50 protein-coding genes and 1 pseudogene (1 of these 51 cut by a window edge) are annotated in these 57091 nt (G+C 71.4%); 25 read left to right on the forward strand and 26 right to left on the reverse strand.

The window, feature by feature from the left end:
- Nucleotides 1-407 precede the first annotated feature (407 nt).
- Nucleotides 408-1004, reverse strand: coding sequence for a hypothetical protein (locus ACR80Q_RS11735; protein ID WP_435377802.1), 597 nt, complete (start codon nucleotides 1002-1004; stop codon nucleotides 408-410).
- A 277-nt stretch (nucleotides 1005-1281) separates the two neighbouring features.
- On the opposite strand from ACR80Q_RS11735, the gene ACR80Q_RS11740 reads away from it, so the two are divergent.
- Nucleotides 1282-2112, forward strand: coding sequence for a Rid family hydrolase (locus tag ACR80Q_RS11740; protein ID WP_435377803.1), 831 nt, complete (start codon nucleotides 1282-1284; stop codon nucleotides 2110-2112).
- 828 nt (nucleotides 2113-2940) lie between these two features.
- Here the strand turns inward: ACR80Q_RS11740 and ACR80Q_RS11745 are convergent.
- The 3 genes from ACR80Q_RS11745 to ACR80Q_RS11755 all read right to left on the reverse strand — a co-directional run bounded on the left by ACR80Q_RS11745 (nucleotide 2941) and on the right by ACR80Q_RS11755 (nucleotide 7741).
- Entirely contained in the window at nucleotides 2941-4962 is a 2022-nt protein-coding gene (locus tag ACR80Q_RS11745) for a BbrUII/HgiDII family restriction enzyme (RefSeq protein ID WP_435377804.1), read from the reverse strand.
- Nucleotides 4959-6002 carry a DNA cytosine methyltransferase gene (locus ACR80Q_RS11750; protein WP_435377805.1) on the reverse strand — a complete coding sequence of 348 codons (1044 nt, stop codon included), beginning with the start codon at nucleotides 6000-6002 and terminating at the stop codon, nucleotides 4959-4961. The genes ACR80Q_RS11745 and ACR80Q_RS11750 overlap by 4 nt, the downstream gene beginning before the upstream one ends.
- A 212-nt stretch (nucleotides 6003-6214) precedes the next feature.
- The gene (locus ACR80Q_RS11755; protein ID WP_435377806.1) at nucleotides 6215-7741 is read right to left on the reverse strand and encodes a P-loop ATPase, Sll1717 family; all 1527 of its coding nucleotides are present in this window, start codon (nucleotides 7739-7741) and stop codon (nucleotides 6215-6217) included.
- A gap of 637 nt (nucleotides 7742-8378) precedes the next feature.
- Here ACR80Q_RS11755 and ACR80Q_RS11760 point away from each other — a divergent pair.
- Both ACR80Q_RS11760 and ACR80Q_RS11765 read left to right on the forward strand, forming a co-directional pair.
- Nucleotides 8379-8803 (forward strand): annotated as a pseudogene (locus ACR80Q_RS11760) (transposase); the annotation flags it as partial.
- Between the two features lie 718 nt (nucleotides 8804-9521).
- Nucleotides 9522-11009 carry a GmrSD restriction endonuclease domain-containing protein gene (locus ACR80Q_RS11765; protein ID WP_435377807.1) on the forward strand — a complete coding sequence of 496 codons (1488 nt, stop codon included), beginning with the start codon at nucleotides 9522-9524 and terminating at the stop codon, nucleotides 11007-11009.
- A gap of 381 nt (nucleotides 11010-11390) precedes the next feature.
- Here the strand turns inward: ACR80Q_RS11765 and ACR80Q_RS11770 are convergent, their stop codons facing one another.
- Nucleotides 11391-11549, reverse strand: coding sequence for a hypothetical protein (locus ACR80Q_RS11770; RefSeq protein WP_435377808.1), 159 nt, complete (start codon nucleotides 11547-11549; stop codon nucleotides 11391-11393).
- Between the two features lie 2344 nt (nucleotides 11550-13893).
- Here ACR80Q_RS11770 and ACR80Q_RS11775 point away from each other — a divergent pair.
- Nucleotides 13894-14451 carry a type IV toxin-antitoxin system AbiEi family antitoxin domain-containing protein gene (locus tag ACR80Q_RS11775; RefSeq protein ID WP_435377809.1) on the forward strand — a complete coding sequence of 186 codons (558 nt, stop codon included), beginning with the start codon at nucleotides 13894-13896 and terminating at the stop codon, nucleotides 14449-14451.
- The gene (locus ACR80Q_RS11780; protein WP_435377811.1) at nucleotides 14448-15341 is read left to right on the forward strand and encodes a nucleotidyl transferase AbiEii/AbiGii toxin family protein; all 894 of its coding nucleotides are present in this window, start codon (nucleotides 14448-14450) and stop codon (nucleotides 15339-15341) included. Before ACR80Q_RS11775 ends, ACR80Q_RS11780 begins: the two co-directional genes overlap by 4 nt.
- Nucleotides 15342-16049: 708 nt before the next feature.
- On the opposite strand, the gene ACR80Q_RS11785 is transcribed toward ACR80Q_RS11780, so the two are convergent.
- From ACR80Q_RS11785 to ACR80Q_RS11800, 4 genes are all read right to left on the reverse strand, one after another.
- Entirely contained in the window at nucleotides 16050-16520 is a 471-nt protein-coding gene (locus ACR80Q_RS11785; RefSeq protein ID WP_435377812.1) for an RNA-binding protein, read from the reverse strand.
- The gene (locus ACR80Q_RS11790; RefSeq protein WP_435377813.1) at nucleotides 16513-16953 is read right to left on the reverse strand and encodes a hypothetical protein; all 441 of its coding nucleotides are present in this window, start codon (nucleotides 16951-16953) and stop codon (nucleotides 16513-16515) included. The genes ACR80Q_RS11785 and ACR80Q_RS11790 overlap by 8 nt, the downstream gene beginning before the upstream one ends.
- A 21-nt stretch (nucleotides 16954-16974) precedes the next feature.
- Nucleotides 16975-18261 carry a 50S ribosomal protein L4 gene (gene rplD / locus ACR80Q_RS11795; RefSeq protein WP_435377814.1) on the reverse strand — a complete coding sequence of 429 codons (1287 nt, stop codon included), beginning with the start codon at nucleotides 18259-18261 and terminating at the stop codon, nucleotides 16975-16977.
- 1015 nt (nucleotides 18262-19276) lie between these two features.
- Nucleotides 19277-21055: an LVIVD repeat-containing protein gene (locus ACR80Q_RS11800; protein ID WP_435377815.1), complete on the reverse strand. Its 1779-nt coding sequence runs from the start codon at nucleotides 21053-21055 to the stop codon at nucleotides 19277-19279.
- A gap of 215 nt (nucleotides 21056-21270) precedes the next feature.
- On the opposite strand from ACR80Q_RS11800, the gene ACR80Q_RS11805 reads away from it, so the two are divergent.
- A complete protein-coding gene (locus ACR80Q_RS11805) occupies nucleotides 21271-21975 on the forward strand; it encodes a DUF305 domain-containing protein (protein ID WP_435377816.1) in 705 nt (234 codons plus the stop codon).
- A gap of 26 nt (nucleotides 21976-22001) precedes the next feature.
- Here the strand turns inward: ACR80Q_RS11805 and ACR80Q_RS11810 are convergent, their stop codons facing one another.
- The 5 genes from ACR80Q_RS11810 to ACR80Q_RS11830 all read right to left on the reverse strand — a co-directional run bounded on the left by ACR80Q_RS11810 (nucleotide 22002) and on the right by ACR80Q_RS11830 (nucleotide 25381).
- On the reverse strand, nucleotides 22002-22727 hold the full coding sequence (locus tag ACR80Q_RS11810; RefSeq protein WP_435377817.1) for a GAF domain-containing protein: 726 nt from the start codon (nucleotides 22725-22727) through the stop codon (nucleotides 22002-22004).
- An 82-nt stretch (nucleotides 22728-22809) separates the two neighbouring features.
- Entirely contained in the window at nucleotides 22810-23580 is a 771-nt protein-coding gene (locus ACR80Q_RS11815; protein WP_435377818.1) for a GAF and ANTAR domain-containing protein, read from the reverse strand.
- A gap of 9 nt (nucleotides 23581-23589) precedes the next feature.
- The gene (locus ACR80Q_RS11820; protein ID WP_435377819.1) at nucleotides 23590-24189 is read right to left on the reverse strand and encodes an STAS domain-containing protein; all 600 of its coding nucleotides are present in this window, start codon (nucleotides 24187-24189) and stop codon (nucleotides 23590-23592) included.
- Nucleotides 24190-24284: 95 nt separating this feature from the next.
- A complete protein-coding gene (locus ACR80Q_RS11825) occupies nucleotides 24285-25043 on the reverse strand; it encodes an alpha/beta fold hydrolase (RefSeq protein ID WP_435377820.1) in 759 nt (252 codons plus the stop codon).
- Between the two features lie 89 nt (nucleotides 25044-25132).
- Nucleotides 25133-25381, reverse strand: coding sequence for a WGxxGxxG family protein (locus tag ACR80Q_RS11830; RefSeq protein WP_435377821.1), 249 nt, complete (start codon nucleotides 25379-25381; stop codon nucleotides 25133-25135).
- Between the two features lie 192 nt (nucleotides 25382-25573).
- Here ACR80Q_RS11830 and ACR80Q_RS11835 point away from each other — a divergent pair, with 192 nt between their 5' ends.
- The 3 genes from ACR80Q_RS11835 (at nucleotide 25574) to pflA (ending at nucleotide 29274) form a co-directional block, all read left to right on the forward strand.
- The gene (locus ACR80Q_RS11835) at nucleotides 25574-26041 is read left to right on the forward strand and encodes a VOC family protein (RefSeq protein WP_435377822.1); all 468 of its coding nucleotides are present in this window, start codon (nucleotides 25574-25576) and stop codon (nucleotides 26039-26041) included.
- A gap of 129 nt (nucleotides 26042-26170) precedes the next feature.
- Complete coding sequence (gene pflB / locus ACR80Q_RS11840) at nucleotides 26171-28441, forward strand: formate C-acetyltransferase (RefSeq protein WP_435377823.1); 2271 nt, start codon at nucleotides 26171-26173, stop codon at nucleotides 28439-28441.
- Nucleotides 28438-29274: a pyruvate formate-lyase-activating protein gene (pflA, locus tag ACR80Q_RS11845; RefSeq protein WP_435377824.1), complete on the forward strand. Its 837-nt coding sequence runs from the start codon at nucleotides 28438-28440 to the stop codon at nucleotides 29272-29274. Before pflB ends, pflA begins: the two co-directional genes overlap by 4 nt.
- A gap of 13 nt (nucleotides 29275-29287) precedes the next feature.
- Here the strand turns inward: pflA and ACR80Q_RS11850 are convergent, their stop codons facing one another.
- The gene (locus tag ACR80Q_RS11850; RefSeq protein WP_435377826.1) at nucleotides 29288-29866 is read right to left on the reverse strand and encodes a DUF3267 domain-containing protein; all 579 of its coding nucleotides are present in this window, start codon (nucleotides 29864-29866) and stop codon (nucleotides 29288-29290) included.
- 144 nt (nucleotides 29867-30010) lie between these two features.
- Here ACR80Q_RS11850 and ACR80Q_RS11855 point away from each other — a divergent pair, with 144 nt between their 5' ends.
- Nucleotides 30011-31093: an NAD(P)-binding domain-containing protein gene (locus ACR80Q_RS11855; RefSeq protein ID WP_435377827.1), complete on the forward strand. Its 1083-nt coding sequence runs from the start codon at nucleotides 30011-30013 to the stop codon at nucleotides 31091-31093.
- Nucleotides 31094-31311: 218 nt separating this feature from the next.
- On the opposite strand, the gene ACR80Q_RS11860 is transcribed toward ACR80Q_RS11855, so the two are convergent.
- The gene (locus tag ACR80Q_RS11860; protein ID WP_435377828.1) at nucleotides 31312-32745 is read right to left on the reverse strand and encodes an MFS transporter; all 1434 of its coding nucleotides are present in this window, start codon (nucleotides 32743-32745) and stop codon (nucleotides 31312-31314) included.
- A gap of 142 nt (nucleotides 32746-32887) precedes the next feature.
- Here ACR80Q_RS11860 and ACR80Q_RS11865 point away from each other — a divergent pair, with 142 nt between their 5' ends.
- On the forward strand, nucleotides 32888-33175 hold the full coding sequence (locus ACR80Q_RS11865) for a DUF1905 domain-containing protein (RefSeq protein ID WP_435377829.1): 288 nt from the start codon (nucleotides 32888-32890) through the stop codon (nucleotides 33173-33175).
- Nucleotides 33176-33239: 64 nt separating this feature from the next.
- Entirely contained in the window at nucleotides 33240-35054 is a 1815-nt protein-coding gene (locus tag ACR80Q_RS11870) for a SpoIIE family protein phosphatase (protein WP_435377831.1), read from the forward strand.
- Nucleotides 35055-35126: 72 nt separating this feature from the next.
- Here ACR80Q_RS11870 and ACR80Q_RS11875 read toward each other — a convergent pair whose 3' ends face one another.
- Nucleotides 35127-36308, reverse strand: a complete 1182-nt coding sequence (locus ACR80Q_RS11875) for an AAA family ATPase (RefSeq protein WP_435377832.1) — start codon at nucleotides 36306-36308, stop codon at nucleotides 35127-35129.
- A 217-nt stretch (nucleotides 36309-36525) separates the two neighbouring features.
- Between ACR80Q_RS11875 and ACR80Q_RS11880 the strand changes: the two genes are divergently transcribed.
- On the forward strand, nucleotides 36526-37104 hold the full coding sequence (locus ACR80Q_RS11880) for an HdeD family acid-resistance protein (RefSeq protein WP_435377833.1): 579 nt from the start codon (nucleotides 36526-36528) through the stop codon (nucleotides 37102-37104).
- Between the two features lie 88 nt (nucleotides 37105-37192).
- Here ACR80Q_RS11880 and ACR80Q_RS11885 read toward each other — a convergent pair whose 3' ends face one another.
- Both ACR80Q_RS11885 and ACR80Q_RS11890 read right to left on the reverse strand, forming a co-directional pair.
- On the reverse strand, nucleotides 37193-38611 hold the full coding sequence (locus ACR80Q_RS11885; RefSeq protein WP_435377834.1) for a DUF2252 domain-containing protein: 1419 nt from the start codon (nucleotides 38609-38611) through the stop codon (nucleotides 37193-37195).
- Nucleotides 38608-40272 (reverse strand): alpha-amylase family glycosyl hydrolase, encoded by a 1665-nt coding sequence (locus tag ACR80Q_RS11890; protein WP_435377835.1) that lies wholly within the window; start codon nucleotides 40270-40272, stop codon nucleotides 38608-38610. Before ACR80Q_RS11890 ends, ACR80Q_RS11885 begins: the two co-directional genes overlap by 4 nt.
- A 56-nt stretch (nucleotides 40273-40328) precedes the next feature.
- Between ACR80Q_RS11890 and ACR80Q_RS11895 the strand changes: the two genes are divergently transcribed.
- From ACR80Q_RS11895 to ACR80Q_RS11910, 4 genes are all read left to right on the forward strand, one after another.
- The gene (locus tag ACR80Q_RS11895) at nucleotides 40329-40847 is read left to right on the forward strand and encodes a metallophosphoesterase family protein (protein ID WP_435377836.1); all 519 of its coding nucleotides are present in this window, start codon (nucleotides 40329-40331) and stop codon (nucleotides 40845-40847) included.
- Nucleotides 40848-40937: 90 nt separating this feature from the next.
- Entirely contained in the window at nucleotides 40938-41972 is a 1035-nt protein-coding gene (locus tag ACR80Q_RS11900; RefSeq protein WP_435377837.1) for an Acg family FMN-binding oxidoreductase, read from the forward strand.
- Nucleotides 41969-42886 (forward strand): universal stress protein, encoded by a 918-nt coding sequence (locus ACR80Q_RS11905; RefSeq protein ID WP_435377838.1) that lies wholly within the window; start codon nucleotides 41969-41971, stop codon nucleotides 42884-42886. Before ACR80Q_RS11900 ends, ACR80Q_RS11905 begins: the two co-directional genes overlap by 4 nt.
- A gap of 45 nt (nucleotides 42887-42931) precedes the next feature.
- Entirely contained in the window at nucleotides 42932-43483 is a 552-nt protein-coding gene (locus tag ACR80Q_RS11910; RefSeq protein WP_435377839.1) for a hypothetical protein, read from the forward strand.
- 34 nt (nucleotides 43484-43517) lie between these two features.
- On the opposite strand, the gene ACR80Q_RS11915 is transcribed toward ACR80Q_RS11910, so the two are convergent.
- A complete protein-coding gene (locus tag ACR80Q_RS11915) occupies nucleotides 43518-43991 on the reverse strand; it encodes a Fur family transcriptional regulator (protein ID WP_435377840.1) in 474 nt (157 codons plus the stop codon).
- 62 nt (nucleotides 43992-44053) lie between these two features.
- On the opposite strand from ACR80Q_RS11915, the gene ACR80Q_RS11920 reads away from it, so the two are divergent.
- From ACR80Q_RS11920 to ACR80Q_RS11940, 5 genes are read left to right on the forward strand one after another with little or no spacing between them, the layout of a single operon-like run.
- Complete coding sequence (locus tag ACR80Q_RS11920) at nucleotides 44054-45664, forward strand: ABC transporter substrate-binding protein (RefSeq protein WP_435377841.1); 1611 nt, start codon at nucleotides 44054-44056, stop codon at nucleotides 45662-45664.
- The gene (locus ACR80Q_RS11925; RefSeq protein WP_435377842.1) at nucleotides 45661-46644 is read left to right on the forward strand and encodes an ABC transporter permease; all 984 of its coding nucleotides are present in this window, start codon (nucleotides 45661-45663) and stop codon (nucleotides 46642-46644) included. The genes ACR80Q_RS11920 and ACR80Q_RS11925 overlap by 4 nt, the downstream gene beginning before the upstream one ends.
- Nucleotides 46637-47560, forward strand: coding sequence for an ABC transporter permease (locus ACR80Q_RS11930; RefSeq protein WP_435377843.1), 924 nt, complete (start codon nucleotides 46637-46639; stop codon nucleotides 47558-47560). The genes ACR80Q_RS11925 and ACR80Q_RS11930 overlap by 8 nt, the downstream gene beginning before the upstream one ends.
- Nucleotides 47557-48555: an oligopeptide/dipeptide ABC transporter ATP-binding protein gene (locus ACR80Q_RS11935; protein ID WP_435377844.1), complete on the forward strand. Its 999-nt coding sequence runs from the start codon at nucleotides 47557-47559 to the stop codon at nucleotides 48553-48555. Before ACR80Q_RS11930 ends, ACR80Q_RS11935 begins: the two co-directional genes overlap by 4 nt.
- On the forward strand, nucleotides 48552-49250 hold the full coding sequence (locus ACR80Q_RS11940) for an ABC transporter ATP-binding protein (RefSeq protein WP_435377845.1): 699 nt from the start codon (nucleotides 48552-48554) through the stop codon (nucleotides 49248-49250). The genes ACR80Q_RS11935 and ACR80Q_RS11940 overlap by 4 nt, the downstream gene beginning before the upstream one ends.
- On the opposite strand, the gene ACR80Q_RS11945 is transcribed toward ACR80Q_RS11940, so the two are convergent.
- The 6 genes from ACR80Q_RS11945 to ACR80Q_RS11970 all read right to left on the reverse strand — a co-directional run bounded on the left by ACR80Q_RS11945 (nucleotide 49220) and on the right by ACR80Q_RS11970 (nucleotide 54751).
- Entirely contained in the window at nucleotides 49220-50005 is a 786-nt protein-coding gene (locus ACR80Q_RS11945) for a copper resistance CopC family protein (protein ID WP_435377846.1), read from the reverse strand. The genes ACR80Q_RS11940 and ACR80Q_RS11945 overlap by 31 nt on opposite strands.
- Entirely contained in the window at nucleotides 50002-50676 is a 675-nt protein-coding gene (locus tag ACR80Q_RS11950; RefSeq protein ID WP_435377847.1) for a DUF1775 domain-containing protein, read from the reverse strand. Before ACR80Q_RS11950 ends, ACR80Q_RS11945 begins: the two co-directional genes overlap by 4 nt.
- Entirely contained in the window at nucleotides 50673-52373 is a 1701-nt protein-coding gene (locus ACR80Q_RS11955) for a copper resistance CopC/CopD family protein (protein WP_435377848.1), read from the reverse strand. The genes ACR80Q_RS11950 and ACR80Q_RS11955 overlap by 4 nt, the downstream gene beginning before the upstream one ends.
- Before the next feature lie 26 nt (nucleotides 52374-52399).
- Nucleotides 52400-53167 carry a YcnI family copper-binding membrane protein gene (locus tag ACR80Q_RS11960; RefSeq protein ID WP_435377849.1) on the reverse strand — a complete coding sequence of 256 codons (768 nt, stop codon included), beginning with the start codon at nucleotides 53165-53167 and terminating at the stop codon, nucleotides 52400-52402.
- Between the two features lie 147 nt (nucleotides 53168-53314).
- Nucleotides 53315-53896 carry a hypothetical protein gene (locus ACR80Q_RS11965; RefSeq protein WP_435377850.1) on the reverse strand — a complete coding sequence of 194 codons (582 nt, stop codon included), beginning with the start codon at nucleotides 53894-53896 and terminating at the stop codon, nucleotides 53315-53317.
- A gap of 66 nt (nucleotides 53897-53962) precedes the next feature.
- On the reverse strand, nucleotides 53963-54751 hold the full coding sequence (locus ACR80Q_RS11970; protein WP_435377851.1) for a GntR family transcriptional regulator: 789 nt from the start codon (nucleotides 54749-54751) through the stop codon (nucleotides 53963-53965).
- A gap of 121 nt (nucleotides 54752-54872) precedes the next feature.
- Between ACR80Q_RS11970 and ACR80Q_RS11975 the strand changes: the two genes are divergently transcribed.
- The 3 genes from ACR80Q_RS11975 to ACR80Q_RS11985 form a co-directional block, all read left to right on the forward strand.
- Nucleotides 54873-55190 carry a rhodanese-like domain-containing protein gene (locus ACR80Q_RS11975; protein ID WP_435377852.1) on the forward strand — a complete coding sequence of 106 codons (318 nt, stop codon included), beginning with the start codon at nucleotides 54873-54875 and terminating at the stop codon, nucleotides 55188-55190.
- A 74-nt stretch (nucleotides 55191-55264) separates the two neighbouring features.
- A complete protein-coding gene (locus tag ACR80Q_RS11980; protein WP_435377853.1) occupies nucleotides 55265-56695 on the forward strand; it encodes an MBL fold metallo-hydrolase in 1431 nt (476 codons plus the stop codon).
- Nucleotides 56692-57091: the 5' portion of a rhodanese-like domain-containing protein gene (locus ACR80Q_RS11985; RefSeq protein ID WP_435377854.1), read on the forward strand. The gene runs 185 nt beyond the window's last position; 400 of the gene's 585 nt are visible here — the first part of the coding sequence; the start codon lies at nucleotides 56692-56694; its stop codon lies off the right edge, out of view. The genes ACR80Q_RS11980 and ACR80Q_RS11985 overlap by 4 nt, the downstream gene beginning before the upstream one ends.

Genomic DNA, 57091 nt, shown 5'->3' on the forward strand with positions numbered 1-57091 from the left:
CCCGGGCGTCACCTGTGGCACACCAGCAGGAGCCGCACCGCCAGCACCGTCAGGCACCCAGAGGACCAGCCGCCCGCCGCCCGACGCCGAGCAGTCCTGGTGCACGAACTGACCGCCCGTGCGAGGACCGTCCGGTCCAGCCTCCACAGTCGCCCCCACCCCGACCGACTCCGCCGGCGTCAACGGCCGGTAAGTGCAGGGGGCTTGGCCGACGTTGCCAACGGTCGAGGCCCGACCGGGATTGGAACCGCCCGATGCGCCCGGCGCCGCCGGAGTTAAGATCTCTGTCCCGACTGTCCCTGAGTCACCACCCCCGCGCTCGACCTTGGGCTCCGCGGCCGCACCGGCACTCGTCACGAACCACATGAGCAGCGCCGCCAGCATCCTGGTCGCGCCCGTGACGCCCATCAGCAGAACGCCCCTGGGTCATCGGGGAAGTTGGTCGCTGCAACCTTCCAGACACCATCGACCTGGACCAGCGTCGCCTCTAGGGAATCGGGATCCTGACCCACAATTAGAGGTTCCTTGCTCTCGATGTCTCGACGCACGACCGCCGTGGTGTCCTGGCAGTCACGGACCACCGCTCGATCCGTCTCCAGCAGGTAGACCACGGGGCGTAGAACCGGGGTGCCGACGCTCTCCTCCCCTGCGAGGAGGTTGGCCTTGATGGCCCCGTTCGCTTGCTCCAGCTGGGCGCCGGTCGCCACTGGATCTAGGTGGGTCTGGGAGCTCTGGGGATCGGCCTGGGCTTGATCAAGAGCGACGTAGAACGCTCGATAGGCGTCGAGCACGGCCGCCTCTTCGGGGGTCGCAGTCTCCGCCGGCGGGCTGGGTTCGACGCTGGGGACGGCGTCTGTCGGGGCTGCCGACGCGGGTGGGGAAGCGGTCGCAGGCGATAAAGTGGGTGGAGTCGAAAGGTTCAGCCCTTCGTCAGAGCCGCCGTCCTCAGCGCAGCCGGCGAGGACCATGACTCCGAGTAGGAGGACGATCTTGCTTCGCCTCATGGTCCCTCCCCGGCATGAGCGACGGTTGCGAATGTAGACCCGCAACAGGCGTGTGTCACTACCCATTTGTCCGCCCTTACACCCGGCGCAACCCTCCACACCTGAACAGGGCAGGGGCGGGGTCCTCGTGATCAGCAGGGCACGAAGTTTCTGCCCCAGAACGCTCGGCGCCGCCCCGGGGCGGCGCCGGCACCGTCGCGCACACTTGGGCCGGCCATAGCCTCGTGCCGTGCCTTCTCATGTGCCGTCAGTGCCTTCATCGACTCTGTATCCCGGCGTGGACTACGCGTACGCGGCGACCGTGCCGCCCGGCGCCGGGCTCGTGCTGACCGCCGGGGCGTGCCCCCTGGACGAGGCCGGCGTGGTGGTCGCGGCGGGCGACGTCACCGCCCAGACCCAGAAGGTGATGGCCAACCTGCGCGCGGCGCTCCGCGAGGCCGGCAGCGACCTGCAGCACGTGGCCCGCACGACGGTGTACGTGGCGTCGGTCGACCCGGCCGACCTCGTCGCCGCCTGGGACGTCGTGCGTGACGCGCTCGCCCCGCACACTCCACCCAGCACCCTGCTCGGCGTCACCGCACTGGGCTACCCCGACCAGCTCGTCGAAGTCGAAGCCACCGCCGTCGCTGCGGGCCCGGCAACCGAGACGGACGACTCCGAGCGGGACGTGCTGATGGCGTTCTGCCTGCAGAAGCTGGACGCGCTGGTCGCGCTGGTCGGGGCTCTGGACGACGATGCCGCGAACCGGCGCCCGGACCGTCCCGGTGCGAACTCACTCGTCGCCGTCCTGGTGCACTGCTGCGGGATGACCCGACGCTGGTCGAGCACCGTCAACCGGGGAGTCTCCGTGCCGCGCGACCGTGACGCCGAGTTCACCGCCCGCATGCCCGTCGCCGACGCCCTCCGCCTGGCGGCCACCACCCGAGAGGCCTTCATCGACGACGTCCGGGCCACGCGGCTCAACGCTCCCCCGGTGGCCGTCCCGCCCGGACGCGAGGACTTCTGGACCCGCACGTGCCGAGGGGTGCTGCTGCACGTGCTGGAGGAGCTCAGCCAGCACCTGGGGCAAGCCGAGATCACCCGGGACGAGATCACCCAAACAGCCTGAGCCCCCTGCCCGCCCGCCGGCCCGCCGGCCCGCACTGAGGCACGTCGAGTCAGCCCCGGCGCGGCGGCGGCACCGTCACAGCCCGACCACGCGAGCGGACCGCCGGGGACGATCAGCCCGGGCAGGCAAGGTGCTCGCCCGTGCCAGATGCGTGCCAGATGCACCCGCACACGACCGCACTGCGACGCCCGGGAACGCACAGCACCTGCCCCCTGACCTGCGAAGCAGGACGCGACACGCAGGCTGCGGCACTCCCCCTGCCGGTTTCCTAAGCCGCTTCTCGTCGACCACCAACTGGTGGACTCCTGGCACGACAGCATTCCGACCTGCGGGCTCTTGGTACTTCTGGTGGCGTGAGAGTCTCAGGTCCGCGAGTCCGGCGCCAACAAGGAGTATCCGCAGCTGCGGAGGCCTCAGATAACGCTGCGGTCGAGTTTGAGGGGTCCGTTGACGACCTCGGCGCCGGCGGCGCTGGCGCGGTTAGTGTCGAAGTGCAAGGAAGTTCGCCGACCACCTACCGCAGCGTACGGGCGCGGTGGGCGACCTCAGAGTTATGGCACGACGGGAGCATCGCCATCAGCTCCCTCTCCCCCGGGGAGGGTGGTAACGGGGAAGATCCGCCTGCGACACAGTCCAGCGCAGCCGTTAATTAGGAGCGCCCCCACGCCGCGTCTCGATTAGTCAACCCCTTCAACCGCCCGCGGCCGCGTCGCCGCGAAGGGCATTTCAAAGAACGATCCCCAAATTAGCGTTTTGGAATCCCTTCACCTGGCGCAAGAGCATCACCCCCAACCGCCTGGCTCTTTCCGGTCCACCCGTACCATGATTTCATGGCTCCGAATCGTCAGCACCATCTTCCAGGGCCCGCAGCACCTGGTCCAACTCGGTCACGTCTGCCTTCTGATCACGGTAATCCTTGTACCGCTTCTGAGCAGTGGCGAGCAACTCGTCATAGTAAAGAACCCTGCCACTGATGTGCTGCAGTTGCCGTGCCACGTGCTCTTCTGGGCGCTGCTCACCACTGTAAGGAACTCGGGGTTCTTCCCCTAGAACGAAAACGACAGACACCTCCCTCACCGGTTCATTTTGCTTTCGCAGAACTTCACTCAAAGCTTCGTGATACTTCTCACCCTGAATGCGTAAATCGTCCAGCGATACCTTGCGTCGATACTTCTTCAACTCCACGATCATGTGGACTCCGGCGGCCGATCGATACTGTATGTCGATTCGGCCCTGTTTTTGGTTGTCTACTTCCGACTTCGAGAACAATTGCCCCCTACGAATACGACTGAGTGCAATCTCCATGTCTGCATCACCCGTAGCGCCTTCCCATGAGGGATCGAGAAGCCACATGTTATCAAAGAGGTGCTTCTGCAGCACCTTCTCGAGCTCGTCCTTATTGATCATCCCCTCAAGTTTCTCTATTGCCTCCAAACGCGATCGAAGAATCTGAATATATAGGGCATCCTCGTAACTGCGCGCCGTGGCCAGCAAGGGCAACAGATCGACAGCGAACAGACCGTCTGCAAATTGCGCTAGCTCTTTGGCGCTCTTCTCCAGCGCTATCCGCTCGAACGCCAAGATGCTGGCCTTGTAGAGTGGCACTCTCTCAGCCTCGTCTTCGAGGTGTAGTCCAGCAACGGCACTGATGACCTTCCGAGCGCTGTCGCGCTGACTCTCAGGCCGCCTGTCTACCCACTCCTTCACAATCGGGTGCTTGGCGGTCAACTCTATGAACTTCTGCTTTGGCCTCTCATCGGACCACTGTTGTGCAGCAGTGTTGAACATCTCCCGAAGTTTCTCCAGCAGACCTTTAACACGCTGGTCGTCTTCGATGAGCCGCTGCCGGTCACTGGTAGCGATGTCGTCCGAGCCATCGTCCAGGTCGAGAAACTCGGCGCGTATCTGACCCGTCACATAACTGGCGAACAGCTTGTTGAAATCGAGTTGATCCAGAATACCCTCCTGGATTGGTCGACGCCTCGCGAGTATGAGGATATTGCGAAGCGACTCCTGGTCGTCTTCCTCATCGTTCAGCTCGTCAGGAGTTCTTACAGTGCCGAACCAACCCTCCAACTTCCATAGTGGGTTGCCGGCAACCGAACTGTCTTCGAATAGCCAACGCCGCTTGACCTTGGGGGTGGTTCCAGGACTCAACTCGTCGTCCCCGAGTTGCCACAAGTACTCAAGCCGCTTCAAATCTTCCCGGTCGGCATAGGTGACCTTCTTGCCATCTATAAAAATATCAAACCGATCCTCCGCGTCGTCAGCGAAACGAAGTACATCAAAACGGCGCGCCAAGCGTCGCCGTAGCGCCGTCACACTGACACCCGTGCGCTTACGGTTTAGGCCCCGAAGAACAATCCGGGTTCCCTCCGCCGGCAAGTCGTCCGGCACGGGCACCCGCTTGGGCTTGTACACAGTCTTGGTGTCAATATGCTTTCTCAGTGCGTCTACGTCAATCTTTAGGCCGTTGCGTTCAGTTCCATCTGCCGAAAGAACGACAATCTCTCGCGCCAAGGAAAAGACGGACAGTTTGCCAATGCCTTTTCGACCCATGAACGGCCGATGGTGTCTCGGCGACTCGTGGCCTTCGTTCTCTCGCTTTTTGTAGGCAACCGTGAGGTACCGATCATTGAGTTGCTGGAGTGACATACCGCGACCATCGTCCTCAATAACAATCGACTCCGACGCGTCAACCCAGTTCACTCTTACTGTGTTGGCGTCTGCGTCCCACGCATTAGCGACCAACTCAGAAAGAACTGCAGCCGCGTTGCTATACAAATTCATCCCAAGGGATTCGACGACCGCCAAGTCAACCTTGAACTCGAAGGGACTCTCTTGACTCATGCGGTCTCCTGCAGCTTCGAAGCCGCGCCTAAGAATTGTCGTCCAATAGCTTTGCCAAAGGCAGGCGGTACTGCGTTGCCGATCAATCTCCCTACCGAACTCATGGATGGCGTCTCGCCCTGAGCGACGAACGCGTAATCGTCAGGGAAGCCTTGCAAAATCGCTGCTTCACGAAGGGTCAGGGTCCGATCTTGTTCCGGATGCCCAAATCGCCCGGTTCCAGCGTTGAACGGCATGGTAGTGATCGTTGGGGCGGGCTCGTCCCAGCTCATCCGCCCATAGAAGGCGCGAAAACTGCGGCCACTTTCCTTTCGATGACACGGCGCCCTTAGGTCTTCCGGCCAGTCCTCCCATGAACCGCCCGGAACAGACGCCCGCAGACGCTCCAGATTCGTTGCGTTGAGACGTCGCGCGATGTGTAAGGCATCCTCGCCATCGGTCTCTCCGTTGGCGATTGGCGGCAAGTGGCCAATCGCTGAACGAACAGTTGGCAGACAGGAATCCGCGTTCGGCGGTGGTATCCTAATAACTCCATGGCGCGACGCCAACAACACCAATCGCCGCCTATTCTGCGGCAGTCCGTAGGACGGACCGTGTAAGATACCCGCGTCCACCGCGAAGCCCATCGTCCGCAGATCGGCAATGAACTGCGTGAAAATTGGCTGATTTCGCAACCGCGGCACATTCTCCATAGTTACGAAATCTGGCGTGCATTCCCGGACAAGCCGGAGGAACTCAGTCAATAAGGACCAGTTCTCCTCGCCGCTGGTGTCGGCACCGCGGCGGTGGCTGGAAAAGGGCTGACAGGGTGCACATCCCGCCAGCAGTCGAAAGTCTCCGACCCAGTGCGGGGCAAGGTCCTCCGCGCCGATCGTCGCCACATCGGCTGACAGAAATTCCGCGCTCAGGTTCTGCTCGTACGGAAACCGACAGGCAGGGTCTACGTCAACACCAGCGCGCACGTCTACGCCAGCTTGCTGCAGCCCCAACGAGAGACCACCAACTCCACAGAACAGGTCAACGGCGGCGATGCTTGGCACAGGGGACCCCACACTGGACACATTAGCCCAGGCGTCGCCTCGGCGCGGAGAGGCGCGTCGCGCCCCTGTCGAACCGCGGAGCTGCCTGGCTTCGAGCGCCACTGACCTCACGGACTGCCGGGATGACCCGCGTCAAGGCGAGTCCGCGCTCCCCGCAGCGCTGGCACGGGGCGGCTTGCGCGTGCGGCGCAAGGCCGTTCGGTCCGACTGGTTCAGAGAGTTTCAGTGATACCCAGCGTCTCCTTGAGTCCTCGATGCACGTGGAACCAGGGCGCTTCGATGTCGAACGTGACGCTCTCGTCTTGATACCGAAACTGTTGAGTGATGCCAGCCCCGGTGACGGCTTTCTGAAACCCGATAACGCTGTATAGATAGAGAAATTCTAAGCACCCCTCCGCTGACCGATTTATCTTCTCTTTCTTCACGCGCTTGTCGTAGGCCCTTCGGTAATCTGCGAGAGAAAATTTCGAGGCACCGACTTCTCGGATCACGTCGACATACTGGGTCCAATTCGCGTCGACAGTCTGAATTTCGTCGTCCAACTCTCGCAACAAGTATGTCGAATACGGGACTCGCGCGTTCTTCAAGTCCTCGTTTGAGATCCGTGGGTCCTCGTCTGGGACGCCGCGGTCACGATGGCGAGTTTGCGCGGCCAACAGAGCCATATTTGCGAACTGAATCACGTCCCTCGGGCGGCGGAATGTCCGGAAGGTCATGTGCTGAAACTTGTGTTGAGTCCCGCGGGCGAGTTGCGCATCGAAAGCGTAGTTCCACGCTTGATCGATGTGCCTTATCTTTAGCGTCTCTTTGACGCGCCAGTCCAGCAGGTGCTTGAGGCTTGCTCCGGAGTGCCGGAGGTCGTCGTGCCACTCCAGTTCGATGGCCTCTGCATTCACAATCTTGTTCTTGCCCTCAAAACGCAAGAGGTTAAAGATATCGCTCCTGATAAACACGACAGGATGTATGGGCACCCCTGAACGAGTCACTCCGGAGATGAAGCCACGCATGGCCAACAGTAGCCCGATTGTCCGGTCACGGTGGTCTTGACTGCTGGCGTCGAAACCGAGATCCAGTTCATCAAAAAGGATAAAGGTGTCAGCCAACGCGTCACTAACGGAACGGAGCTTGTTTTCCATCCATTCGTTTATGCGTAACAAGCTGCCGCCCAACTGCTGCGTTTCACGCCTAAAATCCGCGCTACCGCCGGAGACCCCCGTGGCTGATGGAGCGACGGTAAGAGCCTCCAGCCTGAGTCCCCCAGACGGGAAAACGGACTTGAAATTCAAAGTTGTCGTCCCATAGTTGTTCTCTATGAACTCTCTGACTTCTCCCACAGCCTTACTCTGCTGGCGGTTAAGGTACTGCGGCGGCGCTGCACAAATTTCAGACCACGCTGCGATCAAAATCAGGAAAGTCCACGGCGCCACGAAACGTTCCGTCGTGTCGACGTCTGGTGAGGCATACCTGTAGTGAGCCGCCCACGGGTACTGCGCGAAAGTCAGGCCTTTCGACAACTTCCCCTCACTCCGCGCCTGGTTGCGCACGGCGAGGTAAAGAGCTGTCTTGCCCGCTCCTTTTCGTCCAACAACCAAGTGCTTTTTGCCTTCGATGATGTCGGTGAAGGTGGGCGTCTTGACGAAGAAGCGCTCAATGTCGTCGTCCTCCGCCGCCGTCCCCCCGAATGACTCGACGTCATTGAGTGCTCGTCCCGCGGCTGGAACAGGTCCCGAAGTGGTCATCGGAGCACCGTAGTCCGAGGTGTCTGTCATTGCCGAGGAACGCGACCGAACTGCCCGCTAGATTTCATGTGGGACGAGGACCCACGGCTCGACCCGAGCCTTAGCCTCCCACCGGCATGCGCGAACGGCACCGGTGCGGTGTCCCGTTGCACCCACCAGCCGCAGGTCAGCCACCTCGACGTCGTGCAGGTCAGACCCTGCGGCGGCCGCTGAACACAAGTGCGTCTTTCGACACCAGCCGACACCAAGCCGCATCGCAGCCCGGACGCCATCTGTCGGCCCTAGGGCCACTCTTGTCGTTCGTTGATCAGGCGCCGGACGTTCGACGAAGACGATCTCCGCGTTTGGCGCCGACTTTGACTGGCACGGCGGAGGGGTAGCACGCCTCCTCAGGCGTTACGTCAACAACGGTTTGGCCACCGTCCTCGCGATGCGGGTCACTGACGGCGTGGACGTCAAAGCCCACCCCGCGGCCCGCGAAACCACGACCCGATGCCCGGACGGTTTCACCGTAGCCGGCCACGACAACCGTCCCACGGACGGCGGGAGGTCGCGCGGGCACGCCGAGCGCCGTTGGGGGCCAACTCCGGGAACACCGACTCCGTCACGATGCGTCCCCCGCATGCTTTCAGGCTAGGCGTCGCTGCACATCGTCTATGACCAGTCCGGCGCGGCCGCGGGCCCCGCGCAGTTCGACCGGGTCCAGGACTCCCTGGACGACGGGCTCCCACACGTTGCGGAGCACCTCGAGGCCGCCCGCGCCGACGTCCTCGCCTTCACCAGCTCTCGAGAGAGAGCTGGTGGCAGATCTGGTCCGACCGCCCCGCCAAACGCCTCCACCGCGAGATCCGCCGCCGCGCCGACGTCGTCAACATCCTCCCCGACCGCACCAGCCTCATCCGACTCGTCCGGCGTGGTCCTGGCCGAGCAGCAGGCGAGTGAACCGAAGGCCGCCGCCATCTCGGCCTCGGCGCCCTGGCCCGCTCCCGCGTCACCAGTGTCAACGGCACCCGTCGGTTCGCGGCTGCCGCTGGACGCATCGGATGCGCTTGGGGAGCGTGAGGAGGCCGGTCAGCTCGCCGACTGCCTCGTCCACTACCTGAGGCCGGCAGCCGGTAAACGTCCACCGGCGCACTCCCTCATCGGTGGGTTCGAGCTCGTCGATCTGCACTTGCTTCAAGAGGGTCTGCGAGCCACGCTGCAGCGGCTCGGGCCGCCGCTCAACGGAGTTGGGGGCATCGACCATCCAATGACGAGTTCGACGAGCTGGAACGATTGCTCGGCATGGTCGAGCAGTCCAGCGGTCAGCCACCTGTAGCTGCCTATGGGGCGGATTGAGCACCCTCGTCCGACGACGATCGCCAGCCGGACTTGGGCTCGCCGCCTCCCGCGGTCGACAACGGGGCTCGCAACCCCCGCCCGGGGGCGGGTCGCGCCGGTCGAGGGCCGGTTATCGGGACGACCGGCTCCGGCGACGGTCAACGGCCGCTCCGGACGTCAGGCTGGGCTCCGGCTCCCATCGCGCGTCTGCGGCTGCAAAGTTGGCGATCACCCGTCTGAGCAGCGAAGGCTCCTCGTCGTCCGTGCGGCCTCCAAGCGGCGCGAATGGCGAAGGTCAGGACATGCGCGTCGGGCGGCAGGGGGAAGTCGCACCGAGAGCCGTGGGTGTTGAGCCCTCCTTCGTCGGCCGCATGACGCCGCCTCGACCGGCCCCCCCGGGAAGGGGGACGCCCCGCGCTGACTTCTCGCTGTATCGTCTCGGGAGCTGGAGGAGGAGTGAATGGCTGACGACATCGTGAACCTTTATGACTGCGACGTGTGCCGGTACCGATATAAGCCTAGCGGCTTCGGTGGCGTGGATCTGGATGCACAACCGGAGTCCTTCGAGTGCCCTAATTGCCAAGCGGGCAGGGATCACTTCCACCTGTACGAGCCGCCGAGTGACGACGTTGCGCCGCAACTTGACGGGCCCGTCCCAGAGTCGACCAAACCGGACCCCACCGGGCCGCGTCTGATGTACAAGGACGAGACGTCGCCGACGCTGACCAGCCTGCATGGTCAGTACCTAAAGAAGCGTCTCGACACTCAGCCTGACTTTCAACGGTACGAAGTTTGGTCGACTCAGAAGAAGAGCGCGCTAATCGAGTCGATCCTCCTTGATCTCCCGATCCCGCAGGTGTACCTCGCGGAGGAGCCGGATAACAGCTCCGTCGTGGTCGATGGTCAGCAGCGACTGACTGCCATTTTCAGGTATATGAACGGTGAGTTTGCCCTGACCGGAGTCGCCGCCTCAATCGACGGTGAGAAGTTTGGCGGCTTGGGCGCCGATCTGCAAGAGAGGATCGAAAATTATGCCCTTCGGGTCGTAAAGATCCGCAAGGAATCCGACCCCGAGGTTCGCTTCATGATGTTCCAGCGGCTCAACGAGGGGTCGGTCAGCCTCAATGACCAGGAGTTGAGGAACTGCGTTTGGCGCGGGCCGTACAACGAGATGTTGAAAGCCCTCTCCGAAGACTCCGCGTGGCGGAAGCTGCTGAACCTAAAGAAGCGGCACCCTCGCATGGTGGACGTTGAATTGGTGCTTCGCTTCATGGCCTTCCATGATCAAAAGTACGCGGCACACCCGGACAAGAAGACCGGGCAGTTCCTCGACAAGCAGATGGCCTTGGGTGCTGGGTACAAGGACAAGGATGAGAAGGCCGCGAAACGAGACTTCAAGACGGCCGTTGAATTAGCTCACACTGTTTTCGGTGATCGCGCCTGCCGTCGGTTCGTCGCGGGAACAGACGAGGCCCCTCAGGGGACCTGGGACACGAAGATTAACCGCGCCCTGATGGATGTGCAACTTTGGGGTTTTAATCGACACCAGAAGGGTTTGTACGTCAGGAACGCGGATGCAATCCGCGAGGCTGGCATCGAGTTGATGTGTAGCCCGGAGTTCTCGGACCTGATTAGCCATACCATCTCGGAGTTCAAGCGGGTGGAGCGGCGCTTCGACTTGTGGAAGCAGATGCTCGACGACGTGCTTGGTGATCAATCACAAGGGCCACGCCTATTCACGCTTAAGCAGAAGGAGACTGCCTTCGAGACTGATCCAACCTGCGGAATCTGTCACCAGCGCATCCAGTCTGTCGACGATGCGCACATGGACCATGAGGAGCCGCACAGCAAGGGTGGGGCCACTACGCCGGGAAACGGTGTTCTGGCGCATCGGTATTGCAACTTGTCCAAGTCGGACAAGAAGTTGGTGGACCTGCCGGCCAACTAGAGCCAACAACGCGACTGCCCCCGCCAGCGCGCACTCAAGCACGCCCTGTCGTGATCAACTGGGGCTGCTCGTATCGCTGGCGGTTTGATTGGTCGCGACCGGGACGGCGTTGTGCGCCGACACGCTGCGGTAGTCGAGAGCCCCGGCGGCACGGGTCGGCACGTCCAGCACCGCCTCGAACGGCGAGATAATCAGCCCCCTTGGGTTCCTTGACGTGGGAGGCGGCAGGGACCCATCCAGCCGGGCGCGACCGCACTTTCCCGACCATGCCCTCTTCGACGTGGCCGGCGGCAAAGGCGAGATCGTCAACGGACGAGGCTTTCCGGAAGGAGGACTCTGGCCCGAGTAGGGCGACAAGCGTGGGCCGCCTGTGGCTGCATCTCAGGGGTCGGTGATGGCGCGGTCCACCTGTGCCAGCCAGCCGTCGGGGGTCACTTCCTCGGAGACGGACCCGTTCAGCAACTGGGTGACGACGCCGCCGTTGGTCACGCGCCAGGAGTTCCGGATCCGCCAGACCGCGTACACCGACGGCTCGACCAAGCGGTCCTGAAGTCGGGTGGGTGACCCTCGACCTCGACGACCAGCATGACGTCCCGGGGGTGAACGTGCAGGACATCCTACGAGCGCAGGACCACCACGTCCTGGATCAAGCCGTCCAGACCGTCGTTCGGGGAGACGTTCGCCCCAGGCAGGGCCACGTAGCCTTCGGGCACGGCCGCTGCGAGGGCGACCACTAGCTGGGTAACGGTGCCCTGGTGGGCAATCGAGGCCGGCGGCGATGGGGCGGCGGAAAAGGTGAATGAGCACTGCATCGGCGGGTGGGCCGTCGATCAGTCCGACCGACGTCGGTCAGCCCGAGCAGTTGCCGCGCGGTCGCTCAGGTCACGAACTTTGGTTGACGAGGGTCTGACCCGTCGGATACGCAGAGTGACGCGCCGGGAGGTCAGCGGTACCCGTCGATGCGCACATGGGTGCACTTTCTGGACCGTCCAAGACGGACTGACAGGGGATCTGCAAGCACGCATACTGACGACGTGACGGACCCCCGCCTTGACGCACTTGACGTGTTCGCCCGCTTCTACGCAGTAGTTCTGTATCACCGAGCTGGCTCAGGTCTACGCGTACGATGGTCAACGTCTCACGGGGCATGGGTTCGAAGCAGCGATAATGGGAGCGGTTGGCAAAAGGAGCCGGGAGCAATATACGGGGCTCCGGATGCCCCGGACGAGGATGACCGAGCGGCAGCTGCGTCACTAGCAGCCAGAATCATTCATCCGCCTGAGCGACAGTGGGCCTGTCATCGATGTGGCAAGAATGGGCCGGAGGGCCATTTTATCGCACCCGATGTGCATGCCGAACCCGCGTACTACTGCCTACAAGTTCCGGACTACAGCATCGTCGACTCGTCCGGTGGAGGCGGGCGGGTCAAGCACTGGGGCAGTCCCTTCGGGTGCCAATCCGTCGAACACGCCCTCGACCATAATGGCTACGGTTCGGACCCTTACATCGGCCCCATGGCGGCGTACGTATTCGGGCAACCACTGCCAGCAGACGAGGTCATTGGGCGCGCGTGGTGCTCTCGCTGCACTAACGGCGCGGCCAACGTACATTACAACGCCGCCCAGCGAGGTGAGGACGAGGTTTCTTGGGCTCGAGAACGGGTCAAGAGCGAAGTGCTTCGCTTGTCGCGACTCCTTTTAGAGTACTACGGGGAACAATAGCCCGCTTTGAGCGGGACCATACGAATCATTAAGGCCGACTTCTGGCGGGAGGTGCGTTCTCGCAGAAGGGCATGATCGTGCTAGGTCGGGTCCGTCCGATGACGAACGCCGTCGGGTCGGCGCGACGCTCTACCTGAACGGCGACGGGGTTGTGCGGGCACGCCGGCAACAGCTGAGGGTGGTTCCTCCACGAGACGACACCTGAGGCAGTGAGCGGGCACTGTCAGGCACCGAGGGTTGCCGACGGCGACCCCCGGCTACGACCGGCCCGAGCCGACACCGCCACGAGCAGGAGCCCCGGCGTAACCGATGTCCATGTGGGCACGACCACGGCCGCGGAACGTCTCGTTGACTCGCGCGCCGTCTTCGTGCGACGGCTCAGAATCGATGAGCGCCGCTTGGGTCCAAAACATCGGCGACGCCGCCAGCCCGTCTTGGCGCCTTTGCGCCCCCTCGATGACGACGCTGTCGACATGGACGCCGGTCGTGGTTCGGACGACGTCGGCCGGCGTGACTGCGCCTCGGTTGCAGCCAGGCTGATTTCCTGCGGATCCGCCTAACCAACACCATCGAAGTCGTGACGGGCCACGCCCGGTTCGCCAGCACCAGGTGTACTCGAGACTGCCTCGCGATCTGACTGCTGTCGTGACGTGAGGCTGTTTGACCGCCGCGCGCCCGTCAGGTAGACGGTGCGGGTGCCAGGAGCGACCCGCCCCGAGACAGGACACAATGCGGTTACGTGACCGTTCCGGGTGTCCCTCACCCGCCGAGACCAATCGGACCCATTGGGCGTCTGACCTGCGCAAACGCCACGCTCGCGGACACGCAGGGATAGCCCGGGATCACTCCGCGGGTTGTGGGTTCGAGCCCCACGGGGCCCACCGTCGTCGCAGGTCAGGGGCCATATGGCCTCCCTTCGCTCACCGCCTAGGTCGCCAACGTTTGTACCCGTCGGATCGTGGGCTGCCGCTGGACGCAGCGGGTCCTTGTGCCGCCGCGAGCCGGCGCTGCACTGCCTCTGCGCCCAAATGGGGCGCCCAGTTCGTTATCCCTTGGTACCTGCTGCGGAGCCGGCCCCCCGAACGGGGAAATGGAACAAAGTGTTGGCACTTCTGCTTAGCGGTGTACGGTTAGTTCCATCGCGACGTGAGGAGCCGTGCGACATGGAGACGCGGAGAGCGACCGACGCCCGGGGCTTCGGGCTGTCGCGCACCAGCCTGTACCGGAGCGCTCAGGCCGGCCGGCACGAACGCATCGCCCGCGGCCTGTACCGAAGCGCGGACGCGCCGCCGGCGGACTTCGACCTGATCGAGGCGGCCACGAGGCGACCCGAGGCCATCCTGTGCCTCACCTCCGCGCTGGCACATCACGACCTGATCGACGACATCCCCGACGCCTACGACCTCGCCATCCCGAGGGCCACGCGCAGACCCGCGACCCGGGGCGCCATCAGGTGGCACCTCTTCGACCGGGACACCTTCGGCCTGGGCCGAGAGCCCTACCCGATCGCAGGGACCGACCTCACCATCGGGATCTACACCCCCGAGCGCTGCATCGCCGACGCGTTCCGTCTCCGCGGCAGCATCGGTTACGAGACGGCACGAGACGCGCTGCGCACCTGGCTCGGCCGTGGCGGCCAGCCCGCACAGCTGGCAGTCCTCGCCAGGCAGCTGCCGCGCGCGACCGGGCCGCTGATGAACGCGCTGGACCTGCTGACATGAGCCACCTCCAACGCGCAGCGGCCAACGACCCCCACGCCGGAGCGGTGTTCCGCAAGCTGCAGACCGCGGCGCGGGAGGCGGGCGCCGCCGAGCGACGCAAGATCACCACAGACGAGTACCTCGTCCGACACGCCCTCGAGTCCTTCCTCGCACGCCTGAACCAGACGCCCCACGGACAGGACTTCGTACTCAAGGGCGGCATCCTGCTCGCCGCGTACGGCATCCGGCGACCCACCAAGGACGTCGACGCGGAAGCAGTGTCTACCGACGTGACCCCCGAGAACCTCACCCAGGTCGCGAAGGACGTGGCCACGGTCCGGGCCCAGGACGGGGTGGTGTTCGACACCGAGACCATCACCGTCGAGGAGATCCGGGAGGACGCCGAGTACACCGGGCTGCGGCTGCGGGTGAAGGTCTACATCGCCACTGCCGTCCAGACCGTCGCCTGGGACGTGTCGACCGGGGACCCGATCGTGCCGCAGGCACGCATGCTCGAGGTCCCGCGAGTGCTCGGGAGCCCGGTCAAGCTCCTCGGCTACGCACCCGAGACCATCCTCGCCGAGAAGGGCGTCACCATCCTCCAGCGCGGGACTACAAGCACCCGATGGCGCGACTACGTGGACATCGTCGCGGTCAGTAGGGCCTACCCACTCGACGACGAAGAGCTCGTCCGGGCGGTCAAGGCAGTGGCAGCGCACCGTCGAGTGGCGCTGCAGCGGGCGGCCCCGTTGCTCGTCGGCTACGGCGCCCTCGGGCAGAGGAAGTGGGAGGCATGGCGCACGAAGGCGGGCGTCAGTGCGCTCTGTGAAGACTCACTCGACGACCAGCTGCGACTGGTCTGCGAGATCATGGACCCGGTCCTGGAGACCGCCTCGAACCGCCCCGCGTAAGGGAGCGAGAGCCCGTCGACACGCCGGGCAGGCGGCTCGCCCGTGGCCCTGCCGCCGGACCCTTCGGCCGGGTCCGTCGGTTGCGGTAGCCGTGACGTCCGCCTGGACCTCCTGCCCTACCTGGCGCGACCGCCACCTTCGCCCCAGGACCGGACACTATGCGGTTACGTGACCGGTCCCAGCTACCCTCGGCCGTCGAGACCAATCGGACTCACTAGCACCCTGACCTGCGCAAACGTCACGCGTGCGGACACGCCGGGACACCCCGGGATCACTCCGCGGGTTGTGGGTTCGAGCCCCACGGGGCCCACCGTCAGCGCAGGTCAGGGGCCATATGGGGCTCTTCGCCGTTGACTGTGGGCGGGGCGTGACGCGCCGGGCGGCTCGCGGTCAGCGCCCGCCGAACTGTCCTGCACCTCGCCACTGGCGGTCGTTGAACCGGCGTCGTCCTCGCGATCCTGACCCGCCTCCGAGCCCTCCCAGCACCCAGCGGCTGACCCCGAGACCACGCCCCTCATCCCCGCGACCAGGAGCACGTCGGCCGGACCCGAGCCCACTCCGAGCACCATCGGGGCAACTTTCCGACCCCTGTCTCAGAATCAGCGCTCAGCGAGGGCCCCAACGTCCCGCCCCAACCGCACCCCGGGACCACGAAAGATCCGGGTTGACGCGGGAACAGGACCTGGCTCGCACCTACGCGACTTCCCGTTACGCCCCCGCCAACTGCGACCCGGCGGCGACCAACCCAAAAATTGCATTCAGGGTGAACGCCGTAAACCCGACTCGAGATAACTTGATGCGCGTGCGAGCGAGGTAGATCTCCGGCGCCTTCGCGCAGATCAGCATGACAAGTACTGCGCACATCAACAAAATTGCACTGACGCTCGCAACCGCTCCCAGGACTCGCTCCGCCGGGCTATCCGCGAACACGAGCGCTAAGGCGGGCGCGACGAAGGTGGCTAGGCTTGCCTGAGCATCGCTGGCCCAGAGGCTCATCTTGGCAACGTATTCGGAGTCGAGATAGAAGGGCAAGCTCCCGCTATCCACCCCCGCCGCTCGATGCCGTTCTTCTACGATTCGCACAACTGCCCGACTAATGGGTACGCCAAATAACGCCGTCGCGTACAGCAGCAGGCAATTTGCAACATACGGCGCCGAAGCCAGGAGAACATCACTCATGACGCACGAGGTGCGAGCAGTCCAGTATGACGACCTCGTGGGCGTTGGGTCGAATCTGGATCCCGACGCTGACCTTGATCTCCGTACTATCCAGGGCGGTGTTCATCTCCCCACCATTGGTGATCGCGATAGAACGCTCGACCGTCCCGCGCCCTGCTCGCACCGAGCGCTCCAGGTCGGAGGAGAACAGCGGCAACCCACTCTTGCGCGCAGGAAGATGGCCTACTCCTCCGTGCTGCTTCAGTCCTGGAGGAGGGCTGTACTCCAGCGGAGTGGGCGTCTCCATCTCTGCGTGGATCTTGTAACGAACGTCCACCGGCCCCCAATTCAGCATGGAGAAGCGGTGCCACGCAACGTCACCCGACCGCAGCGTGGCGTCTACCGGGTCCAACTTACTGAGCGCACCGACAGGTCCGAGCTCACCATAGATCACGTTACAAGCCTCGCCCTTGCCCTAATCCCGACTCGGCTGACTGCCCGCCTGACGCCTCACCCTTGACAGACGGTCCAGTTCATCGCTGATCTGCGACAAGTGTTCCGACAAGCTGGGGGTTCCCGTGTGGCGCACCAGAGCAGACAGGAGATCACGGTCGATCTCGTTCGCCATTATGCCCATGCGCGGGGGCTCCTGCGGCGAGTCACGACCGGCAGCGCTAGTCGGATCCAGGACGTCCCATGTCACCGTTGCATCGCGGAACTCCATGCGCACGAACCTTACCGGCGCTGAAGACGGTCCTCGCAACCTCGCGAGACATGCGGGTATTGAGCCCGAGAATGGATCGCTGCCTGCGTACGTGATGACGGCCAGGTTCTCCCCTTCGGCGAGGTCCTCAACAAGGGGCGGCAACTCTTCCAGAGCTTGCAGGGTCGAAGACCATGCGACGCCGACGTGTTGCACGTGCGGTTCGATCTGGAAGTACTCAGGACCGAGCTCTAGCACAGAGGACTCCATGGCGTCCCCGTTCAGGTAGCCGTACCCGGTCATTGCCGCACCGCCTCTTTCGGCTCGTCGCAACGTGGGATCATCGTCCGCTCCAGAAAACTGTCGTCGACTACCGATGTTTGCCAGTGAATGCGCGATATATGCCTCGATGGCGGGCCGCGTGAATACGACGCTGTCACTACGAATCACGTCGTACGTGTTCAACTGATCTGCGGGAAGGACGTGAACGCCTGCGACGTTCTGCAGGCTCCGACGTGTCGCTTCATCACCACGTTCGTGAACAACGAGGGTCGTCTTCACATCGACGATTTGGGCGAGCGTTCGAACCGCCTCCCGGGTGGATATCGCAGAACCCTCGACCACGGAGGTGACTACGTGCAATCGCCCTGAACGCGTTCGGTTGGAAAGCACCTGCCTGAGCGCGGCTGCCTTCATCTTCTTCGGTGTCCTCTGTCGGTAGGAGCGAGGAGTGGGACCGTGGACCACCCCGCCACCAGCGAACTGCGGTGCCCGTGTAGAACCCTGGCGCGCGCGGCCTGTTCCTTTTTGACGGTAAGGCTTCTTGCCCCCTCCAGAGGCCTCGCCCCGCGTCTTGGTCGAGTGGGTCCCCTGGCGTGCGGTAGCGAGTTGTCCGACCACTACCTGATGTATGAGCGGTCCATTTACTGCCACGTTGAACACGCTCTCAGGCAGTTCGAAAACTTCGACCACCTCACCGTTGGGGCTTGTGACGTCGACGAGCAGCCTGTGACTGTGGCTGTGCCCACTCCGCCCAGCACTCACGTCCGCCTCCAGCACACTCGCGATCGAGACAACGACACGACGTCTTGAGCCGCCCGTAGCCCAGCGTACTAGGCCCTCTCAACATTTCGACGGACATCGTCGGAACGTCTTGGATCCGACTGAGTGTCCCAGGACCGGTCGGTATCGGCCCCCGCTTGCGGCTTGAGTAAGAATCGCTACTGACAACACTGAGGCTGCGTTGAACGTGAAGGACCGACGACACCCCGTCGGGTCGTCGAGTCGGAGGCGCGCAGCGGTACGGCTTTGCGGACCGTCTCGTGTCCGTGTCTGGGCGCCGATCGAGTCTCGGAACTTCGCGCATCGGACGGTGCCAGTGCAGCGCGCATGAAGAGATGCCTCCAGTCGGCTCCCTATGGGCCAAAGGGGCTTGAGGCCACCAGCCACAGCGTGACTCGTACCTTCGCCGCCCGTGGTTTCGGGGTCTTGCTACAAGGGTCGGCACCCACCGCTGATGCAGCACGCCTCCTCGAAAGGGGTCCGCTTGTGGCGTGGCTACCAACGCGTGTCCCAGTCGATTGCACATCGATCGAGGTGTGGCCTCGTCGAGTCCGCAGAGCCGCCAAGGCTGGCCTACGCCGTGTCCTGCGGTGCGCACGCCACCACCACGGCGAGCGGCAGCACGCCACGACCAGGTCCCGTCGGAGCGGCCCCCCGGCCCTAGCGGTCGTCGGGTCTGGTCTGGCCCTGCTGTTCGAGGTCGACGCCTTCGGTGATCTTCGTGACACGGCCCCCGAACGGCCTGCCTGGCCGGGTGCGGGACCGGTGTGCTGCTGGGCGTCCTCGTCCCCGCGGTGCTCCCGTGGTGGCTGCTGCCGCGCGGGCGTCGGCTGTGTGGGCGGCCGGCACGGTCGTGCTCGCCGTCATGCTCGCCGTCATGCTCGCCGTCGTGCTCGCCGTCGTGCTGGGCGCCGGCCGACCCGAGTTCCCGCCCCCACCGCCCCCCCGACACGACGGCGGCCGCCGCACCCGCAGGTGCGACGGCCGCCGTCGGTACCACCTCAGAGCAGGCTCAGAGGTCGTCCGCCAGACGCACCAGCTCGGTGGCCAGCGCCTGCTGGTCCGCGTCCCGCAGCTGACGGGCCTGGGCCCGCAGCGTGGCCGACGCGGACTGCCCGCGCCGCTCGGCGAGCTCCTCGGCCCGGTCGACGAACTTGGTGACGTTCGCCGCCTCCCGGTCGGTCAGGGCGTCGGCCCGCACCGCCTGGTCGACGGTCGCCCGCACCAGCGTGAAGCTCGGGTCGTGGACGATCGGCTCCTGCAGCTGCGCGTTGAGCTCGCTGACCGAGGCCAGCTGCGCCGCCGCGATCTCGTTGGCCGACAGGTCGTCGGTCCCCGTCAGGCCCCAGCTGTCGAAGCCCAGGAAGATCTCGTTGCCGTAGACGTTGCCGTTGTACCAGTAGGTCGACCAGTAGCCGCCCTGGTGGAACGTGGTGGCGTCGTACGGCCCGCGGTCGAAGAACGCGATCTCCTCCGGGTTGGCCGAGTCGGTGAAGTCGAACACCGACGTGCCGCCCTCGTACCAGGCCTGCACCATGACGTCGCGGCCCGGCACCGGGATCAGGTTGCCGTTGTGCGCGACGCAGGTCTCGTTGGAGGCTTGCACGTTGGGGATCTTGTAGTAGCTCTGCCAGTCCAGCGTCGGCGTGCCGTCCGCGTCACGGACGATGTCGAAGATGGCGTTGGCGCCCCAGTTGGTGGGGTCGGTGGGCCGGCAGCGGGCCCCGACGCCGCCGCCCCACTCGTCGGTGAAGACGACCTTGGTGCCGGCGTCGTTGAACGTCGCCGAGTGCCAGTAGGCGAAGTTCGGGTCCGTCACGTTCGCGACGCGCACGGGGTTCGCCGCGTCGGAGATGTCCAGCAGCATGCCGTCGCCCTGGCAGGCGCCGGCCGCGAGCCCGATGGCCGGGTAGGCGGTGATGTCGTGGCAGGCGGACGTGGCGGACACCCGCTGGCCGCCGGCCGCGTTGCCGGGCTCGGTGGTGCGCGGGTCGTCGGCCGGCAGGGCCGCCTGCGTGCCGCCGGGGTTGAGCCCGGCGATGCTGGTCTCGCTCGCCATGACGCGCGGGCTGCTGGTGATCGCCGCGGTCTCGGGGGCGGCGAGCGGCACCTCGATGACGTCGATGCTGTACGCCGAGGTCAGCGGGTTCGTCGTCGAGCTCGGGGCGCAGCCGGCCAGCTGGGTGGCCGGACGGATCGACGACGTGCCCGAGTTGTAGACCCAGACCTTGTCGTCGACGCCGGGCTGGGTCACCAGGGTGTGGGTGTGCGAACCGCGGCAGGTCTGCACCCCGGTGACGTAGACGGGGGCTAGCGGGTCGCTGATGTCGAAGATCCGCACCCCGCGGAACACGGTCGACGCCGGGTTGGTCGTGCAGTCCACCCGGGCGGACGTCGACTCCACGGACATGAACAGCAGGTCGCCGTGCACGGACACGTCACCCTGGCCGCCGACGCAGTTGACGGTGGTCCGCAGCACCGGGGCCGCCGGGTCGGACACGTCGTAGACGCCGAAGCCGCGGTAGTTGCCCGAGAACGCGTAGTCGCCCTGGAACGCCAGGTCGGAGTTGATGTTGCTGTAGTTGAACGCGCCGGCCACGCCCGTGTAGGCGGGCTTGGAGCGCTCGGCCAGCAGGTCCATGCCCTGCGAGGCCGTCTCGGCGTCCCGCTTGGGGTCGGTGAAGGCCGCACCGTCGGAGTTGGTCTGGGTGCCGGGCGTCAGACCCTGTCGGGGGTCGGGCTCCGTCGCCGCGGACGCGGCCGCCGCGGGCAGGAGGGTGACGGCGAGCACGGCCGCGAGCGTCGCGGCCCGGAGCCTGGGTAGGCGGAGATGGGAGGAACGTGGGGTCATCAGCTTCCTCTGTCCTTGATGGGAGGACGTCGGCCCGCTGCTGCGGTGCGGAGAGAGGCGGACCCGACGTCCTCGTAGCCTGATCGGGTTAATATCGCGGTCACCGTCCGGACTAGCAAGGCTTTCGAACCGGACGCTCGGTCGAGAGGGAAGAAGTGCCCGGACCCGCCCGTTCTGTCCTCGTCGTCGTAGTCGCGGCTGCCGCGCTGCTCACCGGCTGCACCTCCTCCGACAGCACGCAGGCGCTGGACCCCGAGGTGACCCACCTGCAGCCCGGCGAGCCCGGCGAGCCCAACCAGGTCCTGACCGAGGCCCCGCCGGAGGACGTGTTCCTGTCCTCCGCGTTCAACGACTCCGACGTCGCGTTCATGAACGACATGCAGGTGCACCACCAGCAGGCACTGGCCATGACGGCCATGGTCACCGACCGCACCGAGCACGAGGACCTCCGGCTCTTCGTCCAGCGGATGGAGGCCTCCCAGGAGGGCGAGCTGGAGCAGCTCGAACGCCTGCTGGCCGAGCACGAGGAGGCCGTGCGCCGCAGCGGTGGCACGGACCACGACGCCGGCACGCACAGCGGTCACAGCGCCGACGGGGACCACAGCGACATGCCGGGCATGCTCGACGACGAGGAGCTGGCCGCGCTCGAGGCGGCGGAGGGCGACGACTTCGTCCGCCTGTTCCTCGTGAGCATGAGCCAGCACCACGAGGGGGCGCTGGCCATGGTCGGCGAGCTCTTCGCCGACGAGGGCGCCGCGGCCGACCCCCGCCTGTTCGAGTTCGCGGAGCACGTCGACTCCGACCAGCGCATCGAGATCGACCGCATGGCGCGGATGTACGCGGAGCTGCCCCCGGGGTGAGGCCCCCGGGAGCGCGCCCTCGCCCGTCAGGCCGGGTGCAGGACGAGCTCCGACCGCAGCGTCCCGCTGATCACCTGACCGGCGACGTCGGTCAGCGGGAGCCCGTGGCCCCGGGCGTGGCGGCGCATCCGGGTGAAGGCCTCGTCGACGCCGATGCCGGCCCGCGCGGCGAGCATGCCCTTGGCCTGCTCCAGCAGGACGCGGCTGTGCAGCGCCGTCTGCAGCTGCTCCGACAGGGCCGTCTTCTCGTACAGGTTGCGCTCGTGCAGCAGGCCGATCGTCGCGACGTCGGCCATCGCCTGCCCGATCGTCACGTCCTCGTCGCTGAAGGGCCGCGCCTCGTCGGTGAACAGGTTGAGCGCCCCGATGACCTGCCCGCGCAGGCGCAGCGGCAGCGCGTGGGTCGCCCCGAAGCCGGCCTCGACGGCGGCCTCGCTGAACCGGGGCCAGCGGTCCCGCGCCTCCGGGAGCAGGACGTTGGTGACCTGCTGACCCGTCTTGAAGCAGTCGTTGCACGGCCCTTCCTCGACCTGCAGCTCGAACAGCTCCAGCAGCCGCATCCGCTCCAGCGAGGACGCCATCAGGACCAGGCTGCCGCGCTCGTCGGCGAGCATCAGCCCGGCTGCGTCGGCGCCGAGCAGCTCGACGCTGCGCTCGGTGAGCATCTGCAGGAAGTCGACCGTGTCGAAGTCGGCGACCAGCGTGTCCGCGAGCTCCACGAACACCTCGGCCAGTCGGGTGGGATCGTTCATGTGCGCTCACTCCTGTGTCGTTGGTCCGTGGTCCGTGCGGGGCTGTGCGGGGGCTGCTGCGGGGTCGTGCCCGTCCCGCCGGTCACGACGGGTCCCGGTGGTCCGGGCTGTTGGCCAGGTCCCCGTCGTCGTCGTCGCCGGCGAAGGAGACCCGGCGCGCCACGACGTCGCGCGCCAGGTCCAGGACCGGCCGCCCGGTGGCGTAGGCCCGGGCCCTCAGCAGGACCAGGGCCTCGGGCAGGCCGACGTCGCGCTGCACCGCGACCATCCCGGACGCCTGGTGCACCTCGGCGCGCTGGTTGACCACGTCGACCAGGACCTCGTCGCCGTCGCCGTCGTCGCTGCCGGGGACCGGCGTCCGGGACTGCAGGTGCAGCAGCACCGCCGTCGCCGCGTCGGCGTAGTCCAGGGCCACGCGGTGCTCGGCCTCGCCGAGCGGCCCGGAGGTGTCCCGGTACAGGTCCAGCACCCCGAGCCGGATGGCCCCCACCCGAAGCGGGTAGGCGAAGATCGCGCGGATCCCGGCCTCGAGCGCCCCGGCGGCGAAGGGGGGCCACCGCTGCGGCCCGACGTGCGCGAGGTCGGCGACCAGGACGGGCCTGCCGCTGCCGGAGGCGTCGACGCACGGCCCCACCCCTAGGGTGAACTGGAGGTCCTCCATGACCGTCGCCGGTCCGTCGGAGGCGGCCACCACACCCACCGGGCCGGCGTCGGTCATGAGCACCATCCCGACCCCGCTCACCGGCAGGGCCGCCGCGCAGGCGTCCACCAGCCGTTGCGGGAGGTCGGCGCCTGACCCCTGGCCCGACCCGGTCAGGTCGTCGAGGATCTTCGCCACGCGTGAGGACGGCATCGGCGCCGCCTACTCGGCGGGTGACCCGGCCCGGGCGCGCTCGGCCATGACGTCGTCCAGCACCGTCTCCGACGACGGGGGCATCGCCCCGGGGGCGTGGTCGACGAGCAGTCCCGCCATGACGTCCACCCGGACGGCATGGGCCCTGGCGTGGCTCCGGAGGATCGTCCAGGCCGACGGCGCGTCGCAGCCGTGGACGGCCATCAGCAGCCCCTTGGCCTGCTCGATCCTCACCCGTCCCGCGTCGGACAGGGGCAGCGGCTCCGTCGCGGCGACGGCGGGGAGGGGGCCGACGACGAGGAACATGTCCTCCAGGCCGTGCAGCGCCAGCACCCGGGTCACCGCCTGCGGGGGGTCGAAGAGCCGCAACCGGTCCAGCAGCCGCGCGTGCGCCTCCACGAGCGGGCGGAGACCGGCGGTGTCCATGGACGTCACGCCGGCCAGGTCGACCTCGAGGACGAGCGGGTCCAGCTCCCACGCCCGCCGCAGGTCCGCCGCCAGCGGTGGCGCCGACGACGCGTCGAGGTCGCCCGTCCATACCAACCTGATCCAGGGCTGCTGCGCGCTCGGTTCGTCGGTGACGAGGGTCAGTCGTCGGCTCTCGGCCATCGCGCGCTCCGTCCGGTGGAGTCTCTCGACATCAGCTACCGGGTCCGGGGCAACGGGACCAGGACGGCCCTGTGCTGAAAGTACGGTTCCGACGGTCACCCCCGCAAGCCCTGCGGCACCTGTCCCCCTTCCGTCCCCGACCGGGGGGTCGAGGGCCAGACCCGGTGGCAGAGGTTCGCCACCATGTCCGCGCGCGTGGCCACCGCCATGTGACGGGCGCCCGGGATCTCGTAGGCCCGTCCCGAGGACGCCGCCGCGGCCAGCGCGTCGGCGAATGATCGCGAGGCGATGGGGTCGTGGCTGCCCCGCAGCACCTCGACGGGGGCCGTGACCTCGGCCACGCGGTCCAGGATGCGGTAGGCCAGCATGTGGGTGAGCGACTGCCGGTACGTCCGCGGCCGGGCCCGGAAGAACTCCCGCGTGGTCAGGGCCTTCAGGGGGAACGGCTCCCGCACCGAGTCCCGCGCCAGCCGCCAGCCCTGGTCGAACGCGGTCGGCAGCGCCGGGTCCACCACAGGGCCGACGAGCGCCACGCCCCTGGTCCGCCCCGGCCGGCGCACCGCCATCTCGGTCACCACCTGCGCGCCCATGGAGTGCCCCAGCAGGACGGGTCGGTCCAGGCCGACGAGGTCCACCACCCGCTCCATCGCCTCCGCCTGCCCGGGGATGGTCAGCGCGGGGCCGAGGTGCGCGCTGGTCCCGAAGCCCGGCAGGTCGGGCGTGACGACGCGGTAGGACCCGGACAGCAGCCGGATCAGCGGCCGGAAGTACTTCCCGGACACCCCGAGGCCGTGCACGAGCAGGATGCCGGGCCCGTCGGACGGACCGTGGACGGTGAACGACGGGGTGGGCACAGCACTCCAGGCAGACGGGGACGGGCGGTGGCACGCAGGACCCCCGCGGCCGTCACGGCCACGGGGGGTCCTGGGTCAGCGGGGGACGGTCAGCGGATGGTGCCGCCGGAGCGGTTGTCGTGGTCGGCGTCCTTGCGGCGCTTGAGGCCCGCGAGCCCGACCAGGCCGAGCAGACCGGCGAGGCCCCACAGGCCCTCGTCGCCGTCGTCGTCGCTCTCGGCGGTGGTGGTGGCCGTGGCCGGGGCCTCGACCGGGGCGTCGGTGGCCGCGGAGGCCGCGGTGAGGGGCACGAGGACCAGGGTGGCGGCGAGCACGGTGGAAGCGATCTGGATGCGCATGAGGTTTCCTTCGGTCGGGGGTAGAGGATGCTTCTGCGCCGGGTCCAGGGCTGCACGTGATCACTACCCGGGGCGGAGAGGGCCAAACGTCCCCCCCGCCCCCCGGCCGCCGTCGCGGGCGCCACCCCCCGGGGGTCGCGACGCGATGCGCTCCCCGCGATGAGTCCGGCGGCCGCGGGCGGTCTGACTCCCATGACCGCCAACCTGAACCCGTACCTGTCCTTCCACGACGGCGCCCACGACGCCATGCGGGCCTATCAGAAGATCTTCGGGGGCACCCTCACCCGCAGCACGTTCGCCGAGCTCGGCCTGACCCCGGACCCCGCCGAGGCCGACAAGACCATGCACGCGCAGCTGGTCACCGACGGCGGCTGGGTGATCATGGCCTCGGACACCCCCGCGGCCATGGCCCGGCCGGGCGACCACGGCGCGTCCGGCGGCCCGGAGCGGGCGCACCGCTGCCACTCGGTGTCGCTGTCGGGCGGGCCCGAGGACGCCGAGCAGCTGCACCGCTGCTGGGACGGCCTGGCCGAGGGGGCGCAGGTCCACGAGCAGCTGGCCGTCGCGCCCTGGGGCGACGAGTTCGGCATGCTCACCGACCGCTTCGGGGTGGGGTGGATGGTCAACATCGCCGGGGCGCCCCCCGCCGGCGGGGGGTGACCTGGCCCAGGTCGACGCCCCTCCCCGTCGAGGCCCGACCGGGCCCTAGGTCCCAGGTCCGGGCCTCCGAACGGTGGCAGCGTGGGGGGCACGGTCGGACTCACACCCCCGGCCGCCCTGGAGGATCACGTGCGGACCGACGACCGGCTGGCCGACCCCACCACCACCCCCGCACCGGACCCCTGGCGGGGCTTCCGGGGACAGGCGTGGCGGGACGGCATCGACACCCGCGCCTTCGTCCAGGACAACTGCACCCCCTACGAGGGTGACGCGTCGTTCCTGAGCGGTCCGACCGAGCGGACCCGGGGCGTGTGGGCCCGCCTCACCGCCTTGTTCCCCGCCGAGCGCGAGCGCGGGGTGCTCGACGTGGACGCCCTCACCCCGTCGACCATCACCTCCCACGCCCCGGGGTACATCGACCGGGACGCCGAGCTGGTCGTCGGCCTGCAGACCGACGCCCCGCTCAAGCGCGCGATCATGCCCAACGGCGGCTGGCGCATCGTGGAGAAGAGCCTCGAGACCTACGGCTACGCGGTCGACCCCCAGCTGCGCACCATCTTCACGACCTACCGCAAGACCCACAACGACGGGGTGTTCGACGCCTACACCGCCGACGTCCTGGCGGCCCGTCGCTCGCACCTGATCACGGGGCTGCCCGACTCCTACGGCCGGGGCCGCATCATCGGCGACTACCGGAGGGTGGCGCTGTACGGCGTCGACCGGCTCGTCGCGGACAAGACCCTGGTCAAGGCCTCGTTGGACGCGCTGCCGTCCTCGGCCGACGTCATCCGCGACCGGGAGGAGCTGGCCGAGCAGATCAAGGCGCTGCACGAGCTGCGCACCATGGCCGCGACCTACGGCGTCGACGTGTCGCGCCCCGCCGCGACCGGGCACGAGGCCGTCCAGTGGCTGTACCTCGCGTACCTGGGCGCGGTGAAGGAGCAGAACGGCGCCGCCATGTCGCTGGGGCGCACGTCGACGTTCCTGGACTGCTACCTGCAGCGCGACCTCGCCGAGGGCCGGATCGACGAGCAGCGGGCGCAGGAGCTGATCGACGACCTCGTCATCAAGCTGCGCATCGTCCGGTTCCTGCGCACGCCGGAGTACGACGCCCTGTTCTCGGGCGACCCGACGTGGGTCACGGAGTCCATCGGCGGGATGGGAGCGGACGGGCGCACGCTGGTGACCCGTTCGTCGTTCCGGTTCCTGCAGACCCTGCTGAACCTGGGCCCGGCGCCCGAGCCGAACCTGACCGTGCTCTGGTCGCCGAGCCTGCCCAAGGGCTTCAAGGACTTCGCCGCGCACGTGTCCATCGCCACCAGCAGCATCCAGTACGAGTCCGACGACCTGATGCGCGACCGCACCGGCGACGACACCGCGATCGCGTGCTGCGTGTCGGCGATGGCCGTCGGCAAGCAGATGCAGTTCTTCGGCGCGCGCGTCAACCTGGCCAAGACGCTGCTGTACGCCATCAACGGCGGCCGCGACGAGGTCTCCGGGGTGCAGGTGACGCCGGCCACGGCGCCGGTGAGCGGGGAGTACCTGGACTACGAGGACGTGCTGGCCCGCCTGGACACCCAGATGGACTGGCTCGCCAAGACCTACGTCGACGCCCTCAACGTCATCCACTACATGCACGACAAGTACGCCTACGAGCGCCTGGAGATGGCGCTGCACGACCACCCCGTGCAGCGGACGATGGCGATGGGGATCGCCGGGCTGGCCGTGACCACCGACAGCCTGTCGGCCATCCGCGACGCCCGCGTCAAGGTGGTCCGCGACGACACCGGCCTGGTCGTCGACTACGAGCTCGAGGGGACCTACCCGGCCTTCGGCAACAACGACGAGCGGGTCGACGAGATCGCGGTCCGGCTGGTGGAGCAGTTCATGGCCAAGGTCCGCCGGCACCCGACCTACCGCGACGCGGTGCACACCCAGTCGGTGCTGACCATCACGTCCAACGTCGTGTACGGCAAGGCCACGGGCAGCACCCCGGACGGCCGGCGGGACGGCGAGCCGTTCTCCCCCGGCGCCAACCCCATGACCGGGCGGGACCGCCACGGGTTCGTGGCCTCGGCGCTGTCGGTGGCGCGGCTGCCCTACGACTCCGCCCGGGACGGCATCTCGCTGACCAGCAACCTGGTGCCGAGCGTGCTGGGCAAGACGCCCACCGAGCAGGTCGACAACCTGACGGGCCTGCTGGACGGGTACTTCGACGCCGGCGGGTTCCACGTCAACGTCAACGTGCTCGACCGAGCGACCCTGCTCGACGCTATGGAGCACCCGGAGAACTACCCCCAGCTGACCATCCGGGTGTCCGGCTACGCGGTCAACTTCGTCCGCCTCACCCGCGAGCAGCAGCTGGACGTGGTCCACCGCACCTTCCACGGCGCCCTGTGACGGCCGGGGGGCGGACGACGCTGCTGCCGATCAGCCCGGTGCGGGAGCTCCACGGGGGCTCCCGCGCGGACCTGGAGGCCGAGCTGGCCGAGGAGGGCGACCCGGAGATCGGGTACTACCACTCCTACGAGATCACCGGGGCGGTCAACGGGCCGGGCATCCGGTTCACGTTGTTCCTGTCCGGCTGCCCGCTGCGCTGCCAGTACTGCCAGAACCCCGACATGTGGACGATGCGCAACGGCCGTCCGGTCACCGTGGGGCGGATGCTGGACGAGATCGGGAAGTACGCTCGGTTCGTCACCACGGCCCACGGCGGGATCACCGTCAGCGGCGGCGAGCCGCTGCTGCAGATCCGCTTCCTGGAGACCCTGCTGCGTCGCTGCAAGGAGGAGTTCGGCCTGCACACCGCCGTCGACACCTCCGGGTTCCTGGGCGACCGGGCGAGCGAGGCGTTCCTCGACGACGTCGACCTGGTGCTGCTGGACATCAAGTCCGGCAACCCGGAGACGTACCGGCTGCTGACCGGGGCCGAGCTGGAGCCCACCCTGCGCTTCGCGCGGCGGCTGTCGGAGCGGGGCAGCCGCACCTGGGTGCGCTACGTGCTGGTGCCCGGGCTCACGGACGACGAGGCCGACGTGGAGGCGGTGGCGGCGTTCACCGGGACGATGCAGGGCGTGGAGCGGGTCGAGGTGCTCCCGTTCCACAACCTGGGGGCGGCCAAGTGGGCCGAGCTGCGGCTGCGCTACCAGCTGGGCGACGTGCGGCCCCCCTCGGACGAGCTCGTCGCGCGGGTCGAGGGGCAGTTCCGCGCCCACGGCCTCACGGTGCTCTGAGAGGGCGACGGGTTCAGGCGGTCGTCACCCACACCGTGGTCCGGCGACCGTCGTCGCGGACCAACGCGTCCTGCGGCACCCCGAGGACGGCCCTTACCAGCACGACGTCACCCGCCGATCCCGCCAGGTTGAGGACGGTGAGGACGTACAGGGTGAGGAACCAGTCGGCGGGGGCGAGGAGGATCGCGACGAGCAGCACGAGGCCCCACACGACGGCCGGGGCGAGCGCGACCCTGATGTAGGTCGACCGGCTGAGGTAGGCGTCGCTGCCGGTGCTCAGGTACGGGAACCGGACGGCGAAGCTCGGACCGGAGTCCGACAGCAGCCGCAACGCGGCGCCGTGCGTCAGCTCGTGCAGCACCATGTAGACGCCGCAGGCGACCAGCGTGACCACCCACGTCATCGCGGTGCCCCAGCCGGTGGCGAAGGAGAGGTCGGCGACAGCGGCCACCCCCACCATGACGCCCACGACGAGCAGGAAGACCGCCTGGGTGGCGACCGCCGCCCGGCCCCGCCTCAGGTCCAGCGAGCGGTGCAGGCGGTACCCGGACGGTGGGACGGCGGGTCGGACGGTGACGTGGGGCGCCTTCATGACCCGAGTCTTCGCCGCCACGGCCGGCCGCGCGAGGGACCTAGGTCCCCGCGCCGGGGGCCGGTCCGTCGGGGGCGGGCCTCCTGGCACGCCCGCGACCGCCCCCCGGGGATGAGGCGCCGCCCGGCGGTGGTTGACGCCGGCATGGACCTGACGCCGCACGACGTGGACGTGGTGGTCGTGGGCGCCGGGCAGGCGGGCCTCGCGAGTGCCTACCACCTGCGCCGGCGTGGCCTGGAGCCCGACCGCGGGTACGTCGTCCTCGACGCCAACCCCGGTCCGGGCGGAGCCTGGCGGCACCGCTGGCCCTCCCTCACCCTGGGCGACGCGCACGGCATCCACGACCTGCCGGGTCTCCCGCTGGGCACCCCCGACCCGACGGTGCCCGCCTCGCAGGTGGTGGCCGACTACTACGGCAGGTACGAGTCCACGTTCGACCTGCCGGTCCGGCGCCCGGTGAGGGTCACGTCGGTCACCTCGCCCGACGGCCCCGACGGTCGTCTCGCTGTCGACACCGACCACGGCCGGTGGCGCGCCCGCGCCCTCGTCAGCGCCACCGGCACCTGGGACCGCCCGTACTGGCCCCACTACCCCGGGCGCGAGCGGTTCGCCGGGCGTCAGCTGCACACCCGCGACTTCCGTGCCGCGGAGGAGTTCCGCGGCCGGCACGTCGTCGTGGTCGGCGCCGGCACGTCCGCGGTGCAGTTCCTGCTGCAGCTGGCCGACGCCGGCGCGAGCACGACGTGGGTCACCCGACGTCCGCCTCGCTTCGTCGACCGGCCGTTCGACGCCGAGTGGGGGCGCGACGTGGAACGACGGGTCCGCGAGCGCGTCGAGTCCGGCCTGCCGCCGCTGAGCGTGGTGTCGGCCACCGGCCTGCCCGCCACCGAGGAGTACCGGCGCGGCATCGCCGCCGGGGTGCTGGTGGCGCAGCCCATGTTCACCCGGGTCACCGAGCACGGGGTGGTCATGCCCGACGGGTCCGAGCAGCCGGCGGACGTCATCCTGTGGGCCACCGGGTTCCGGCCTGCGGTCGACCACCTGACCTCGTTGCGGCTGCGCGAGCCCGGCGGCGGCATCACCCTGGACGGCACGACGGTGGTCAAGGACCCCCGCGTCCAGCTGGCCGGCTACGGGCCGGGCGCGTCGACGCTCGGCGCCACCCGGACCGGTCGGGCGGCCGCGCTCGCCGCGCTGCGCTCGGTCGGGGACCGCGCCGCGGCCTGAGTCCCGAGCTGTGGGGGACGCCCGGCCCGGGCCCGCAGCCTCACGAGCAGGCCCACGAAATCGGTCGACTGTTCGAGTCGACCACCTGACCAAGATCAGCGGTGCTCGCCCCGGGCGCGACCCGGCAGGGTTCGGAACCACAGCGGCACGGCTCCACCACCGGGGCGGGCACGTCAGGGCCGGGCGCATCAGGGCCGGGCGCATCAGGGCCGGGCGCATCAGGGCCGGGGGCGTCCGGGCCGGGCGGCGACGCCCGCGTCGGAGCGCCAGTCCAGGACCGCGATCACCAGCGCCAGCAGCACCACCGTCACGGCCCCGGCGAGCGCGACCGCCACGGCGGTGCCGGCGTCGCGACCGGCGAGCACCAGGTAGAACAGCCCCGGCAGCAGCGCCGTGCCGATGGCCCCGCCGACCCGCTGCCCGGTCTGCAGGGTGCCGCTGGCCACGCCGCCCGCGGCGACGGGCACGTTCGCCAGCGTCATCGTCGTGTTGGGCGAGATGACGAACCCCCCGCCCAGCCCGGCCAGCAGCAGGGCCGGGGCCACCCACCAGCCGGCCGCACCGTCGGGGGCCAGCAGCAGCACGACCGCGGCGGCGCTCATGCCCAGCGCCACCACGGTGAGCCCGTAGACGGTCAGCACCCGGCCGTAGCGCGGCACCAGCCGACCGGCCACCACCGCGGTCACCACCGACCCGACCGAGAACGCCGTGACCGACAGCCCCGACTGCAGCGGGGTGTAGCCCAGGCTGTCCTGGAAGTACAGGGCGAAGACGATGAAGATCCCGCTGAACCCCATGAAGTACACCGTGGCCAGGCCGACGCCGGCGGCGTAGCCCGGTGTGCTGCGCAGCAGCCGCGGGTCCAGCAGGGGCGCCCCGCCGCGGGCGACGACCCGGTGCTCCCAGCGCACGAACAACCAGGCGAGCACCGCGGCCGCCGGGAACAGCCACCAGTAGCGCTGCAGACCGCCCGCCTCGGCCGACACCAGCGGGAACAGCGCGCAGAACGTCGCCAGGCCGAGCAGGCCCGTTCCCACCAGGTCGAGCTGCACGCGGCCGGTCTGGGAGTCCCGGGGCAGCAGGCGCAGCGCGAGGACCAGGGCCAGCAGACCGATGGGCACGTTGACGTAGAAGATCCAGCGCCAGCCGTCCGCGCCGGGGGCCAGCGCGAGGATGCCGCCACCGACCAGGGGCCCCACGGCCGTGGCCAGCCCCACCGTGCCGCCGAAGAACCCGAACGCGCGGCCCCGCTCCGGGCCGCGGAACAGCTGCTGGATGAGCCCGGTGTTCTGCGGGGTCAGCACCCCGCCGGCCAGGCCCTGCAGCAGCCGGGCGGCGATCAGCCACTCGATGGTCGGCGCGAGCCCGGCGAGCACGCTGCACGCGACGAACGCGGTCAGGCCCACGACGAACATCCGGCGTCGACCCCACGCGTCGCCCAGCCGTCCGCCGGTGACCAGGGCGAGCGCGAACGTCAGCGAGTACCCGGACACCACCCACTGCACCATCGACGCCGACGTGTCCAGGTCGCGTCGCAGCGACGGCAGCGCTACCGCGACGATGGTCACGTCCAGGAGCACGATGAACCCGGCGGCCAGGGTGACGGTGAGCGCGCGCCACCGCCGGGGGTCCGTGCCACCGGCCTCGGTCACAGGTGCCTGCCTCGAGGCCGCTGACGTCACGCCCCAGGATCGGCGGGGACACCGCGGGGGCACAACTCGGCGACCGGCCGGGGGGCGGTGGGTGCCGCCGAGGGCCGGACCGGTTGTCCGACCCGGGTCCTAGCCTGGCCAGGTGCACCTGCAGCTGACCGGAGCCGTGTGGTTCTGGCGCGGACCGGCCCCGTTCCACTTCGTCACCGTGCCCGCGGACGTGAGCGCCACGATCAAGGCCGCCTCGGGCCTGGTGACCTACGGCTGGGGCATGATCCCGGCCGAGGTCAGCATCGGGTCGACCACCTGGACCACGTCGCTGTGGCCCAAGGACGGCGGCTACGTGGTGCCGCTGAAGGACGTCGTGCGCCGGGCGGAGGGCATCGAGGTCGACGACACCGTCACGGTGCACCTGAGCATCGCCGTCTGAGCCGGCGCGGGCCGTCTGTGGCGAAGGTATTCCGACACGCCGGGACGCTGGCAGACTCGCCCGGGTGCAGTTGTCTGGGGCCACGGGCGCCGAGGGGTCGAGCGTCCGGCCCTACGAGGTGCCGGCCGTGGTCCTCGACCCCGCTCGGCTCGCCGCGGTGCGGGGCACCGGGCTGCTGGACGCCACCGACGTCGGCCCCCTGGACCACCTGACCACGCTGGCCTCGACGCTGCTGGGCGCCCCGCTCGCGTTCCTGACCATCGTCGACGACGAGCGCTCCTACTGGGCCTCGTGCGTCGGGGTCACCGACGGGACCCGGCAGAACACGGTCGAGGAGTCGTTCTGCCAGTACGTGGTCGTCGACGCCGCCCCGTTCGTCGTCAGCGACGCCAGCACCCACCCCCGCACCAGGGACAACCCGTCGGTGCACAGCATGGGCGTCCGGGCCTGGGCCGGGTACCCCGTGACGCACCCCGACGGGCACACCCTGGGCAGCTTCTGCGTGGTCGACACCGTGACCAGGAGCTGGTCGGACTCGCAGCTGAACACGCTGCAGGTCCTGGCGGAGGCCGCGTCGGCGCACGTGGCGGTGATGAGCGAGGCCCTCGCCCAGCAGCAGGCGCGCGCCGAGCGTGACGTCGTGGCGGCCGCCGAGCACGGCCTGGCCCGGATGGCCGGCGTCGCGCTGCTCCTGGGTTCGGTCGAGTCCGCCGGCGAGCTGGCCCGGATCGTGCTCAACCAGGGCCTGCCCGCGCTGGGCGCCTCCGGCGGGGTGATGCTGGTCCGCGCCGACCACGGGAGCGAGGTGCGCGTGGTCGACGGCGCCGGCGAGGTCGTCGGGACCGGGGCCCTGTCCGACGACACCCGCCTGCCCGGCCTGCACACCGCCCGCACCGGCGAACCGGTCGTCCTGTCCCGCCCGCAGGCCCGCGAGGCCTTCGCGCCGTCGATGGGCGAGCTGTACGAGCGCACCGGCGGGGGCGCCTGGGCGTTCACGCCGATGCGCGTCGGCGCCCGCGTGATCGGCGCCGTCGGTGCCGCCGTGGCCGACGTCGAGCACTTCCCGACCTCCGGGCTGCAGGTGCTGGACGGCTTCTCGGCGCTGTGCGCGCAGACCCTGGACCGGCTGCAGCGGCAGGAGCAGCAGCGCACCACCAACCGTGCGCTGGCCCACATGTCGGAGACCCTCCAGCGCAGCCTGCTGTCCCAGCCCGTCGACCCGCCGGGGCTGACCATCGCCGTCCGCTACGAGCCGGCGTCGCACGCCGCCCAGGTCGGTGGCGACTGGTACGACACCTTCGTCGCAGCCAACGGCCGGACCACGCTGGCCATCGGTGACATCAGCGGGCACGACTCCATGGCGGCGGCCGCGATGGGGCAGGTCCGCAACCTGGTCCGCGGGCTGTCGTTCAACAGCGGCGACGGTCCGGCCGAGCTGCTCAGCTGCCTGGACGTGGCCCTGCGCGGGCTCGACCTGGACACCCTGGCCACCGCGGCGCTGGCCCACGTCGACGACCACCCCGGCGGCCGCCAGCTGCGGTGGTCGAACGCCGGTCACCTGCCGCCCCTGCTGCGCGGTCCCGACGGCACCGTCCAGGTCCTCGGCGGGACCGTCGACCTCATGCTGGGCGTCGACCCCAGCACCAGTCGGTGCACCCACGCCGTCGACGTGACGCCCGGCTCGACCCTGCTGCTGTACACCGACGGTCTCGTCGAGCGGCGCGGTGAGTCCCTTGAGGACGGCATCGAGCGGCTCCGGGCGCTCTTCGCCGCCGTGGGCGAGCGGCACCCCGACGACGTCTGCGACGCGCTCCTGGGCGCCGACCGGGCCGACAGCCGCCGGGACGACACCGCGCTGCTGACCGTCCGCTTCGACTAGGCGACGACCCGACGGCGTCGCGGCCGCGGTTCGACAGCGGGTCGCGGACGCGGCTCGTGGGCCCCACGGGGGTCAGCGGCCGGGCCAGTGCCACGGCGGCTCGTCGAGGCGGCCCTGGCCCGCCACGACGGTGCGGCCGGTGTCCTTGACCAGCTCGACGTCGGTGGCACCCACCGACCCGCCCGCGTCCGCCACGGCCCGGCGCAGGGCCTCGGAGTGCGTGACCACGACGGTCTGGGTCCTCTCGGCCGCCCGCGCCACCAGCCGTCCCAGCGCCGGGACCAGGTCCGGGTGCAGGCTCGTCTCCGGCTCGTTGAGGACGAACAGCCGGGGCGGGCGCGGGGTCAGCAGGGCGGCGACCCAGAGCAGGTACCGCAGGGTGCCGTCGGACAGCTCCCCGGCCGACAGCGGTCGCAGCAGCCCGTGCTGGCGCAACCGCACCCCGAGGTGACCGTCGTCGGTCGGCACCACCTGCACCCGGCTGCCGGGGAACGCCTGCTCGACGGCGTCGGCCACGGCGGCCCCGTGGCCCAGCTCGTCGATGGTCTGCAGCGCCGAGGGCAGGTCGGAGCCGTCGTCGGCCATTACGGGGGTGAAGGTTCCCGGGCACGAGCTGCGGGCCGGGGCGGCCGCGTCGGTGCGGAACGCGTCGTAGAAGCGCCAGGACCGGACCTGCTCGCGCACGGCCAGCACCTCCGGCGCGGTGCGGGCGTCGGCGACCTCGCTGAGGACGCTGTCCTGCGGCGCGAGCCTGCGACCGGAGTCGACCCAGCGGTCGTCGGCGTCACGCCAGTGCACCGCCTGGCCCCGACGTTCGGTCAGCAACGACGCCGGGCGCAGCACCGGCCCCGACCAGACGGCCTCGCGCTTGATCTGCGGGTCGTGGGAGAACAACGTCGGCAGCCCGTCGGGCGCGGGCAGGCCGAAGTCGACGGCGTAGCCGTACTCGTCGCCGGCGAACCCCACGCGCACGGCCACCGGCCCCCGTCTCACCGTCCCCTCGACCGGGTGCTCGCCGCGACGGACGGCCTCGGTCAGGGTCTCCGGACCGGCCCACAGCACCGACGGCAGCCCGCCCTCGCCCGACAGCGCGGCGACCGCCCCGCCCCGGCTGGTCGCCGCCAGCAGGCGCAGCACCCGGTACAGGCTCGTCTTGCCGGTGCCGTTGGCGCCGGTCACCACCGTCAACGGGGCCAGCGGCAGCACCACACGGTGCAGCGACCGGTACCCCTCCACCGCCAGGACCCTCAGCACCCCGGCACCCTAACGAGCACCCCGGACACGACCCTCGGGCCGGCGACCGGGCCGCGAGCAGCCCCAGCCCCAGCCCGTTGGCCTCGGCGTTGGTGCCCACCGGGCGCACGCTGCTTCACCCGTCAGGGATGACGCCGCGCGGGGTCCGCGCTGCGACGGTCGTGGGTCCGCACCACCCCGGGCACAGCCGCCCCGCCGCACCACCCAGGAGGTCATCATGAGCAGCCTCACCCTCGAGCAGCGGCGTACGCCCTGGGACGTCGTCCTGGGACTCGTCCTGGTCCTCGCCGGGTTGGTCGTCCTCGGCAACACCGTCGTCGCGACGGCGTTCTCGGTCGCCGTGCTCGGCTGGTTCACCCTGCTCACCGGCGCCGTGCTGCTGGTGTCGGCGCTGTTCCGGATCGGCAAGGAGGGCTTCTGGTCGGTGGCGCTGGGTGGTGGGCTGCTGCTGGTCCTCGGCATCGTCATGCTCCGCAACCCGACCGCCACCGCCCTCACCATCACGCTCGTGGCCGGGTCCATGTTCCTGGCCACCGGGCTCACCCGGATCGTGGTGGCGTTCTCGCACCCGCAGGGAAGGGTCGTGCTCCTGTTCAGCGGGCTGATCTCGGTGGCGCTGGGCGTCATGGTGCTGTTCAACCTGGTGACGGCCACGCTCACCCTGCTCGGGGTCCTGATCGGCGTGCAGGCGGTGGTGGAGGGCGTCACGATCATCGCCCTCGGTCGGCTGCGTCCGGTCCGCGACGCCTCGCCCGGCACCACCGCCGGGAGGGGCGAGCGCGAGGTGTCGTCCTGACGGCCCGGGCACGACCCTGACCGGGACCGAGCGCCGCCTGGCCCGGAGACCGCCGCCACCTTGCGCCGGACCGGCGGCGGAGGGCGGGTCAGACGCCGGTCTCGCAGGGCAGGCGGCCGGCCTTGACGGCGGCGCCGACGGCGGCGTGGTCGGCCTCCACCTGGTCGGCGTAGGCGACGGCCCACCGGGTGACGGCGTCGTCGAAGGTCTCGGCGTTGCCCAGGTAGGCCGCGACGACCGGGCAGGCCGGGCTCTGGGCGTGGGCCCGGGCCAGCAGCGTCCCGCACAGCCCGGCGTACGCCTGGAACAGGGACGCCGACAGGCCCCGGGTGTCGACGGAACCCTTCATGTCGCGCAGCTGACGCCAGTAGAAGTCGAGGGCCCGCCCGCCGGGGACCTCGTCGGCGCTGACGCCGGACCAGCCCAGGAACGGGTCGGACTGGGCCTGCAGCACCCGCTGGGCAGCCACCACCCGCCGCCCGTCGCGACCCACGCCCGGGGTGGTGCGACCGATGGGCAGGTCGTAGGGCTGCTTGCCATAGGTCGCCAGCACCGACGGCTGCGCCTGCTTGACCTGCAGGAACAGCGGCTCGTCGGACGGCCCCTGGCACAGCAGCAGCAGGCACCGGGTGCCCACCGACCCGACCCCGACCACCCGCAGCACGTGGTCGACCGGGCGCATCTGGGACAGCAGCAGCTGGACGTCCTGCCGGGTGCTGCGGCGGTAGCGGGCGTAGTGCTCGGCCATGTCCTCGTGGCTGACCTGCGGCACCCGGCGGGTCAGCGGCGGGTCCTCCCGGATCCGGGTCCGGCCGTCGGCGTCCACCACCCCGAGCCGACCGAGCACCTGCTCCGAGGTGCGCCGGCGCGCGCGGGCGGCGTGCGACTGCAGCAGCTTGCGCCCGTCGCCCTTGGCCCGCTCGACCAACCAGTCCGCCTCGACCTGGAACCAGAACCGCTCGACGACGCTGCGCGAGGCCAGCGCCCGCAGGGTCTCCCGGTAGCTGCGAACCGCGGCGCCGGTGGCCTCCTTGCCCACGGCCTCGGGCAGGCCCGCGTCGCGGCCCGCGACCACGACGCTGCCCGCGAGCCGCTTGACGTCCCACTCCCACGGCGCGGTCCAGGCCTCGTCGAAGTCGTTGAGGTCGAACAGCAGCCGCCGCTCGGGCGAGGCGAACAGCCCGAAGTTGGCGACGTGGGCGTCACCGCAGGCGACCACCCGCCGCCCGGTGTCCGGGCCGGCCGTCAGGTCGTGGGCCATCACGGCGGCGCTGCCGCGGTACATCGCGAACGGCGACTCGAGCATCCGGCCGATGCGCACCCCGACCAGGTCCGGCAGCCGGTCCGCGTTCTGCTGCTCCAGCACCGCCACCGGGTCGCGCTCGGGCAGCCGCAGCGCGGCGTGGTCGGAGCGGCGCAGCGTTCCGCGCAGCGACCGCCCGAGCGTGGCCGCGTCGCGACCGGCCAGGTCGGTGCTGCCCGTGGTCGTGGGGACCGCGCGGGTCATGAGCCCAGCTCCCACACCCCGTGGCCGAACCCGGCCACGCGGAGCCGACCGTCCCCCAGCTCCACGCCCTCGCCCAGCAGGAGCCGCGCGCCCCGGGCGCGCGCCACGTCCAGGTCCAGCGCCACCTCCTGCCGCGTCGGGTTGAGCGCCACCAGGTGCGTCCCGCCCCGCAGGTACACCAGCGGGTGGCCCGCGTGCAGCACCTCGGTGCTCGGGCCGACGCGCAGGGCGGCGACCTCGCGGCGCAGGGCCAGCAGCCGGCGCACCAGGTGCAGCAGCGAGCCCGGGTCCGCGCGCTGGCTCGCGACGTCCGGCCGGTCGGGGCGGTCGTCGACCGGCAGGTACAGCCGCTCCGGCGCGGCGTCGGAGAACCCGGCGTTGGCACCGGTGCCCCACTGCATGGGGGTGCGGGCCCCGGCGCGGTTGTACGTCGGGTGGCAGATGCTGCCCTCGACGTCGGGCAGGCCCGGCAGGTACCGCATCCCGATCTCGTCGCCGTAGTAGATCGACGGCACCGTCCCCCAGGTCAGCAGGAAGGTGAACACCGCCCCGAGCTCGGCCGCGGTGCGGGGCCCGCAGACCAGCCGCGAGAAGTCGTGGTCGGAGGAGGCCAGCAGCAGCGGCCGACCGGGGTCGTGGCTCTGGTGCTCGGTCCACCCCCGCAGGAAGAGGTCCAGGGACCCGCCGCCGTCCGCGTCGAACCAGCAGTCCGTCCCCGGGGACCAGGGCAGGGTGCCCGCGCCCCCGTTGTTGAGCAGCGACGCGTGCAGGGCGTGGATGACCAGCGCGAAGTCGGCGTCGTAGGCCAGCGGCCGACCCGTGCGGGGCTCCATGCCCTCCGGGACGAGCACGGCGTCCGGGTGGGCGGTGTCGAGCCAGGCCCGGACCTCGCGCCAGACCTCGGTGGACGCGGCCTGCGAGACGTCCCCGTCGAAGTCCTTCACCAACGAGAACGCCATGTCGACGCGGAAGCCCGCGACCCCTCGGGAGAGCCAGAAGTCCATGATCTCGACCAGGGCGTCGCGGTTGCGGCGGGGTCCCGGCGCCTCGACCGGGTCCTGCCAGGGCTCCTCGGCGTCCACCCAGCCGAAGTTGAGGGCCGGCTGCTCGTCGTAGAAGTTCTTGAGGTACCAGCCCGGCCGAGGTCCCGGCGAGCGGACCCAGGCGGGGATGCCGGGGTTGTCGTCCTCCCAGTGACGGTCGGGCTCGTCGCTGCGCCAGACGTACCGGTCGCCGTCGGGGCCCGGCCCGTCGGACGCCAGCTCCGCCTGGAACCACGGGTGCTCGACCGACGTGTGACCCACCACCAGGTCCAGCACCACCCGGATGCCGCGCTCCCGGGCCGCCTCGACCAAGGCCACCATGTCCTCGTTCGTGCCGTACCGCGGGGCGATGCGCAGGTAGTCGGCGACGTCGTAGCCCGCGTCGTGGAACGGGGACGCGAAGCAGGGGTTGAACCAGATGACGTCGACGCCGAGCCACTGCAGGTGGTCCAGGTGGGCGATCACCCCGGGCAGGTCGCCGATGCCGTCGCCGTCGGAGTCGGCGAAGGACTGCGGGTAGATCTCGTAGACCACGGCGTCCGACAGCCAGGTGGTCCGGGAGGGGCCGGTCGTACGGGCAGGTCCGGTCGGGTCGGTGGGTGCGGCGTGGTCGGTCATCCCTGATCCTCTCGCGCCACCGCGACGACGACGCACGGGCACGCGACAGTGGTGCCGTGCAGCTGCTCCTCATCGCCGACACCCACCTGCCCCGACGCGCCCGCGACCTGCCGACCCAGGTGTGGGACGCCGTCGAGACCGCCGACGTCGTCGTCCACGCCGGCGACTGGGTCGAGCCCGAGCTGCTGGACCGGCTCGAGGCCCGGGCCGCCCAGCTGGTCGGGGTGTTCGGCAACAACGACGGCGACGAGCTGCGGCGCCGCCTGCCCGAGGTGGCCCGCGTCGACCTGGCCGGGGTGCGTCTGGCGGTGGTCCACGAGACCGGCGCGGCCGGCGGGCGCGAGGCACGCTGCGACGCGCTCCACGGCCCGCGCTCGCCGCAGCCGGCCGACGTGCTGGTGTTCGGGCACAGCCACATCCCCTGGGACACCACCACCGCGTCCGGGCTCCGGCTGCTCAACCCGGGCTCGCCCACCGACCGCCGTCGCCAGCCGTACTGCACCTACGTCGCGGCCGCCGTGGTCGACGGCAGCCTGGCCGACGTCACCCTGCACCGGCTGCCGCCCCGCACCTGACGCGGGACCTACGTCCCTGTCCGCACCGCTCGGCCCGGGGCAGGCTCGGGACGAGCGGGGCGACGACGAGGACCCCGCAGGAGGTGTCCCGTGGACGTCCACCGTTCGCACGTGCACGCCATGGCCGAGGCGGCCCGTCATGCCCCCTCGGTGCACAACACCCAGCCCTGGCGCCTGCTCAGCCGCCCCGACGGGCTGGTGGTCGTGGTGGACGAGACCCGCGCGCTGCCGGAGCTGGACCCCACCGGTCGGCTCCGGACGATCAGCTGCGGCGCGGCCGTCGCCAACGCCGCCCTGGCCTCCCGCGCCCTGGGGTACGGCACCCGGGTGCAGCTGCTGCCCGACGGCCCCCGCGGGGGCACCGTCGCGCGCCTGGTGGTCGTCGCCCCCCGGACACCCACCCCCGCCGAGCTCCGACTGACCCTGCAGATCAGCCGCCGTCGCACCCACCGCGTCGTGCACCCGGACGAGCCCGTGCCCGACGACCTGCTGGGCGACCTGGCGGGCACCGTGGCCGACGAGGGTGCGTCGCTCACCGTCCTCGACCTGCCGTCGCGGCGTGTGCTGGCCGGTCTGCTCGTGCGGGCCTCCCGGCAGCAGGAGCACCGTCCCGACCTGCTGCGCGAGATGCGCGCCTGGGTCCGCGAGCCGGTCCGCGGCCGCCGCGGGGGCCTCACCGACGGGGTCCTCCGCAGCTCGTTGGCCACGGCACCGCGAGGGGTGGGGGCACTGCCCGTCGAGCGGTCCCACGGCCCTAGGGACGTGGGCGCGACGTCGGCGCGGCTGCTGGGCAGCACGGTCGTGGCGCTGTCCACGCTGACCGACACCCGCCGCGACCACGTCGTCACCGGCATCGCGATGCAGCGCATGCTGCTGCACCTGACCGCGCTGGACCTGGTGGCCGCGTTCGCCGACCAGGCGACCGAGGTGCCCGACACCCGGGACCAGCTGTCGGCCCTGCTGGCCCGCCCCGGCCAGGTGCAGCTGGTGCTCCAGCTGGGACGCGCCCTGGTCGACGTACGCGTCCCACCGCGGCGACCGCTGCACGACGTGCTCGACGGCCCACCACCCGCCCCCCGCACCGTCATCGACCTGACCGAGACCCACGAGAGGACGTCCTCATGACCGGCAACGCCCCGCCCCGCACCCGCCGTGTGGTGGTCGCCTACGACGGCTCCGAGCCGTCGACCCACGCCCTCGACGAGGCGGTCCAGCACGCCGCCGCCGCGGGTGTCCCGCTCCTGGTGGTGACGGTCGCCGAACCGATGGCCTTCGCCCCCGACCTGGTCGACGAGCTGGGCGAGACGGCACGGCTGCGCGCCGACGACGCCGAGAGCACGGCCCGCCGCAGCATGCCCGAGGAGGCGGTGCAGCGCCACGTCGCCTCGGGCTCGGCCGCCGACGTCCTGCTGCAGGTCGCGCGCCCCGACGACCTGCTGGTGGTCGGCTCGCGCGGGCACGGGCCCGGTGGCCGGCTGCTGCTGGGCTCGACCAGCACCGCGGTCGCGGCCCACGCCCCCTGCCCGGTGCTGGTCGTGCCCGGACCGGGGACGCCCGACGGGCCCGTCGTGGTCGGCCTGGACGGCTCGCCAGCCGCGGCCCGTGTGCTGGCGGCGGCCCGGGGCGAGGCCGCCCGGCTGGGCTGCGGCCTCACGGTGGTGGGGGCCGTCCCGCCGCTGCCGAGCGCCGTGGCCGACACCCCCCGCGTCGGGGAGGCCGAGCAGGCTCGGGCGCACGAGGCCCGGGCCCGGCTGGCCGCGCTGGTGGCCTCCGCCGACGTGGACCGGCTCCCGTCGGTCGACGTCCGGGTCGAGGCGGACACCGCGGCCGAGGTGCTGACCCGCCACGCCCGGGGCGCACGGATGCTGGTGGTGGGGACCCGTGGTCACGGCGCGCTGCGCCGCCTGCTGCTCGGCTCGGTCAGCCGCGCGGTGCTGCACCACGCCCCCTGCCCGGTGCTCGTGGTCCGACCGGTCCCGGCCGGCGGGCTCGACCTGGACACCGACGACCTGGTGACGGAGCACGTGACGGTTCGCTGAGCCGTCCGGCCGGGCCCGACCCGCGCGGACCGGTACCTTGATGCGATGACGTCGCAGCAGGTCCCGGCGGCGCCGTCGGTCCAGGTGGAGGTCCTGCTCCTGCGCAGCGGTCGCGACGGTGGCGTCGCCTACCGGACCGTGCGTCGTCGGCTCGACGGCGACGCGGACCCCGACCTGGTCGCCGCGGCGGCCTGCGACGGCGACCGGGTCCGGGTCCTGCACTCGACGTCGTGGCGGCACGTCGCGGGCGAGGGCGTGGTGCTCACCTACGCCGCGCTGCCGGACCCGGACCTCGCCGCGGACTCCTCCCCGCTCGTCGCCCCGGCGGTCGTCAGCTCCGGGGACCCGCTGCGACCGACGCCCGAGCAGCTGCACCCGCACCACGTCGCCGCCCACGCGGTCCGGCACCTGGCCGAGCTCGCCGGGCGGGACCCCGCGGTGCGCACCGCCGCCGAGGGGGCGTGGGACGAGGCCGAGCGCGAGCTCTGGCGCCGGGTCGTCGCCCTGGCCCCCCTGGTGCCCACCGGCACGCACGAGGCGGTCCACGCGGCCGCGAGGGCCGCCTCGGGACGGGCCGGCCTGCCCCGTCCCGCGTGAGGCCGCGGGCCCGGCCGGACGCCGGGGCGGGTCCTCAGGCCTGCGCCGCGCGGCGGCAGTCGCCGCAGGTGCCCGACAGGGCGACGTGCGTGGCGTCGAGGTCGAAGTCGTGCTCGGCCGAGACCCGCCCGGCCACGTCGTCCAGCAGGGAGGCCGGCAGGTCCCGCACCACCCCGCACGAGCGGCACGAGGCGTGCAGGTGCGGCGAACGGGTCCGCAGCAGGTGGTACGCGGTGCCGCCGTGCCCGACGTGGACGTGCTGCACGACCCCGAGATCGCTCAGGGCCTCCAACGTCCGATACACGCTGGCCCGGTGGACCGTCGGCTCGAGCTCGGCCACGGCCCGGACGACGTCCTCGGCCGAGCGGTGCCCCTCCCGGCCCGCCAGGGCCCGGACCACGGCCCGACGCGGCCCGGTCATCCGCTCGCCGCGGCCCCGCAGGATGCCGGCCACCTCGGTCTCGACGTCCCACGGCTCGACGTCCGCCGTCTCGTTCCGCTCGCCCATCCGCACAGTGTGCCCACACCCCCGACGGGCGGCAGGCAGTCACGCCTGGTAGTAATGCGACCATGTCGCAACGAGGCCCCAGGGGTGTCGCCGTCGTCCTGTCCGCCGTCCTCGTCGCCGGCTGCAGCGCCACCGACCCGGACGCCCCCGCCGGCGGCGGCAGCGCCGCCCCCGGCGCCGGGGGCACGGGGATCGTCATCGGCGTGGGCAGCGAGCCCGACCACCTGAACCCGGTCCTCGGCTACGCCCCCGACGGCGCGTCACGGGTCTTCGACTCACTGCTGGTGCGCGAGGCCGACCTGTCGCTGTCGCCGTCCCTGGCCACCTCGCTCCCCGAGCGGTCCGCGGACGGCCTGACCTACACCGTGCCGCTGCGCGACGACGTCGTGTTCCACGACGGCGAGCCGCTGACCGCCGAGGACGTGGTCTTCACCTACGAGACGGTGCTGGACGAGGCCGTCGCGAGCCCGCTGGCGGGCGACCTGGAGGCCCTCGCCGAGGTGGTGGCGCTCGACGACACCACCGTGCAGTTCCGGCTCGAGCAGCCGTACGCCCCGTTCCCGGAGCGGTTGACCCTCGGCGTCGTGCCCGAGCACGTGCTGGCCGGCACCACCGACTGGGAGGCCGCCGCGTTCAACCGCGAGCCCGTCGGCTCCGGGCCCTACCGGTTGGTGTCGTGGACCTCGGGCGACTCGATCGTCCTCGAGGCCAACGAGGACCACTGGGACGGCGCCCCGGAGGTGACCCCGGTGACGTTCGCGACCACGGGCGACGACCAGGCCCGCGCCGCGAGGATGTCGGCCGGGGAGCTCGACGCCGCCGTGCTGCCCGCCCGGCTGGCCGAGCAGTTCGAGGGCACGGACGGGTTGCAGGTGCAGCGCCGCGCCACGGCGGACTACCGCGGCGTGATGCTGCCCCAGGAGCACCCGGTCAGCGGCGACCTCGCGATCCGGCGGGCGCTGGACCTGGCCGTCGACCGCGAGGCCATGGTGGCCGGCGTCCTGGCCGGGGCGGGCGAGCCCGCCTACGGGCCGGTGGCCCCCTCGCTGACGGACTACTACGAGCCGGCCGCCGAGCGCGAGCACGACCCGGCCGCGGCCGTGCAGCTGCTCGAGGAGGCCGGCTGGGTGCTGGACGACGGCGTCCGCAGCCGCGACGGCGTACGGGCGGAGATGACCGTGATGTACCCCGCCGGCGACACCGTGCGCGAGCAGCTGGCCCTGGCCGTGGCCACCGACGCCCGCGCGATCGGTGTGGACGTGACGGTCGACGGGTTGTCGTGGGAGGCCATCGAGCCCCGGATGGGCACCGACGCGCTCGTCATGGGCTACGGCAGCCCCTACGACCCCGACTTCATCAGCTACCAGCTGTTCCACTCCTCCTACGCCGGGCAGGGGTTCTTCAACCCCGGCTCCTACGACAACCCCGCCGTCGACCGGGCGCTCGACGACGGCCGCACCGCGGTCGAGGAGGCGGACCGCAGGGAGGCCTACTCCCGGCTGCAGACCGAGCTGGCCGCCGACCCGCCGTGGTTGTTCCTCACCTACCTGGAGCACGTCTACGTGGTCTCCGACGGCTGGCAGGGCAGCGACGTCGAGCAGGTCGAGCCCCACGACCACGGCTTCGTCGCCGGTCCCTGGTGGAACCTCCAGGACTGGTCCGCGCGGTCATGAGACCCCGCTGGCGCGCGGTCGGCGTGCTCGTCGCCCGACGTCTGGCCCTCGCGGTCCCCGTCCTGCTCGTGGTGTCGGTCGGGTTGTTCGGGCTCGTCGCGGCATCACCCTTCGACCCCGTCCGGGCCTACCTGGGCGACCGCGCGATGGTCACGTCGCAGGAGACCCGCAACGCCCTGGCCGGACGGCTGGGCACCGACGCCGGGTTCGGCGAGCGCTGGCTCACCTGGGTGCAGGCCACCGCGACGGGCGACCTGGGGACCTCGCTGGTGTTCCGCCAGCCCGTGGCCGACGTGGTGTCCGACCGGCTCGGCTGGTCGCTGCTGCTGTCGGGCACCGGGCTCGGCATCGGCCTGGTGCTGGCCCTGGTGCTGGGCACGCTGGCCGCGGTCCGACCCGACGGCCCGCTCGACCGGATCATCTCGACGACCGCCGCGACGGTCGAGTCGGTGCCGGCGTTCTTCCTCGGCCTGCTGGCGCTGTGGCTGTTCGCCGTGGTGCTGGGCGTCGCCCCGGCCGGCGGGCTGACCGACCCCGGGCAGCCCGCCACCGCCGATCAGGTGCTGCGACACCTCTGGCTGCCCGCCGGGGTGCTGGCGGTGCTGTCCACGCCGTGGCTGGTGCTGTTCGCCCGGCAGTCGCTGCGCCAGGCCTTGGCCGACGACTACGTCGCGGGTGCGCTGGCCCGGGGGGTGAGCCCCCGCCGCGTCCTGCTCACCCACGCCGCGCCCGCCGCGGCGCCGGGGTTCCTGGCGCTGCTCGGGGCCCGCCTGCCCGAGCTGGTCACCGGAGCCGTGCTCATCGAGACGGTGTTCTCCTGGCCCGGGGTCGGCGCCGCGTCGGTGCGTGCGGCGCTGGCCGTCGACGTGTCGCTGCTGGCGGCGCTGACGGTGCTGGGCACGGCCGCCGTGCTGCTGGGCACGCTGCTGGCCGACGCGCTGGCCGCGCTCGTCGACCCCCGGGTGGCCACCGATGGCTGAGGCGACGACCACCCGCGACGACGCGCTGCCGGCCGACCTGGCGACCACCCGCGCCCCCCGCCCCGCCCGCGGCCCCGCCCACGCCCCCGGCCGGCTCCGGTCGCTGCCGGGTTGGGTGCCTGTCGTCGGTCTCGGGCTGCTGGTCACCGCGGCCGTCGTCGGCCCGGCCCTCGCCGGTGCCGACCCGCGCGACGTCGACCTGTCGGCCGTCCTGGAGCCGCCCTCGCGCGAGCACCCGCTGGGCACCGACTCCTCCGGCCGTGACGTGCTGCAGCGGTCGCTGTCCGGGCTGCGCGTCTCGCTGGTCGTCGGTCTGGTCGCCGCGCTGGCCGCCGGTCTGGTCGGCACCGTGGTCGGCGTGCTCGCCGGGACGCTCGGCGGGTGGGTGGACCGCGTGACGATGCGCGTGGTCGACGCGATCGCCGCCGTGCCGCACCTGCTGCTCGGGATCTTCGTCGTGGCGCTGTTCCGGCCCTCGCTGGGGGCGGTGGTCGCGAGCGTCGCCCTGACCCACTGGGTGTCCACGGCCCGCGTGGTCCGGGCCGTCGTGCTGTCGGTGCGGGAGCGGGACTACGTCGACGCCGCGGTGCTGGCCGGGGCGAGCCGGTGGTCGTTGGCCCGGCGCCACCACGTCCCGGCCGTCGCGCCGCACGCCCTGCTGGCCTGGTCGTTGATGGTGCCCCACGCGATCATGCACGAGTCGGCCCTCAGCTTCCTGGGGCTGGGCCTGCCGCCGCACCTGCCCAGCCTGGGCACGATGATCGCCGGCGGTCAGGGCGCGCTGCTGGCCGGGCAGTGGTGGCCCGCACTGGTCCCCGGCGCCTTCGTGGTCGCGCTGGGGCTGGCCACGATCGGGGCCACCGGACGGCTGCGTCGCCGCTGGTCCTCCCGACTGCCGAGCGAGGAGCGCTGGTGAACGCACCGCCGACCGACCCGACGACGACCGGCCCGACCACCGTCAGGGGCCTCACGGTGACCTTCCCCGGTCTGCCGACCGTCCACGGCGTCGACCTCGACCTGGCGCCCGGCCGGCTCACCGCGGTGGTGGGCGAGAGCGGCGCCGGCAAGTCCGTCGTCGTCGCGGCCCTGCTCGGGCTGCTCCCCCGCTCGGCCACGGTGCACGGCACCCTGGGCCTGCCCGGCGACGACCGGACCGGGCCGCTCGAGGTGGACCTGGCCGACCGGAGCACCCTGGCCCGGCACGTCCGCGGTCGTCGGGTGTCGCTGGTGCCGCAGAGCCCCACGACCTGGATCACCCCGGTCCGCACCCTCGGCTCGCAGCTGGACGAGGCGGCCCGGGCGGTGCGGGGACCCCGGGTCGGGCGCCCCGTCGTGGCCGAGGCCGTCGGTCGGGCCGTCGCCCGGGCGCACCTGCCCGCGGACCTGCTCGACCGCTACCCGCACGAGGTGTCGGGCGGGCAGCTGCAGCGAGCCGCGCTGGCCCTCGCGCTGGTGGGCGGGGCCCGGGTGCTGCTGGCCGACGAGCCGACGACCGGCCTGGACCCGGAGCTCGCCGAGGTGGCGCTGACCCAGCTGCGGGCCGAGGCCGACACCGGGGCCGCCGTCCTCGTGGTGACGCATGACCTGGAGGCGGCCGAGCGCGTCGCCGACGAGGTGGTGGTGCTGTACGCGGGCCGGGTCGTGGAGCGCGCGAGGGCCGACGAGCTGTTCGCCGCGCCCGCCCACCCCTACGCCGCAGGACTCCTGGACTCCCTGCCCGGACGGGCCTTCGTCCCGGTCGCGGGCGACCCTCCCGGCCCGGGCGAGCACGTCACCGGCTGCGTGTTCCGGCCCCGCTGCCCCCGCGCCGTCGACCGGTGCGACGGGGCGCCGGGGCTGGTCCCGGCCGCCGGCGCGGAGCGGGGTCGTCTCGTCGCCTGCCACCGACCGCTCGTCGGCGCCGGCTCGTGAGCGTCCACGCGCGAGGTCTCGGCGCCCGCTACGGCCGCGGCCCGCTGGTGCTGCAGGACGTCGACCTGGACGTCGCCCCCGGCGAGACCGTGGGCGTCTGCGGCCCGAGCGGGTCCGGCAAGAGCACCCTGGCGCGGGTGCTGTCGCTGCTGCACGAACCGTCCGCCGGGTCGCTGACCGTGGCCGGGACCGCCGTGACGCGCTGGGGGGCGGCCGCCCCGGCGGCCCTGCGTCGCCGCACCGGCATGGTGTTCCAGTCCCCCCGCGCCGCCGTCGACCCGCGTCAGGACCTGCGGGCCGTCATCGCCGAGCCGCTGCTGCTGGCCCCCCGGTCCGAGCGGGTGCCCGACGTGGACGCCCGGGTGGACGAGCTCGCCGCGTCCGTGGGACTCGCGTCGGGGCTGCTCGGTCGACGCCCCCACCAGGTGAGCGACGGCCAGCTCCAGCGGGCCTGCCTGGCCCGGGCGGTCGCGACCGGCCCGGCGGTCCTGGTGTGCGACGAGATGACGGCGATGCTCGACGCCTCGAGCACGGCCCGCCTGGTCCACGAGGTCACGGCCTGGCAGGCGCGCAGCGGCGCGGCGGTCGTGGCCGTGTCGCACGACGCCGCGCTGCTGCGCCGCTGGTCGGACCGGCTGCTCGTGCTCCGGGAGGGGCGGGTGGTTCAGCCGGACGCCGCCCGGGCCCGCCGGTAGGCCGCGGCCCCGCCGACGAGCACGACGGCCAGCACCACGACCCCGACCACGACCGCCCGGCCGGGCCGCCCCGTCGACGGGTCGGAGGCGGGGTCGGCGGCGATGGTGGTGGGGGCGGACGACGCGTCGGTGGAGACCGTCGCCGGCCCGGCGGTCGTCGGCCCGGCGGTCGTCGGCCCGGCGGTCGTCGGCCCGGCGGTCGTCGGCTGCGGCACCTCGGGCGCCTCGGGCACCTCGGGCACCGCGGTCGGCTGGGCCGCGACCGACGGCTCGAGCACCGCGGGCGGCTCCAGGACGAAGCGCGTCGTGTGCTCGACGGGGTGACCGTCGACGCTGACCACCCGGGCGACCACCTGCCACTCGCCCCCGGTCGACACGACGTCGACCAGCCCGACGGTGGCCGCCAGGTCGACGATGACGTCGGTGCCCACGGCCGTGGACTCGGCCACCACCGGGTCACCGCCCGGCGGCACGACCGCGGTGTCGACGAACTGCGGGGCGATCGCCTCGTCGTAGGTCATGACCACGGCGTCCGGCAGGGCCTGCACGACCGCCCCCTCCTCGGGGTCCGAGCCCAGGAACCGGGCGTGCGCCGAGGCCGGCGACGCGGTCGCGACGGCCGTCGCGGTCGCCACCAGCGCGACCAGCAGCGCGCCTGCGACGGCACCCGGGCGCGGGGTGCGCCTGGCCGTGGTCGGGATGGCCGTGGACGGGATGGCCGGGCTGGTCGGGGTCGTGCCTGCCGTGGTCCTCATGGCTGTCTCCTCGCCTCGTCGGTGCTCAGGTCCTCGTCTCCCCGGCGCCCGGGGCTCGCGGGCCGCGACCGGGTGGCCACCACCCCGACCGCGCCCAGCCCGGCCCCGCCGACCGCGATCGTGAGCAGCACGCCGAGCGGCCCGGCCCCGGCCTGCCGCTCCTCGCCGCCGTCGCCGATCACCGCGGCGGTGAGCACCATGCTCGGCGCGGGGGTCTCCGAGCCGGGGTCGGTGTCGACCCAGGCGTAGGCGGCGTCCTGCTCGCACCGCTGGACGACGGGCAGGTGCACGGTGTCACCGGGTCGCCCGAGCACCTGCGCGCGGACGGTGAGCTCGACCCGGTCGCCGTCGGGCACCGTGGGGCCGTCCCAGCGCACCGAGGTCGGGGACACGGCCGCCGTCCACCCGTCGGGGGCGTCGGCCTCCAGGTAGGTGACGCCCGCCGCCGCCGTCAGGTCCAGCCCGGTCGTCCCCTGGCCGCCGTCGCAGCCGTGGTCGAGCTCGAAGGTCAGGCTGGTCGTCCCGTCGCCGTCCGGCACGGCCGAGACCAGGCTCACGTGGGCCGAGGCGGGCGCGGCGGCCCCCGACCAGGCGATCGCGGCCAGGACCGTCACCGACAGCGTCCCGGCGGCCCGACGTCGGGTGGACCGCTGCGGTGCGCGGGCGCTCATGAGATCTCCACGGGGACGACGAGGACGGGGTTGTCGAAGGTCGAGGTCCGCACGGACACCTCGACCTGCCAGGTGCCGGGCAGCGGGGCGTCGACCGTGGCCAGGTACGCCCCCGAGCCGGTCCGTGACACCGGCCGCTGCAGGGGACCGACGCCCACCTCGGGCAGGGTGAGGGAGACGGTCGGGACGTCGACCGGCTCGAACGGGTTGCCCTCGCCGTCGGTGAGCTCCAGCTCCAGGGCGTTCACCCCGACCGCGCCCGGGGTCAGCGTCAGGGTGAGCTCGCCGTCGGGCAGCGGCTCGACCACGACGAGCGCCTCGGTCGGGCCGGGTGGTGGGGCGCCCGGGCCCGCGCCGGCCGGCGAGCTGATGACCAGCAGCCCGGTGACCGCGACGGCCACCGCGACACCGCTCGCCTCGACGGCCAGGGTGCGGCGGATGCGGGGACGGGCACGGTCCGGGTCACGTCGGACGGCGGGCAGCAGGCGCCACCGGTTCCACCCCGCCAGCGCCAGCACGAGCGCGACGACGGCGAGCTTGGCCAGGAGCACGCGGCCGTGGTCGGTGGTGAGCAGCCCCGCGGGCGCACCGGTCACCCGCCAGGCCAGGACCAGCCCCGACCCGGTCAGCACCGCGACGGTCCAGGCGGCCAGGGCCGAGAACCGCGACAGCGCGGTCACGAACGGGGTCCCGCCCTCGGCGCGGGCCACCAGCACGAGCCCCACGAGCCCTCCGGCCCAGGACGCCGCGGTGACGACGTGCGCGAGGTCGGCGGACAGGACCAGCCACGCGGGCCCGGCGCTGCGGGTGTGCCCGACGGCGACCATCGACCCGAGCGCGACCCCGGCCCCGGCCAGGGCCGTCCCGGCGGCCGCGCGCGGGGCGGGGCGACCGGAGGTCGCACGGGCGGCCACGGGTAGCACGGTGGCGGTCAGCAGCCCCCCGACGAGCACCGCGGCGACCGTCCCCCAGCCCGCGACGTCGGCCCCGGTCCAGCGGTCGGGCGACAGCAGGTCCCCCACCGTCCCCCCGCCCTGCCGCACCGTCGTCGCCGGCACGAGCAGGACGTGCCCGAGGACGGCGCAGCCCCACGCCACCCGCGCGGTGGGCAGCAGCGCCCGTGGCGGGGTCGACCCGCGCAGCACGAGCACGACGAAGCCGACGAGCCCCGCCCCCAGCAGCAGACCGCCGTAGGCCAGGGCCTGCAGCAGCACCAGGAGCGCGACGACGCCGGGGGCGGTACGGGTCGAGGTGTCGGCGACGAACCCGGCGCTCGGCGCGCCGACGGAGAAGGTCGACCCGCCGGTGACGGGGTGGGAGTCGGAGGAGACGACCCGGAAGGTCAGGACGTAGGTGCCGTCGGCCAGCTCGTCCTCGACGTCGACCACGACCTCGGCGTCGACGACCCGGGCCTGCACGGGCACCGGCTCGCCGGTGCTGTCCAGCAGGCTGACCGCGTCGTCCCGCAGGCCGACCGGCTCGTCGAAGGTCAGGGTCAGCGTGCGCGGCGCCTGCGCCAGGACGGTGCCGTCGGCCGGGTCCGTGCTCAGCAGCTGCGCGTGGGCCGACGCCGGGGCGGCCAGGACGAGCGCGAGCAGCGCCACCAGCACGGCGACGACCGCGCCGCGGTGCAGCGGCAGACGCGGCCGGTACCGCCCGGCCCGGGGGCGGACCCCGGGCCGGGCGGCGGGAAGCACCGAGCAGGCCCCTCGCGGGGCGGCGGTCACGCCCGGGCGCGGCTGCGCGAGAGCGCGACCCCGCCCATGACGGCGCCGGCGCCACCCAGGACCAGGGCGGCGGCGAGGAGACCGGTCGACGCGCCGGTGGACCCGTCGGACGCGACGGCCTCGGTGTCGTCGGAGGACGAGGCCAGCTCGACCTCGGCGTCCTCAGCCGCGACGGCCCCCTCGACCTCCCCGGCCTCCGCCCCGTCGGTCAGGGTGAGGGTCGGTGCCGGGTGGTCCAGCTCGGCCTCGGGGTCCTCGGACAGCTGCACCCAGGCGGCCGTACCGACCTCGCAGGTCTGCACCGTGGGGAACGCGAGCGTCTCCCCCGGGGCGTCGGGCAGCTTGAGCGACAGCTCGAAGGTGTCGCGCAGGTCCGACGGCAGCGGGGTGTCCGTCGTGTAGACGACCTCACCGACCCGCTCGGTGTACTGCCCGCCGTGACCGTCGTCCACGGGCTCGTCGAGGTCGACCATGACCTTCTCGACCTCCCACGACGGGTTGACGGTCGGGGTGACGGACAGGATCTGCTCGGGGACCTGGATGGTCACGGTGTGGGTCGAGGAGTCCTCGCAGCCGTGGGGCACCGAGACGGTGACGACCGTGTAGGAGCCGGGTTCCAGGCTGGTGGCGGACACGCCGACGTGGGCGGACGCGCTCGGCGCGGTGGCCAGGGCCACGGCCCCGACCAGCAGGGCGGCCAGCCCGGCACGGGCGGTGCGGGCGGGGACGGTGCGGGCGGGGACGGTGCGGGAGCTGGGGGGCATGGCTGGGTTCCTCGTCTGGGGGTGGTGCGGATGGGTGGGTGGACGCACGCGTCGGCGTCACCCGGGGCCCATCGGCCGCCCGACCGGCGCAGCCCTGGCGGGCTGCGGGTCGGGTGCCTCAGACGGGGACCGGGGACGCCAGGGGCGTCACCGGTGGGCCGCGCAGGGGGTCGGACCGGCTGAGCACGACCCGGCGCGGGCGCGGCAGCCGCGCCGGGACCACGACGGGACGCTCGGCCTGCGCCGGCACGACGTCGGGCAGGACGAGCGGTCGGGTCTCAGCAGGGCGCGGACGGTCCAGAGCAGCTGCTCCCCGCGGCCCAGCACGGCGGCGGCCACGACGGTCGCGACCAGGTGGGCGAGCAGCATGCCCGGGTCGGTCCAGAGCGCCTCGTGCCCGCCCGCCGGGCGGCACCCGGCGATGGTGGTGGACGCGAACAGCGCCGAGGATCCGGCCGTGGCGCAGTGACCGCCCGGCGTCCACGACAGCGCGTGGTGCACGACGACCTGGCCCGCCCCGAGGGCGGCCACGAGCCGCACCGGGGTCAGGCGAGTCGCCGTGATCCCGGCGACGCCGGCCGAGACGAGCAGCAGGGCCAGCACCGCGGCGCGCCAGGAGGCGACCTGCCCGCCCGCGAGCAGGTGGCCCCCGGTCGACAGACCGACCACGAGGGCGACGACCAGGACGGCGCGCACGGCGCGCCACGCTCCGGTCGTCGGGGAGGTCACGTCCGGATCCTAGGGGGGCATGTGGTGCCGGGGGCAAGGGCTTCTGACGACGGGTCGTCAGAAGTCTCACCCCCTGGTGCGCCCCAGCTGGTACCCGTCGCGGGAGGAGAACTCGGCGGTGAGCGCGAACGTGTCGCTGCGCACGAGGGTGCGGCGGTACTCGAAGGGCTGCTCCAGCACGCGGCCGGTGCGCTCGATGAGGAAGGCCGCGGCGGGCTCGTCGACGCCGAGGAGGGCAGCCTGCTCGGTGTCGACCAGGACGGCCCGGATGTCCTCGGTGCCCCCGGCGACGACCACCCCGCACCGGACCCGCAGCTCGTCGTACAGGGCGGTGTGGGTGAGGTCGGCCTGCAGCAGCGCCTCGGTCCGGTCGGCGGGCAGCCAGACCTGGTCCAGCGCGAGCGGCGTGTCGTCGGCCAGCCGGAGCCGCTCGAGGTAGGTGAGCCGGCTGTCCTCCGGCAGGCCGAGCCGGGGTGCCGTGCCGGGGTCGAGGCGCACCTCGAGCGTGCGCACGACGCTGCGCTGGGTCCGCCCGCTGCTCTCGACGGACTGGAACAGGCTGTAGAGCGCCCCGAGCGGCTGGTGCAGCACGCCGTCGGCCGCCACCCGGGGCGCACGGCCGCGCTCGGCGAGCACCACACCCTCCTGACGGAGCCGGCGCAACGCCTCGCGCACCGTGTGCCGGCTGATCCCGTACTCCGCCGCCAGGGCGTGCTCGCCGGGGAACACGTCGGGGAACTCGTCGGCCTCGATGCGCACGCGCAGGTCCGCCTCGACCCGGGACCACAGCGGGCCGACGCCGGGCAGCGACCTCACGGCGGCGGCGACGGCGTCGGTTCGTGCGGTCCTGGGCACGCTCGTCCTCCTGAGGTCCACCCGCCCACGGTAACCGGGGCGACAGGCGGGGAATGAAATGTACGTACACCTAGGTTACGGTGTCAGACAGCAACCACCCGTCCCACGGAGGAGCCACCCCATGACCGTCGAGACCGACCTCACCGACCTGGCCGCCGCGCACGCCGACGGCGCCACCGTCGTCGACGTCCGCGAGCCCGACGAGTACGCCGGCGGGCACGTCCCCGGCGCCCTCAACATCCCCCTGTCCCAGGTCCCGGCCCGCACGGGCGAGGTCCCGACCGACCGACGGGTGTACGTGGTCTGCGCCAGCGGCAACCGCAGCAAGAGCGCGACCGACACCCTGCGGTCCGTCGGTGTGGACGCGGTGTCGGTCCGCGGCGGCACCAGGGGCTGGGTCCAGGACGGCCGCACCGTCACGAGCGGCGCCCGGCCGTGAGCGCCGCCCCGTCCGCCACCACCACCGGCCCCACCTCTACCCCGTCCACCACCCCCCGACCCTCAGGAGCTCCCGTGCTCGACGTCATCACCATCGAGACCCCGTCCCTGGGGGACCGCAGCTACCTCGCCACCGACGGCACGGTCGCGGTGGTCGTGGACCCGCAGCGCGACACCGACCGCGTGACGGCGCTGCTGGCCGAGCGCGGCCTGCGGCTGACCCACGTACTGGAGACCCACATCCACAACGACTACGTCACCGGCGGCTACGCCCTCGCCCAGGAGACCGGCGCGGCGTACTGCGTCAACGCCGAGGACGCGGTGGCCTACGAGCGCACCCCCGTGACCGACGGGGACGAGATCCGCACCGGTGACCTGGTGGTGCGGGCGATGGCCACCCCCGGTCACACGTTCACGCACCTGTCGTTCGCGGTGTCCCTCGCCCGGCCGCAGGGCGACGAGGGCCACGAGGGCGACGACGGGACTGTGGTGTTCACCGGCGGGTCCCTGCTGTACGGCTCGACCGGCCGCCCCGACCTGCTCGGCCAGGAGCACGCGGAGACCCTGGCCCGGCACCAGCACGCCTCGGCCCACCGCCTGGTGGACGAGCTGCCCGACGCCACGGCCATCTACCCGACCCACGGCTTCGGCAGCTTCTGCGCCGCGACGCCCACCTCGGGCGACTCCGCGACCATCGGCAGCCAGCGCACCGACAACCCCGCCCTGGTCCAGGGCGTCGACGAGTGGGTCGAGAACACCCTCGCCGCGCTGACCGCGCACCCCGCCTACTACGCGCACATGGGTCCGGCCAACGCCGCCGGTCCCGCCCCGGTCGACCTGTCGCACCCGGTCCCGGCCGACGCGGCCGACCTGCGCCGTCGGGTCGAGGCCGGGGAGTGGGTGGTGGACCTGCGCGAGCGCACCGCCTACGCCGCCGGTCACGTCCGGGGGACGTTCAGCTTCGGGCAGGACGGGTCGTTCATCACCTACCTGGGCTGGCTGATCCCGTGGGGGACGCCGGTGACGCTGCTCGCGGCCACCGTCGAGGACGTGGCGGAGGCCCAGCGCGACCTCGCGCGCATCGGCATCGACCGTCCCGCCGCGGCCGCCACCGGAACCGTGCAGGACTGGGCCGGTGACGACGGGCTCGCCACGTTCGAGCGCGTGACGTTCCCCGACCTCGCGGCCCGTCGTCGTGACGCGGCCGACGGCGGGGGCCCGCTGGTCCTGGACGTCCGTCGAGACGACGAGCGGGCCGACGGCTGGGTGGCCGGCTCGCAGCACGTGCCGCTGCACGCCCTGCTGGGCCGCCTGGACGAGGTGCCCGCGGACCAGCCGGTCTGGGTGCACTGCGCCGCCGGGTACCGCGCCTCGATCGCCGCAGGCGTGCTCGACCGCGCCGGGCGCGACGTGGTGCTGATCGACGACAGCTACGACAACGCCGGGACCGCCGGCCTCGACATCGAGAACGACACGACCGACACGAAGGACGAGACCGACGCATGAGCACCCCCACCACCACCCGCACGACCGACGCCCTCGCACTCAAGGAGGCCGTGGCCGCCGGCCGGGTCCGGGTCCTGGACGTCCGCACCCCCGCCGAGTTCGAGACCATGCACATCCCCGGCGCCTACAACGTGCCGCTGGACACCCTGCGCGAGCACCGCGAGGAGCTGAGCAACCACCTGGACGAGGACGTGGTCCTGGTCTGCCGCTCCGGGGTGCGCGCGACCCAGGCCGAGCAGTCCCTGGCCGGGGTCGGCCTGCCCAACCTGCGTGTCCTGGAGGGTGGGGTCCTGGCCTGGGAGCAGGCCGGTGGCGAGGTGCGGCGCGGCGCGCAGCGGTGGGAGCTGGAGCGGCAGGTGCGCCTGGTCGCCGGCTCGCTGGTGCTGACCTCGGTCA

The organism is Aquipuribacter aurantiacus (assembly GCF_051216895.1).
Taxonomy (GTDB): Bacteria; Actinomycetota; Actinomycetes; order Actinomycetales; family JBBAYJ01; genus Aquipuribacter.

Excerpts from the sequence above, each read along its gene's own strand:
- ACR80Q_RS11735 (WP_435377802.1), bottom strand. The coding sequence starts at position 1,004 with ATGAGGCGAAGCAAGATCGTCCTCCTACTCGGAGTCATGGTCCTCGCC.
- ACR80Q_RS11745 (WP_435377804.1), bottom strand. The coding sequence starts at position 4,962 with ATGAGTCAAGAGAGTCCCTTCGAGTTCAAGGTTGACTTGGCGGTCGTC.
- ACR80Q_RS11755 (WP_435377806.1), bottom strand. The coding sequence starts at position 7,741 with ATGACCACTTCGGGACCTGTTCCAGCCGCGGGACGAGCACTCAATGAC.
- ACR80Q_RS11765 (WP_435377807.1), top strand. The coding sequence starts at position 9,522 with ATGGCTGACGACATCGTGAACCTTTATGACTGCGACGTGTGCCGGTAC.
- ACR80Q_RS11775 (WP_435377809.1), top strand. The coding sequence starts at position 13,894 with ATGGAGACGCGGAGAGCGACCGACGCCCGGGGCTTCGGGCTGTCGCGC.
- ACR80Q_RS11780 (WP_435377811.1), top strand. The coding sequence starts at position 14,448 with ATGAGCCACCTCCAACGCGCAGCGGCCAACGACCCCCACGCCGGAGCG.
- ACR80Q_RS11785 (WP_435377812.1), bottom strand. The coding sequence starts at position 16,520 with ATGAGTGATGTTCTCCTGGCTTCGGCGCCGTATGTTGCAAATTGCCTG.
- ACR80Q_RS11810 (WP_435377817.1), bottom strand. The coding sequence starts at position 22,727 with ATGAACGATCCCACCCGACTGGCCGAGGTGTTCGTGGAGCTCGCGGAC.
- ACR80Q_RS11815 (WP_435377818.1), bottom strand. The coding sequence starts at position 23,580 with ATGCCGTCCTCACGCGTGGCGAAGATCCTCGACGACCTGACCGGGTCG.
- ACR80Q_RS11820 (WP_435377819.1), bottom strand. The coding sequence starts at position 24,189 with ATGGCCGAGAGCCGACGACTGACCCTCGTCACCGACGAACCGAGCGCG.
- ACR80Q_RS11830 (WP_435377821.1), bottom strand. The coding sequence starts at position 25,381 with ATGCGCATCCAGATCGCTTCCACCGTGCTCGCCGCCACCCTGGTCCTC.
- ACR80Q_RS11835 (WP_435377822.1), top strand. The coding sequence starts at position 25,574 with ATGACCGCCAACCTGAACCCGTACCTGTCCTTCCACGACGGCGCCCAC.
- ACR80Q_RS11850 (WP_435377826.1), bottom strand. The coding sequence starts at position 29,866 with ATGAAGGCGCCCCACGTCACCGTCCGACCCGCCGTCCCACCGTCCGGG.
- ACR80Q_RS11855 (WP_435377827.1), top strand. The coding sequence starts at position 30,011 with ATGGACCTGACGCCGCACGACGTGGACGTGGTGGTCGTGGGCGCCGGG.
- ACR80Q_RS11880 (WP_435377833.1), top strand. The coding sequence starts at position 36,526 with ATGAGCAGCCTCACCCTCGAGCAGCGGCGTACGCCCTGGGACGTCGTC.
- ACR80Q_RS11885 (WP_435377834.1), bottom strand. The coding sequence starts at position 38,611 with ATGACCCGCGCGGTCCCCACGACCACGGGCAGCACCGACCTGGCCGGT.
- ACR80Q_RS11890 (WP_435377835.1), bottom strand. The coding sequence starts at position 40,272 with ATGACCGACCACGCCGCACCCACCGACCCGACCGGACCTGCCCGTACG.
- ACR80Q_RS11905 (WP_435377838.1), top strand. The coding sequence starts at position 41,969 with ATGACCGGCAACGCCCCGCCCCGCACCCGCCGTGTGGTGGTCGCCTAC.
- ACR80Q_RS11910 (WP_435377839.1), top strand. The coding sequence starts at position 42,932 with ATGACGTCGCAGCAGGTCCCGGCGGCGCCGTCGGTCCAGGTGGAGGTC.
- ACR80Q_RS11915 (WP_435377840.1), bottom strand. The coding sequence starts at position 43,991 with ATGGGCGAGCGGAACGAGACGGCGGACGTCGAGCCGTGGGACGTCGAG.
- ACR80Q_RS11920 (WP_435377841.1), top strand. The coding sequence starts at position 44,054 with ATGTCGCAACGAGGCCCCAGGGGTGTCGCCGTCGTCCTGTCCGCCGTC.
- ACR80Q_RS11925 (WP_435377842.1), top strand. The coding sequence starts at position 45,661 with ATGAGACCCCGCTGGCGCGCGGTCGGCGTGCTCGTCGCCCGACGTCTG.
- ACR80Q_RS11930 (WP_435377843.1), top strand. The coding sequence starts at position 46,637 with ATGGCTGAGGCGACGACCACCCGCGACGACGCGCTGCCGGCCGACCTG.
- ACR80Q_RS11945 (WP_435377846.1), bottom strand. The coding sequence starts at position 50,005 with ATGAGGACCACGGCAGGCACGACCCCGACCAGCCCGGCCATCCCGTCC.
- ACR80Q_RS11950 (WP_435377847.1), bottom strand. The coding sequence starts at position 50,676 with ATGAGCGCCCGCGCACCGCAGCGGTCCACCCGACGTCGGGCCGCCGGG.
- ACR80Q_RS11960 (WP_435377849.1), bottom strand. The coding sequence starts at position 53,167 with ATGCCCCCCAGCTCCCGCACCGTCCCCGCCCGCACCGTCCCCGCCCGC.
- ACR80Q_RS11975 (WP_435377852.1), top strand. The coding sequence starts at position 54,873 with ATGACCGTCGAGACCGACCTCACCGACCTGGCCGCCGCGCACGCCGAC.